This is a genomic window from Candidimonas sp. SYP-B2681, assembly GCF_003971065.1.
Lineage (GTDB): Bacteria > Pseudomonadota > Gammaproteobacteria > Burkholderiales > Burkholderiaceae_B > Pollutimonas.
In genome coordinates this window covers 113345-169667 of record NZ_RYDV01000004.1, presented here as the reverse complement: position 1 = coordinate 169667, position 56323 = coordinate 113345, and the positions used below count along the sequence as shown (strand labels likewise).

Below are 56323 nucleotides of genomic sequence, written 5' to 3'. Positions count from 1 at the left end.
CCCATTGGCCAAACAACGCCTGCTCAATGCGTAAGCGTTGCGCGGCCGACAAACCCTGGTGCATACGCTCGCGATACGTGGCCTGCCGTGCAAAAGGCGTATTGCCGTCCTGCCAGTAGTCCATATGGTCGGTAACAATAACGTCGTTGCGGGTATTTGCCCCGGTGTGCCCTGGGGCAGATGACCATGGCCAGCTTTCCGCCTTGTCGACATAGTGCATGGTTACCGGCAATGACTCCAGCCATATCAGGGCCGGGATCACCCACCTGCCGGGTTCCACCAGCGCACTTCGATACCTGCCATTGAATACGCGTCCGTGGCGCATGCCGGTCGCCATGCGGCGGCCCAACGACTGAATCAGTCGGGAAAGGCTTTGTGCGTCGGGCGGTGTATTCAGTAATGTGAGGCGATCGTTCATCAGCACCCAACCGTGCACCGCCACACCGAGGTCGCGCGAGTCTTGATGCAGCCACCCTAACAAGCGATCGAGTTCGGCCGCCGGGGCGGGATCCGATGGGCCGGCCAGCGGGTAGGCGAATTCCGCCTGCACTAACTGCGGTATATGCGGTGCGTAAAGACGGGGCAATCTGGCCATAAAAAGCGGCTGTTCCGGTTGCGTGATGACTGCTATTCTAATCCCCATGGCAGAACGCGAACTTCAGCTTGTATGGCATGCACATAGCAAAATAATGAACTACTCTATTCACAGCTTGCTACTTTAGGGGGTATTACTATGCAGCCTGGTCAATCGGGTCAACAAGCCGGCGCAGATAGCGCGCGATTTCACATTCGCAAGGTGGCGGTGTGCGGTGCAGGAGTCATGGGCGCCCAAATCGCTGCACATTGCGTGAATGCGGGCGTACCGGTTGTGCTGTTTGACCTGCCCGCCAAAGAAGGCGACAAGAATGGCATTGCCAGGCGCGCCATTGCGCAGCTTGCCGGGCTAAAGCCTGCTCCTTTGGGTAGCCCCGACCTGGCGGCATCGATTACCCCGGCCAACTACGACGACGATATGCATCAATTGGCTGCTTGCGACTTGGTCATCGAAGCCATTGCCGAAAGGCTGGACTGGAAGCGCGACCTTTATCATAGGCTGGCGCCCGCGCTGAAACCCGACACCATTATCGCCAGCAACACGTCCGGCTTGTCGATTACCGAACTATCCGCGGCGTTGCCCGAATCGCTGCGCCATCGGTTTTGCGGCGTGCACTTTTTCAATCCGCCGCGCTACATGACGCTGGTTGAACTGATACCCACTGCTCACACAGACCCTCGGCTGTTGGATATGGTCGAAACCTTCCTGGTATCGCAGTTGGGCAAGGGCGTGCTGCGGGCCAAAGATACCCCCAATTTCATCGGCAACCGCATCGGCGTCTTCGGCATATTGTCGGTGTTCGAGCAGGCCCGCAAGTATGGCCTTAGCTACGATCTCGTCGACGAATTGACCGGCACACGTCTGGGGCGCGCCAAATCAGGCACGTTTCGAACGGCCGATGTCGTAGGTCTGGATACCCTGGCGCTGGTCATACGCACCATGCAGAACCAGCTGCCCAGCGACCCTTTTCACGCGCATTTCGGCGTGCCTGAGGTGCTTTCCGGGCTTATCGAGCATGGCGCCCTTGGGCAGAAAACCGGCGCCGGGTTCTACCGCAAGCAAGGTAAGGCCATCCTGCGCCTGGATCCGTCCACGCAGGAATACGTGCCGGCCGAAGCCAAGATCGACGACACCGTCGCCGCCATACTCGCCGAGCGTGATCCGGCCAAAAAGCTCAGGGCGTTGCACGACTCCGATCACCCTCAGGCCCAGTTTTTATGGGCGGTACTGCGCGACAGCTTTCATTACAGCGCGGTGCACCTGGCGGATATCGCCAATAGCGCGCGGCAGGTAGACCTCGCAATGAAGTGGGGCTTCGGCCATACGCAGGGTCCGTTTGAAATCTGGCAAGCCGCCGGGTGGCACGACATCGCCACCTGGATCGACCAGGACATCAAGGCGGGTAAGGCATTGTCGAATGCCGCCTTGCCCGATTGGGCCATGCGCGGGCCGGTCTGGGAAGCCCGGGGTGTGCATACGGCGACCGGTTCGTGGAACCCGAAAGAAAAACGCTTCGAGGGCCGCAGCACCTTGCCGGTGTATCAGCGTCAGGTGGCGGCGCCGCGCTTGGTGGGCGAGACAGAAAGCGTGGACACCAAGGTGGTGTACGAAAACGATGCGATTCTGTGCTGGACATTGCCTGCGCCCCATCCGACCGATGTGCTGATTGTGTCGTTCAAGACCAAAATGCACACGCTTAGCCCTGACGTGGTACGCGGCATTGTTCATGCGGTTGACCTGGCCGAAACATCATTCAAGGCCTTGGTCATTGGCCAGACCGATGACCCCTTTTCAGCGGGCGCCGATCTCAAGGCCATGCTGCCCGCTTTCACGCAGGGTGGGGCCGCCGCGGTGGAACCCATCGAACGCGAAATGCAAGACATGGTCTTGCGTCTGCGTTATGCGCAGATACCGGTGGTGGCCGCGGTGGGCGGCCTGGCCTTAGGCGGTGGATGCGAGCTTGCTGTGCATTGCGCGCGCCGGGTAGCCCATTTTGAAACCTATATTGGTTTGGTCGAAGTGGGCATTGGTCTTGTGCCGGGGGCGGGGGGGCTGACGTTTTGTGCGCGCCGTGCGGCCGAACTCCAGGCAGAGGCGGCGCCTGATGCACCATTGCTGGCCTTTCTTAAAAAGTTTGCTTTGGCCGTGGCCAGTGCGCAAGTATCGAGCTCGGCCTTGGATGCCCGCAAGATGGGTTACCTGCAAGCCTCGGACCCTGTTGTCATGAACCGACACGAGCTTCTCTACGTGGCGGTTCGCGAGGCACGCAGCTTGGCGGAAGGCGGCTGGCGTCCGCCACTGCCCCGACGTTTTCCGGTGGCTGGCCGCGATAGCATAGCCACCCTTAAAGCGCAGCTGTTGAATATGGAGGTGGGCGGGTATATCTCGGAATATGACTTTGTCGTTGCTGAAAAAGTCGCCTACGTTTTATGCGGCGGCGACGTCGACCCTGGGTCGATGGTTGACGAAGCATGGATGCTAAAGCTTGAACGCGAGGCTTTTCTTGGCCTGCTGGTTCAAGCCAAAACCCAGGAGCGCATTGCCGGCATCTTGAAAACCGGCAAGCCCGTTCGCAACTAGTTCCGTTGCCAAATCAAGCGCGAACGCCAGGCCCAAACCGTACTGGCGTCAGGCAAGCGACGTCGACAACGTGCAGGCTTGATTCAGAAATGGAATAAGCAGGCCGAACCTACAGGAGTCAGGCATGAGCACACTGCAACAAGCGTATATCGTTGCTGCTACCCGCAGTCCCATCGGCAAAGCGCCGCGCGGCGTTTTTTTGCATACCCGGCCCGACGACTTGCTGGCCACGGTCATTCAGGGCTTGCTTGCGCAACTACCCGGCCTTGATCCGAGCGCCATCGAAGACGCTATCGTGGGCTGTGCCATACCCGAGGGCCCCCAAGGGTTGAATGTGGCGCGTATTGGCGGTTTGCTGGCAGGCTTGCCCGCGTCCGTCGCCGGCGTCACCGTCAACCGCTTTTGTGCGTCCGGTCTTACCGCCATCGCCATGGCGGCGGACCGCATACGCGTGGGCGAGGCCGATGTCATTATCGCGGCGGGCACCGAATCCATGAGCCAAGTGCCCACCCTCGGGGTCAGCACCTCGTTCAGTCCCACGCTTTTCGCCCAAGACGAAAACCTGGGAATCGCTTATGGCATGGGTTTGACGGCCGAACAGGTTGCCACACGTTGGAAAGTCTCGCGCGAGGATCAGGACGCATTCGCCCTGCAATCCCACCAGCGCGCGATTGCCGCGCAGAAGGCCGGCGAGTTCGCGGACGAAATCCTGCCCATCGACGTCGTAACCCGTAGTCCTGATTTGGGCAGCGGCGACATCACCGTAAGCCATAGAACGGTCACCCTGGACGAAGGCCCGCGCGCCGATACCAGCCTCGAGGCGCTGGCGAAACTGCGTCCAGCTTTCGCAGCCAAAGGCAGCGTCACCGCCGGCAACAGCTCGCAAACCTCTGATGGCGCCGGCGCCCTGATGGTAGTCTCCGAGCGGGCATTAAAAACCCATAATCTCACTCCCCTGGCCCGCTTTGTGTCCTTTGCCGTGCGCGGTGTGCCCCCTGAAATCATGGGCATAGGGCCGAAAGAAGCCATTCCCCATGCCTTGAAGCTGGCGGGCCTGTCGCTGGATCAGATCGGCTGGATTGAATTGAATGAAGCATTCGCGGCCCAGGCATTGGCTGTCATCCGCGACCTGGGACTGAACCCGGATATCGTCAATCCACTGGGCGGTGCCATCGCTTTGGGCCATCCTTTGGGGGCGACCGGCGCCATCCGGGCGGCGACCGTGATTCATGGCTTGCATCGGCGAAACCTTGACTATGGAATGTTGACCATGTGCGTAGGCACTGGCATGGGCGCTGCTGGGATCTTTCAGCGCGTTGTTTAATACTGGCGCCGTCGCAGGGACGGCGCCTCCATCCACCGCAGAACTGATATGCTCTAACCCCGCCTGACGCTTTCCACTCCCCTAATGACCCCTCTCCGAATGCAGTTGCTATTGATCGGCACCATGGCCATTTGGGGTGTGAATATCTCGGCGATCAAGGTTTTGACCAGTCATCTGGATCCCTTGCTGGTGGCCTGCCTGCGCATGGTGCTTGCGGCGCTAATCATCAACCTGACATTGCTGTCGTCCGGTCGGTCGCTAGGCCTTTCACGGATATCGTCGGGCCAATGGCTGCGTTTCATATTGTGCGCGGTCCTCATGGTCTACGGAAACCAGATTTTTTTCACCACCGGCATGCAAACGGCCAGCGCGACCAATTCGTCGCTGATCATGGCACTAAGCCCCTTGGTCGCGTCCATCCTTGCGGCAGCGATCTTCCGCGAACGGCTTACCGGCGTGCGGCTGCTTGGTATTGGGCTGGGTTTCGGAGGCGTGTTCGCGGTGGTTTTCAGTAATTCGGATGCCGCGTTGGCGGGAGCGAGTTGGGGCGACGCGCAAGTGTTCACCGCCATGTTCAGCTTCGTGGCGGGGGGCATGCTGATTCAGGCCTTGGCCCGGCAGTTCAACGCCTTGGTGATCAGCAGTGTCATCTACACGATAGGCGCCTTGCTGCTTTGCCTGCACTTGCTTCTCAGCGACACCGTCGAGTTTAGTTTCGCTGCCTTGCGCGCGATGGGCTTGTGGCCTTTTTTCCTGCTGGTGTTTTCAGGAGTCGTCGCCACCGCCATGTGCAATATGTTGTGGAACCGAGCGATTGCCGAGCTGGGCGTAGCGCGCACGTCAGTGTTTCAGTACTGGATCCCTGTCTTTGGTGTGGGTTTCGCCATCCTGTTGCTAGGTGAACCATTCAGCGCCTGGCACTTGGCAGGAGTCGTCGGGATTCTGCTGGGCACCTATCTCGGGACGCGGCGCCCCAAGCCAGCAAGTTAAGCAGCATTGTCAGTTCTGTGCGTTGCTGCACGCCCCTGTGCTGCGCTAGGCTTCGACGACTGTGCGCCTGCGCTCCAGAATGCCGGTGGCGAGCAGTGTGCCACACAGGACGATGGCCGCCCCCGTCACCACGGCTGTGGTGATGGCCTCGTCCAGGAGCAAGGCGCCCCAGAATATGCCAAATACCGGAACCAGGAAGGTGACAGTAATCGCCTTTGTGGCGCCCACCCTGGCAATAAGCCCGAAAAAAATAATGTAGGCAATGCCGGTGCATAAGATGGCAACCGCCACGGCCGAGCCCCACGCGACATTTGAGATCGGCGTGGCTGGCCAAGTCCAAATGGCAAGGGGCAACAACAACAGGGCCGACGCAGTGACGCTTCCCGTGGCGCATGCGATGGGGTCGACGCCCTTCAAATACTTAGTGGTGTAGCAGGCGGCGATGCCATAGAAGAACGGTGCGCCCAAGGCGACCAGCACGGGCCAGCCGCTGCCATTGGCGTGGAACGACAAGTCTTCCCACACCAGCACCAGTATGCCTGCGAAGCCGATCAGCAGCCCCAGGGCGCGTAGCCAAGTCAGTCGCTCGTGTAGCCAGACCCGTGCAATTAGTGCCCCGCACAGCGGAACCATGGCATTGATAACCGCCAGCGTGCCGGCTGGAACGGTTTGCGCTGCATAGGCGAAACAGAAAAAAGGCAGTGCTACGTTAAAGACGCCACACACTGAGATAGCCTTCCAGTGCGTTTTTAGCGCATCCAGCTTGCCCATGAATGCGGACAATATCAGCAGAAAGATGGCACTGATGCCTATGCGCATCTCGATAAAGGCAACCGGACCAAAGTCATTGACTGCCAACCGCATAAACAGAAACGAGCCGCCCCAGATAGCCGCCAGCAACAATAAATCGCGTAGGTCTTTCGTTTGCATTGGCGGCCATCAGGCGAAGAAGGGGCCGTGATGGCCAGAACCGAAGATTGTAAGCCTTCGGCGTCAGCCCTTTAACGAAGCCCCGAACCGTGCCACCCAGTGCGCGGTAGACGCATCGTGGTCGGGGTCGATCTTGGCTTGGCCCGCCAATTCGGCGCCGATGCCCTTGGCCAGCACTTTGCCGTATTCGACGCCCCATTGGTCGAAAGGGTTGATGCCCCATATAACGCCCTGCACAAACACCTTGTGCTCGTACAACGCCAGCAAGGCGCCCAGGGTATAAGGAGAAAGCCTGGGCAGAACGATCAGATTGGACGGGCGGCCACCCGCGTGCACGCGATGCTTGGCAAGCCATGGCGCCTTGTCTTCAGGCACGCCCGACGCCAGGCATTCGGCCAACGCTTGTTCATAAGTCTTGCCTTTCAGCAACGCTTCGCGCTGGGCCAGGCAATTGGCCAGCAGACTTTGATGGTGTTCGGGCCAGCCGTGGTCGGCGTGTTCGCACACAATGAAGTCCACGGGGGCGCCGTCAATTCCCTGATGCAACCACTGGAAGAAAGTATGCTGCGCGTCGGTGCCGGGCATGCCCCAGACAGCGGGACCGGTGGCCACGGTTACCGGGTCGCCCGCAAGATCGACCGATTTGCCCAGCGATTCCATTTCCAGTTGCTGAATGTAGGGGACCAAGTTGGATAGGCGGAAATCGTAGGGCGCGATATTCAGAGAGCCGTAGCCCAACACGCTGCGGTTGACGATGCCGGCGATGGCCATCTGGATGGGGGCGTTTTGCGCGATGGGAGCCTGAGCGAAATGGGCATCCATGGCGGCTGCACCGGCCTGCATGCCAGCCACCACGTCGGTGCTGACAGCCAGTGCTGTGGTCAGGCTTACCGCCGACCAAATCGAGAAACGCCCACCGACCCAGTCCCACAGCTTAAAGGTATGTCCGTCGGGCACGCCCCACGCTTTGGCCACATCGGGGCGGGCGGTAATCGCCACGAATTGCTCATAAGGATGCTCGACCCCGGCCGCTTGCAGCCATTCAAGGGCTCGTTGGCCATTTTGCAAGGTCTCGGCCGTAGTGAACGATTTGGAGGCCAGCACAATCAGGGTGTCATGGGGGTCGAACCCGGCCAAGCCGCCTTGTATGGCGTGACCGTCGATGTTGGCCACAAAATGGACACGCCGCCATGTGCCAGCGTAACCGAAGGCGCTGACAGCCAGGCGTACGCCCCAGTCGCTGCCGCCGATGCCAATGTGAATGATATTGCGCCAACGCCGCTCGGAATCGGCCAGTCGGACAAATTCGTTGAGTCGTTGACGTTCTGCCGAGACGACGTCGACCGGAGCCGGAGTGCGCAGGGCTGTGTGCCAAGCGGCGCGGTCTTCCGTAATGTTGGCCACGCCACCGCATAGCAGGCGCGTGCGCATGTCGTCGAAGTTTCTGGCCGCCAGCAAGGACTCGGTTGCCTGGGTTAACGCGAGCGAACCGCTTTGACCGCTTAGGTCAAGCTCGATGCCGGCTGCTGATATGAGTCGCAGTTGATCGAATTGGATGGGGGATTCTTTTACGGCGGCTTCGAATGCGTTCCACTCGGGAAGCTCGGCGAGTGCAATGAGATCGGTCCCTGCGGGCCGTCCGGTCGACGTGGAATATTCGAGCGAATCCGACGGAAGGTCGGAAGTTGGCGGCTTGCTGATCACGAGCGCTCCTGGAGGCAATAACAATCGGTGTTCGATTGTAAGGCCTTTGGAGTCAGGCGCGACTACCGCTGTCCGGTGGATGGCTGCATACTGATGCCTGCCGTCGTACCCGCGGACGCGGGCAGGCGGGGGCTAATCAGTGTCTTTTTTTATTATTACCGACGGCGCTGGCTTGGACCGCCCGGTGCACGACCAGCTATATGGCGGAAGGTAATCCGGCCTTTGCTGAGGTCGTAGGGTGACATTTCGAGTGAAACCTTATCGCCTGCCAGTATGCGAATATGGTGCTTGCGCATTTTTCCGCCGGTGTACGCCACGACCGGGTGGCCGTTGTCCAGCGTTACACGAAAGCGGGAATCGGGCAGTACTTCAGTAACCAGTCCACCCATTTCGATCAGTTCTTCTTTAGCCATAAAATATTCCTGTAATAATTAATAAAGTACCGGCGTGTCGAACTCGCATTGCGTGTCATCCGATATCGCGGCATGTAGATGGCAGCGTAGTATGTATGCGAAACGGCTGTGCCATTTCCCAGTAGGCTATTTAGCCCAATTCATGTACGATTGCTGCGATTGCGAACCGAGGTTCGAAGGTCAGGCGTGGCGTTAAACCGCAACCTGAGGCGGCGTCCCTGGTCTGACGACCACGGTAATCATTGCGACGCGACGCCTTCTTGGCGTGTGGTGCCTGTTCCCGTTAGGGCTTGGGGTATTGTTCTTTGCTGGCTGCACCTGCGTTAGCAGGATCATGTTATCACACGTGCTTCCACGTGCCAATTGGCGCTTACCTTAAATTACACCTGCCGCGCTGACGCATTTCGCAGTGCCAAAGTCGCCCTTTTGAAAAACAAGCTTGTTTATTCGCGTGGGCTCCTGTCATATAGCATAAGGCGGCGCCCGGCACCGCATTGTTTTTCAGTAAGAATAAAGGCAGAACCACATGGCTCATCAATATCAGCACATCAAATTTCACTATCAGAACGGCGTGGGGCATATCGTCCTGAATCGCCCGGATACCTTGAACAGTTTTACCCAGGTCATGCACGACGATTTGAAGGCGGCGCTGTCCTTTCTTGAATCGCGGGAAGATTTGCGCGGCGTCATCATCACCGGCACAGGGCGCGGCTTCTGCGCCGGGCAGGATCTGTCTGAAAGAAAGCCCTTGCCGTCGGGTCAAAAACGCGACCTGGGCGAAGGCATAGACAAGAATTACCGCTCGCTGGTTCTACGGTTGCGTGCACTGCCGGCGCCGGTTGTCTCGGTCGTGAATGGTGTCGCCGCAGGGGCTGGCGCAAGCGTTGCATTGGCTTGCGATATCGTTTTTGCGGTCAAGTCGGCAAAGTTCATCCAGGCATTCTCCAAAATCGGTCTATTGCCCGATGCCGGCGCAACCTACGTTTGGCCACGCATGGTGGGCATGCAGCGCAGCATGGGTGCGGCATTGTTTGCCACGCCCGTCAGTGCCGAAACCGCCGAGCAATGGGGGCTGATCTGGCGCTGTATTCCCGACGACGAACTGGAATCGACCATCGCGTCGGTGCACGATCACTTGGCCCATGGGGCCACACGGGCTTTTGCCGCCACCAAACAAGCGCTCTATGCCTCTGGCGACAATTCCCTCGAAGACCAGATCAACGTCGAGCGCGACCTGCAACGCGAACTGGGCCACACCGACGATTATCTGGAAGGCATGATTGCCTTTGGCGAAAAGCGGGCACCGCGCTTCACAGGTCGCTAATTCCCATTGCCGGGCAGAGCAGGGGCTCGCGCAGCGGCGGCGTGGCCTAGGTGTTTGCCCGGATATTAGCTAGCAGTGAAGCCCCTGTTCGCCAAATGTTAATTGTGACTCCGGGCATCACAAGGCAAACTGCAGTCAGCGGTAAGGGCGGGCTTACCCCGATTTTCAGCGGGCTTTCCGCCCATTAAAACAATATCGATGGCCGGGTCGTCATTTCGACGGACCCGCCACAGCAAACCGGAGACAAAAAATGAGTCTTATCAAGCGATTTTTTTCTGTTGGGCTTGTGGCGGTGGCGGCCTGGGGCTCGTCCGCAAAGGCGGCCGATGTGACCATAGGCGCGCTGTTCCCGCTTAGCGGTCTTAACGCCACCTATGGCGATATATTCGGTTCCGGCGTCAACCTGGCCGCCGAACATATCAATGCCGACAACATGATCAACGGCAAGCTGACTGTGCAGTACGAAGACAGTCAGGCGTTGCCGCAGCAAGGTGTGATCGGCATGAACAAGCTGGTCAATGTGTCCAAGGTTCCTTATGTGCTGTCGGCCTTCACTGGCGTATCGAAGGCAATTTCCACAACCGCGACACGCACCAAGACCGTGGCGATCAATGGCGGCGGCGTGGGTCCCGACCTGGCGGATCTGGGTCCCTACTTCTGGAACATCATCCCGCTGGCCAATTTTGAAGTGAAAGCGGTTTTGCCTTACCTGATCAAAGAACGCAATATGAAGCGTTTCGTGCTCGTATATGTGGATGATCCGCTGGGCGAAGGCATACGCAAAGAGCTCACCGACAGCTTGCCAAAGGCCGGCGGCGAACTGATCGAAGCCTTGTCGGTGCCGGCCACAGCGCAGCAATTCAGCGGTATCGCCGCCCGTGTGCGGGCCGCCAACCCCGACGTTGTCTACATTGCCTCGTATGGTTCGCAGCAGTCGCAAATCGTCAAGCAATTCCGCGACAACGGCATCAAGACGCAGTTTGTCAGCTACACCGCGTTTTCGATTCCTGAAATGAATGCATTGCCCGAAGCGAAGGGTTCGCTTTATACGACCCAGAATGTCGACTGGAACTCGAGCGACCCAATCACCAAGCGCTTTGTCGACGACTACAAGAAGAAGTACAACAAAATGCCCACCGCTTATATCGCCAACTACTACAACGCGGTTCGGCTGTTTGGCTTGCTCGCACACGAGCTCGACAAACAAGGCAAACCCATTACTGGCGAAAACTTGCTGGCGCAGCGCATCCAGACCAAGACGTTTGATCTGGTAGGCGGCAAGGTCACTTTCGCTGATAACGGAACGGTGGTCAGCCCTATGCAGATCAATGAAATTGATGGTGCAGGCGGCAAAGTGGTGTCGGTAGTTGCCCAGTAAGTCATAAGCCAGTTTCCCTGACGGAAGGCGCAACGCGATGCTATTACTTCAGCTGCTGATCAACGGTGTCCAGGTGGGCGCGCTGTATGCGCTCATCGCGGTCGGGTTTTCATTGATTTTCGGCTCGACCAAAGTTTTTCACTTTGCTCACGGCTCGACGTTCACGATCGCTGCTTACGTTTTCTATTACGTGTATTCGGTGGCTCAAATGCACTGGATACTGGCTGTGCTGGCCGCCACACTGGCGGCGGTCATTTTTGGCGTATTGCTCGATAGCCTGGTTTATGCCCCCATCCAGCGCCACGAAGGCTCGTTTTTTACGGTTTTTGTGGCATCGCTGGGTATGGGGATCATTGTGCAGAACCTGATCGGCGTCATTTTCGGCCGGGGCTTTGTATCGGTGACGACGCCTTTGTCGCAAAGCATCGAATTGATTCCCGGCTTGTACGTGTCGCCGCTATCGGGTATTGCGATTATCTGTGCATTGGTTTTCTTCGGCGCCCTGCAGCTTTTCCTGATGCGCACGCATATCGGGATGGCGCTGCGGGCGTTGTCTGAAAACCCCGAGCTTATTCGGGTGTACGGCTTGAGCCCCCGTCGGCTATCGGTCATCGTTTTTGCCCTGGGGTCGTTGCTGGCGGTGCCCGCAGCCATCCTTAGCGCTGCCAGTTCCGGCCTGAATCCGGCCGTTGCTCACCACGTCATGCTGATCAGCCTGGCGGCCACCATCGTGGGCGGCGTCGGAAGCCTGCGCGGGGCCGCCTGCGCCGGCCTGTTGCTGGGCATGAGCGAAAACCTGGCCTTGATGTACTTAGGCCCCCAATGGAGCGAAGCGGTCACGTTCATTGTGTTGTTCCTCTTTATTCTGTTCCGGCCTTCGGGTTTCTTTGGCCGCGCCATTACTTCCTGAGGTCAACATGCTTGCTTACGTACTTAACCTCGCGACCCTGATGTGCATTAATGCAGTGCTTGCCATCACCCTGAATTTCATCATGGGCTACGCCGGCATCTTTTCCATGGCCCATGCCATTTTCTTTGGTGTGGGCGCCTATACCGCCGCCTATTTCGCCCTGCATTTCAGCCCTTCGCTTTTTCTGGCAATACCGGTTGCCATGGTGGTGGCCGCGGTGTTGTCGCTGGTGCTGGCATTGCCCGCCTTGCGGGTGCGTGGCGAATATTTCGTCGCCGCATCGTTAGGCTTGCAGGTGTTGGGGGTGACGATCTTCGCCGAATGGAAGTCGTTTACCGGTGGCTTGGGCGGGATCATCGGCATACCGCCGGCCGATCTGTTCGGTCATGCCGTCAGCGATCCGGTGCAGTTCATGCTGCTGGCGGCCGGCTGCCTGCTGTTGGTCATCTTTATCACCAATACCTTATTGCGATCCAGCTTCGGACGCAACCTGAAAGCCATACGCGACAGCGAGTCGGCCTCACATGCTTTTGGCAAGAATGTTGCCGTCATCAAGACGTTGTCGGTGGTCATCTCTTCGGCGTTGGCCGCCGTGGCCGGGGCCTTGTATGCCTTCTACCTGGGCTTCATCAACGTCGAAAGCTTTATGCTCGATACCTCGGTGCTGCTAATGGCCATGGTCATTATCGGGGGTACCGGCACCCTGCTAGGCCCCATTGTCGGTACGGTACTACTGATGCTTTTGCCCAGTCTTTTCAGCTATATGTGGTTCTTGCCGCAAACCGAAATCGGCTCGATCCAGCAAATCGCCTACGGTGCCGCCATGGTCCTGTTAATGATCTTCCGGCCCGGCGGTCTGGTGGGTTCCGGTAAACGCGGGGTAGAAAAATGAGCATCGACGAAAGCCGCGTGCTGCTGCGGATCACCAACCTGAACAAGAACTTTGGCGGCCTTAAGGTTACCAATAACGTATCCCTGGACATGCGCGCGGGGGTCATTACCACGCTCGTGGGGCCGAACGGCGCGGGCAAGACCACCTTGTTCAATCTGATTACCGGCCACCTTACGCCCAATAGCGGCGACATACTGTGGAAGGGCGAATCCATCGTCGGCAAGCCGCACTGGAAAATCGCCCGGCAAGGCATTGCCCGTACCTTCCAGGACTTGCGGCTGTTTGATCAGATGACGGTAGAAGAAAACGTATTGACCGTCATGGAGCCGGTGTCCTGGATTTGGCAGCCCGGAGGCCCTGTTGGGCGCAAGGCCAAGCAAGAAAGGGTGATGGACATCTTGAGCAAAACCCGACTGCTGGATAAGGCCAAAACCCGCGCCATCGACTTAGCCTATGCCGAGCGCAAGTTCTTAAGCCTGGCGCGCATTATGGCGACCGACGCCAAAATGTGGCTGCTTGACGAGCCGGCATCGGGTTTGGACCGCGGCTCGTACGAGCTGTTCCTGGATTTACTGCGCAATGAAGTCAAGCAGGGCGTCACGGTGTGCATTATCGAGCACAACCTGGATATTGTGATCGGTATTTCCGATCGCATTGCGTTCCTGGACCAGGGCAAGCTGCTGGCCGATGGCGACCCGGACACCGTCCTGAAAGACCCGCATCTGGCCGCCATTTACTTTGGAGACCAGGCCGCATGACAAGCACTGTACTTCGCACCGAGGGCCTGGTAGTCGGCTACGGCGGCCGTCCCGTGCTCGATGGCGTCAACTTCGAATTGCGAGCCGGCGAGGTGTTGTGTTTGATCGGACACAACGGGGCCGGGAAGTCCACCCTGCTCAAAGCATTGTTTGGTCTGATTCCGCATCAGGGGGGCCAAATCTACCTCGATAACAAGCCTTTAGGCACGATCGAACCGCGCGCGCTGACCAGCGCCGGACTGTCATTGGTCCCCGAGGGCCGTGGCGTCTTTCCCGGCCTTACCGTTGCCGAACTCATGAAAATGGGCTTGTGGGCGGCGGGGGTGCCGAAAGAGCTGCGCGAAGAACGCCTGGCATGGGTCATATCCGTCTTGCCCGCCTTGCGCAGCTTTTATCAGCAGCGCGCCGGCACCCTGTCGGGCGGCCAGCAGCAAATCGCGTCGATCGGCCGCGCCTTATTAAGCCGCCCGCGCTGCCTGCTGATGGACGAACCTTCCATCGGCCTGGCGCCCAAACTGTTCCAGGACTTGTTGCAGCCCATACGCAAACTGCAGCGCGAGACCGGAATGTCTATCTTGCTGGTCGAGCAAAACGTGAAAGAAGCACTGAAAATATCCGACCGGGTCGTCGTAATGAAGTCGGGCGCCCTGATTCGCGAAGCGCTGCCCGAAGACCTTGCGGACAACGCGAAACTAATGGAGCTGTATTAAGATGTCGCTGTTTTTGAGTATGCCCGAGCTGCTGGCGCATCGTGTCAAGTCAGGGCCGGACGATATTGCCTTTATCGAGGGCGATCGCAGTATTAGCTATCGTGAATTTAACGATATGTGCCGCAAAACGGCCTTGTGGTTGACGGCACAGGGCATCGCGCCGGGCGACAGGGTCGCGGTGTGGCTGGTCAACCGGATTGAATGGTTAGCAATGTATTTTGGCCTGGCCCACATCGGCGCCACCCTGGTATCGGTAAACACCCGCTATCGTGCCCACGAGCTGGATTACATTCTTGAACGTTCCCAGGCCAAACTGCTGGTGCTGGAACTGAACTTCCGCAAGATCAATTTCCCTGCCGTGCTGGCCGGGGTCAATCCTGCTGCCATCGGCGCGTTGAGCTGTGTCGCCGTCTTGAACCCCGCCGAAGGCGAACTGCCTGAAACCGTCATGGGCAAACCCACGACCTCATTCCGTCTTGCGGATCTTCCTGACGGCGACTTGCCAGTTCAGGGCAGGCCCGATTCCTTGAGCATTCTGTTCACCACGTCCGGCACCACCAGCGGCCCCAAGCTCGTCATGCACCCGCAGCGCACGCTTACACTGCATAGTCAGCGGGTCGCACAGGCCTATGGATTCGAAGACGAGGGGGCCCGCTTGCTGGCCACCTTGCCGCTTTGCGGCGTTTTTGGTTTTAACTCGGTCTTTGCGGCCTTTGCCGGTGGCGCGCCCGTCGTCCTGATGGACACATTCGACGGCGCCGAAGCGGCCGCATTGATCAATCGCCACAACGTAACACATGCCTTTGGCAGCGATGAACTGTTTAGCCTGCTTATTCATCACGCCAAAGGGGAGAGGCCGTTTCCGTCGGCGCGTATGTTTGGCTTCGCGTCATTTCATCCCGGCACGGAAGAGTTCGGCCGCCAGGCCTGGGACCGTCACATTCCGCTGTACGGCCTTTATGGATCCAGCGAAGTGCAGGCATTGTTCTCGATGCATCGCCCCGGCACACCCTTGCCACAGCGTCTGCACGGCGGCGGCTTGCCGGCCAACCCCGATGCCCAAATACGCATTCGCGATGTGGAAACAGGGGAAATCTTGCCGCTAGGGCAAAGCGGAATCATTCAAATTCGCGCTGACACCAATTTCACCGGCTACCTGAACAATCCGCAAGCGACGGCCAAGGCCATCGATCAGGAAGGCTACTTCACCACGGGCGACGTCGGTTATTTATGTGAAGACGGCAGTTTCGTTTACCAAACCCGTCAGGGCGATGCCTTGCGCCTGGGCGGATTTCTGGTCAACCCGGTCGAGGTCGAGGATGCCCTGAAGGCCCAGGCAGGAGTGCAGAACGCGCAGGTCGTGGGCGTCGAAATCAATGGGCAGAATCGCTGTGTTGCCTTCGTACTTGCCGAGCCCGGCGAGGTTCTGCACGAGCCAGAACTGGTGTCCGCTGTCGCGAAGACACTGGCGGCGTTCAAAGTGCCGGCGCGCGTCTGGGTGCTGGACCAATACCCCGTCATCGAAGGCGCCAACGGCGCCAAAATTCAACGGGGAAAACTGCGCGAAATGGCCATGCAGCGGCTGGCACAAGCCAGTTGCGCCCAATAAGGAATCACCACAATGACCACTTACTACTTCGAAGATTTCGCGATCGGACAAACGTTCGAAAGCGGCGGACGCACTATCACTGAAACGGATTTGACCTTTTTTTCCATGCTGTCGGGCGATTGGAACCCTTTGCATGCAGACGCCGAGTTCGCCAAGACCACGCGCTTTGGCCAGCGTGTGGTTCATGGTGCGCTTGGCATTGCGATAAGTACCGGTATGCTGCATGAATTGGGCATCTTCCATGACTCGGTCATCGCCATGCTGGGTTTTCGTAACTGGAATTTCCTTGCGCCCTTGCTGGTGAACGACACCCTATTTCTGCGTCTTACCATCACTGAACTGGAGCCCGGCAAAAGCGGCAATAGCGGCAAACTAGGGCGCCGTTTCCAGCTGATCAATCAGCGCGGCGAAGTCGCCCAGGAAGGCGAAAGCGATGTGCTGGTGCTGACCCGGCACGGCGCGGCTGCCAAAAAAGCGAAGGTTCAGGCGTAAGGGTTCGTTACGCTAGAGCCCATCGCTGCATGGCGAACGATGCACGCCATGCACCCAGCACCATTGCTCCACGATTCATTCAATAGGTTACTTATGCCCACTGTTGCACAATTAAAAGAAAGCCTGGCGCTGCCAGTTATCGGTTCGCCCATGTTTCTGGTTTCTAACCCGGCGCTGGTCATAGCCCAGTGTTGCGCCGGCATTGTCGGCTCTTTTCCCGCGCTCAATGCACGGCCTCAGGAACGGTTTGCCGAATGGTTGACCGAAATTGAAGAGGGCATAGAACGCTACCGGGCCGAACACCCAGGGAAGAAGATCGCGCCCTATGCGGTCAACCTGATCGTGCACCAGTCCAACCCCCGGCTCGACGAAGACCTGGAAACGTGCGTCAAGCATCGCGTGCCCATCGTAATCACTTCGCTGCATTCGCCCGAGCGGGTGGTGAAGCGCGTTCACGCCTATGGCGGATTGGTACTGCACGATGTGACGACCATACGTCATGCCAAGAAAGCGGCAGCCGCCGGCGTCGATGGCCTGATCCTGGTTTGTGCGGGAGCCGGCGGGCATGCGGGCGCCCTAAGCCCCTTTGCGCTGGTTAACGAAGTACGCGACGTCTACGATGGCTTGTTGATCATGGCAGGGGCCATTACCAGCGGCAGCGGCATCCTGGCGGCGCAGGCCATGGGATGCGACCTGGCCTACATGGGTACGCGCTTTATTGCCACGACGGAATCGGCCGCGGACGAAGCCTACAAACAAATGATCGTCGAGACCACAGCCGCCGATATTATCTACACGCCTTACTTCACCGGCGTTAGTGGCAACTACCTGAAACCCAGCATTGCCGCTGCCGGCCTGGATCCCGAAAATCTTTCCGCGGGCGGGCGCGAGAGCATGGACGTCGGCAAGCCTAAAAAATGGAAAGATATCTGGGGCAGTGGACAAGGCGTGGGTAACATTTCTTCCATCTTGCCAGCCGGCGAGATCGTGGCGCAGCTGCAAGAAGAATATAGCGCGGCGAAACGCAAGTTGCTGGAGTCCTAAGCGGATATGTCCGGTCGGCCCTATGCGTCAAGCAAGCGGCGCGCCCGTTCGACAACGGGGGCGTCGATCATCTTGCCGTCCAGGGCGACGGCGCCGGCGCCGCTGTCCAAAGCCTGTTGATAGGCATCGACGATGCGCTGCGCCTGCGCCAGGTCTTCCGGGCTCGGACGGAATGCAGCGTTGATCATTTCGATCTGTTTGGGGTGTATTCCCAATGCGCCCGTGAAGCCGAACGCCTTGGCCTTGCGTACCAGTTTTTCAAAGGCTTGCACATCGTTGAAGTCGGCGATAGAGCCTGGCAGGCCCCACGCCGCCAGATCGAAAGCGCGCGCGGCCAGCGCCACGTTCTGTGCCGGCACAGCTAACGCATCGGCGTCGGGCTCGACCCCCAGGCTGGCGGCGAAATCCTCGCTGCCAAAGCCGAGACCGCGCAGGCGCCCGCCAGTTTCAAGGATCGAACCGATATTGAAAACGCCTTTGGGGGATTCGATCAGTGCGATATATTTCACGGACCCGGCCGTGCGCTGCGCGTCTTTTTCGAAGCTAGTAATCAGCCGATGAGCGTCGCGCAAAAGATCTGGCGTGTCGACTTTGGGAATCAGGATCGCATCGGCACCGGCCATCACTGCCGCGCGCAAGTCGGCTTCCAGCAATTCGGGCAGATTGTTAACACGAACCAGTAGTGGAAGGCCGTGCGGCCGTACTTGCGCAAGTCCCGCGCTTAGCGCGTCGCGCGCCGCCAATTTACGGTCGTAGATAACCGAATCTTCAAGATCGAATATAACGCCCTGTGCATCGCGTGTATGCGCGCCTTTGATGAATTTGTCGTTCAAGGCAGGCACAAACAGCAAAGAGCGCAGCGTATTGAAGTTAACCTTATCGTGCTCGTTTGGCATCAGACTATTCCTTGCTCTTTCAGCGTCGCAAATTGCGCACTGCTGACATTAATGGTGGAAAGTATTTCAGCCGTATTCTCGCCAAGCTCGGGCGCCGGGCGGCGCAGTCGCCCTGGTGTTACCGATAGACGCGGCACAATGTTATGCATTGGCAGGCTATCGATTTGCTGGTCGGGCACCCGGATCATGATGTCCCGTTCCACGATGTGTTCGTCTTCGACGAGTTGGGCAATATCGTACACAGGGCCTATCGTTACCGAGCATTGTCTGAAATAAGCCAGGTTCTCTGCCTGGGTATAACGCCCCACATATTCTTGGATGATGGCGTCTAGTTCTTCCACATGATCAAGCCGGTCAGAATTGGTCCGAAAACGCGGGTCATCGGTAAGTTCCGGGCGCCCGATTGCCTCGAAAAGACGGGCCGTCATTGACTGAATCGATGCGGATAAGGCAAGGTAGCCGCCGTCTTTCGTACGGTAAATATTGCGCGGGGCGGCGATACTTGTACGATTGCCGGTTCGGGACGGGACTTGCTTGGTCAGCTGATACAAGACCGCATCGGGCCCTAGAATCGAGAGCAAGGGTTCCAGTAAAGACAGATCAATAACCTGGCCCCCAGCTGCGTGGGCCGCGGCAGCGCGCAGCGCCACCATAGTCGAAAACGCCCCATATAAACCGGCAATCATGTCGGCCAGCGCGAGGTTGGGCAACATGGGGGGCAGGTTTTCATAGCCATTTTTGGCGGCGTAGCCCGACATGGCTTCGACCAGGCTGCCAAAGCCGGGCTGGTCGCGATAGGGGCCGGTCTGGCCCCAACCCGACACCCGCACAATCACTATCTTTGCGTTGCGAGCCAGTAGTGTTTCAGGGGCTAATCCCATTTTCTCGAGGGTACCCGGCCGAAAGCTTTCGATGAACACGTCCGCGGTTTCTACCAGGCGCAAAAGCAAGTCCAGTCCTTCGCTGCGCCGCAAATCCAGCGTCATGCTTTTTTTATTGCGCGCGTATACCTTCCAGTAGGCACTGACGCCTTCCGGAAATTCATCGGAATATTCCTTCCAGTGGCGCAAGGTGTCGCCGCCTATGGGGTCCTCTACCTTGATCACTTCGGCGCCAAAGTCAGCCAGCATCAAACTGAGCATATTGCCGGCGACCAGTCTCGATAAATCCAGCACTTTTATGCCATCGAGCGGGCACGAGGCATCAGGTTCAAATCTATGGGCGTGCATAGTTCTTCTTATTCAGGCAGGAAAGGCAGCGTAACGAGTGTCGGTAAGCTCGGCCCACAACTCACCGGATCCGATGGACTCCAATGGGATGGTTGTTTCTATCCGCAAAGGCACCTGGCCGACAGTGAAGTCGCATTCATAGTGCGAACCCAGATAGCTGGCGTTGGATATTTGACCTTTAAGCGCTCGGGTCGGACGAGCCGGTGTACCCGCGATTAGATTCAGCGTCTCGGCACGTATCGCCACATCGATGAGTTCATCTTGCTTGGCGGGATACGTGATTTGCAGCGTGATCTGCTGGCCATCCGGCAAGATCAGTGTGTGCGAGTCGCCGTTATGGGCAGCAACGCGGGTCCGAAGCAATACGCTCGAGCCAATGAAATCGGCCACGAAGCGATCTTTCGGCTGGTCGTAAATGGCTTGCGGGGTGTCGTACTGTATGATTTTTCCGCCGTTCATCACCGCCACACGGTCCGACATGGCAAGCGCCTCCGATTGGTCATGCGTTACAAAAACCGTGGTCAGGCCGACTTTCTTTTGTAGACTGCGCAGCCAGCTGCGTGCCCGTTCGCGCAATTTGGCGTCAAGATTGGATAAAGGTTCGTCCAGCAGCAGTATGGTCGGTTCGTAGGTGAGGGTTCGCGCGAGTGCCACCCGCTGTTGCTGTCCCCCCGACAGTTGGTAGGGAAAGCGGTCCCCAAAGCTTTGCATTTCCACCAATTCCAGCGCGTCCATGACTCGCTTTTTCTGGTCGGCCTTGCTGATCTTTCGTAACTTGAGGGCAAAGGCGCAATTGTCGATCACCGACATATGGGGCCACAGGGCATAAGACTGAAATACCAGGCCGCAGTTGCGCGCTTCGGGCGGTAGATAAATACCTTTACTCGAATCGAAGAAAGGTACGCCGCCCACGATAATAGACCCGCTGGTGGGGCGTTCCAGGCCCGCCAGCGCAGCAAGCGTCGTTGATTTTCCGCATCCGCTGGGCCCAAGCAACGATACCAGTTCACCGTCGTTGACACGCAACGAGACACCGTCAACAGCCAGTACATTTCCATAATGCTGGACAAGGTTGGAAATCACGATTTCAGCCATAAATTTTCACCTTGAAGAGTATCCGAAACAGACCCAGCAATACCACCACCATGGCGATTTGCACGACGGCAAGTGCAGCAACGGCGCCTTGTTCGCCCTGAACCCAGAAAGACAGCATGGTGGTCCCCAGCATTTCGGAACCCGGTCCAAAAAGGAAAACCACCGATGCATATTCCTTGATGAAGTGGATGACCAGCAGGATGTAGCAGGCGGCCAGGGGCGTATACAGCTGCGGAAAGATGATGCGCCGCGTGGTCGTCAACCAGGTAGCGCCGACCACGCGCGCGCTGCGGTCCAGATCCTGACTGATTTGATGAAGGGAAGGCGTGACCGCACCCAGACCGGTAGGAAAATGCCGCATCAGCACAGCGAAGATAAGAATCCAGATTGTGTTCTGGATAACGTGCAATCCGGGAATCCAGGCAACTGCCCAGAATACGCCTATGCCGACCAGCAAACCCGGGACGGCACGCGGGTACATGGCGACAAATTGCAGCGGTTTGCTCAACGTCCAGTCAGAACGAAGTGACACGGCTGCAGTGCCCGCTACCAGCGCGGTTCCAATCGCCGCCCCGATAATCGCTACCAAGGCAGTATTGATGATCGAACGTACGTACTCGGGGAAAGCAAATACCGCCTGATAGTTCTCGAGCGTCAGAAGCTCGGCTATCGGCATATAGGGTGAAATCATGCTGGTTGCCGAGCGTAAGATGACGGCGCCCATCACGCACACAACGGTGATGCCCAGATATAGGCTTACGGCGATACACGCTGGCCACCTCCATTTTCCCAGGGTTAACAGACGTTGCCGTGCCGCTTTACCGCCGACCGTTACATAGCGCCGAGTATCGCCCATGCTGCGTGTCTGCCACATGATCAATAATGAAATCACCCCAATCAGCAGCAGGGCACAAGCGGCCACGACACCGTAATCGGGATTGTTGGCCTCGATGCCTGTTTCGTACAAGAACGTGATCAAAAACTGCAGTCCTGCCGGCCCGCCCAGCAATAGCGGCAAGGCCAGCAATTCGACCGCGAGCATAAAGTTCAATGTGGCGCTGGCCCATATTGCTGGCTTCAATAAGGGCATCGTTATTATCCACAGCGTCTTGATTGGGCCGCAACCGGAAATACGGGCGGCGGACTCCAGCGCCGGATCGATGGTTTTGACCGAGCTCATGCAATAAAGAAAGGTCAGGGGGGCCAGTGCCGTTCCTGCGGCAATCGATAGCCCCGAAAGGCTATACAGATTCCATGGAACGTCGCCAAACCATTGCGCCGCGAGCCCGGATATAAAGCCGGTTGGACCGAAGCCCACAATCCAGCCGAAAGCCAGTACCAAGTGCGAAACGAACAATGGCCAGATAAATACCGCGCTTGCGATGCGCCGCCCCGGCAAGTCGGTGCGGGAGATAAGTATCGTCCCCGCAATCCCGAAAATTTGGGCGATGACGGTGGAGGCCGTCGCAAAAATAATCGTATTCCAGAGAGCGGAATAGAAATGGCTATTGCTTAACAGGCGCGCGAATGCTGCGGTCGTAAAGTGCGGGCCTGCCTCGTACAAAGGCTTGTCGATAAAGGCCTGAATGACCATAGGAAGCAAAGGCGCCAGGACAAGAAACCCGACCAGCACGGTCACGACCGTCTGGAATATCTTGCCGGGCCACATTCCTATTTGAGGACGGCTTATGCCGCCCTCAGGATTAAGTGCGGTTTCCATGTGAACGCCCTATCAGTGCGTATAGGCCTTCTTCCATCGGTTGGTGAAGTCCTGGATCGCCGTGTCGTAATTCGGGTCGTAGGCCAAAACTTCGACGTTTTTTTCACCGCCTACGGCCTTGACGACGCTTTTGTAGGTAAAGAACGGTACGTCGCCCTCGGCGATGTCATCTCGCACCGGCGTCATCCCGCCCTGGCCCCAGCCTATCTGGCCCTGGCGCGAAAGGGCGTGGTCCAGCAGTAGCTTTGCCGAATTCGGGCTTTTTGCTGAGGTGGTCACCGCCATGCCGCGCGCATAGAGCGGTTGGCCGTCGGTAATGAAGCTCCATTTGATAATGCCCTTCACGCCCGGGCTTTCCAGCTTGGGCAGCACCGTAATCGCACTGGTCAAATACGCCACGGCATATTCGCCGGTGACGAGCTTGGACAGCATTTGCCCGCCCGAGCGTTCCGGCTTCGAAACCGGCCCCAGTTTATCGAGCATTGCCCAGCTATCTTGTTTGTGATGCTGGCTCCATACCCAGGGGAATACCGCGGCCAACGGGCCCGACGCCGCATCGTAGGTCGTGAACTTGCCTTTCAGTTTGGGATCGGCGGCCAGTTCAGCCACCTTCGCCATTGAGTCGATTTTTTTATCTGGCAGAATCTTTGAGTTCCAGGCGATCAATACCGGGTCGGCCGAGATCGAGTAGACACCGGGAAATGGCTTGCTCCAGTCGGGCACATGTTTACTTTCCGGGGATTGGTAGGGGGCGACCTCATTCTTTTTGACGAACTCGATCCACGGCCCTACGCCCAGCGAAATCACCATATCCGCCGTGCGCGAATTGGCGGCTTTCTCGCTGTAGTAGCGCGACCAGATCTCGTTGGAAAGGTCGAGTGTCTCGACCTTGATCCAGGGGTATTTTTCTTTAAAGGTATCGAGCACTGGCTTCCAGTTTTGCGCGGACATGACCGAGTAAACCAGCACGCCTTGTTCAGATTTGGACGCTTCGACTAATTTCTTATAGTCCGCGGGATAGTAGTCGGGTAAGGTTTGGGCAAAAAGTGGGGTGGATACGGCCGCTGCCAGCATGCACGCGCCGATAGTTTTGGCTATGGCTTTCATGTTTGTCTCCGTCCAAAGTCTATTATCGTGAGTCGCTGAGGCGGCAACCCCCTGATGTCTTTGTAACTTTATTGCTTCCTAAGAATACGACCAGGCTTTCGTCTTTTGCAAGCATTAAGTTGTGACGCAAAGCGCGTCCTATAATCGGCACTCTGGCCAAATGGCCAAATGCATTCAGCCCTTTATGTGCGCCATCCATGACTGACAAGAAACCTGATACGAACGTCAAGACCGCATTACGGGTCATCGAGATTATTGAGATCTTTGCCCGCGAGACCAAGCCCTTGTCGTTATCCGAGCTTGCCCGGCATCTGGATGCGCCGGTGTCAAGCTGCCTGGGCTTGCTGCGAACACTGGCCGGGCGTGGTTATTTATATGAAGCAGGCCGCCGTCAGGGCTACTACCCGACCGGCCGCCTGCTTGCCATGGCGCAGCGCATATCCAGCGCCGACCCTATTCTTGAAAAAGTGCAGCCCAGCCTGGAGGAACTGCGCGACACCACGCGCGAAACGGTTGTGTTCGCCAAGCTTGATTTAATGAACAAGCGGGTCGTGTATCTGGATGTGCTGGCGTCGCCGCATCCGATCAGCTACGTCGCCGTAGCCGGCGCACTGAAAGACATTCATGCCAATTCTCTGGGCAAGGCATTGTTGTCTACGCTGGATGTCGACGTGCGCAAGAAAATGTTTTCCGGCCGCCGCCTTCAAGCCTATAACGAGCGTACGCTGGTTACGATAGACGCCATCGAAGCCGACATCAAAGGCTCGCGCGAACGCGGCTGGTTCGCTAATTTGGGCGAGTCAATGGACGACGTGGGCGCCATAGCCTGGCCAGTGAAGGTGTCAGGCAACGATTACGCCATCTCGATTGCGGGGCCCTTGTATCGCATCGAAAGCAACCTGGAAGGCCACGCCCAGAAGCTGCGCGTGGCTTGCAGGTTTTTGGAGCAGAATATTTAATGCGTCTAATTCAGGCTCGGTGCGACTACTTAACCGGTACCATCAGGTGCTGATATGGCGTTCCTGGCCACATTACATAGGGCGCTGACGTATCGGGCTTGGCGTCTTTCGGGTACAAATCATAGAAACTGGGATCCGCGCCGACGATCATGACATGCGCGCCGGTTTCGACCCAGTTATTGCCCGCTTCCGGTTTGGCTGCGTAGGGATCGGTGTTGCTGGCATCGGTGCCACCTGCGAGCATGTACATGAAGCCAATCTTGCCGCTGCTTGGCTGCTTGTGCTGCATCAACGCCGTGGCCCATTCTAGCGCCGGTTTATCCAAGCACATCGGGTCGGGGCCCGGCGTGGTCGGGTTATCGGGCATGCAGGTGAAGCCGTTCGTGCCTTCACGCAACGTGCGCATCTTGCCTTCCGCTTCCGCAGCGACGATAGTGGCGCCGGTACCGACTTTTGCAGGGGCTGCTGACATCGCGCTAGTAATCAGCGCTTTGTCGTTGGTGGCTGAAGCTGGCCCAGCTGACTTGTCATGTTGCATTGCTTTGTCGGCTGCCGTGGCAACCGGCATGTCGGCGAAAATCAACACACCGATGCTAAGACCAAGTGCAAAAAACGATTTAGTCATTGCTCTCTCCTTTGGATTGCGGTCAAGCTTCCGGCCTACAGCACACAGCGTGCTGAAGCGTTAGATTGACCTTGGGTCACGCAACTACGCTACCTATAATCTGTCTGCGCATCATTTTCTATGGCGAATAAAGAACATCGATAATCTGTTGTGATTCATCGTAGTCCGATTGATGCAGTCTACAAATTAATATGAACAACAAAGTGTTTCGAGCGACTGGCTGCTACATATTGCTACATGCAACGGGCCTTTGATCGTAGGAATTCTGCTTCGAGGTTGCGCTGCGTTTTGCCGCTGGCTTAAAACTAGTTTGCGAAAAGACTCCTAAGGTCACATCATGTAGGTCATCAGCAGTTCGTGGTCTTCAGCATCTCCATTCCGAGGCTAATGTGGACGATTTGACACTACCTAGACCGTTGCCCGAGAAACGAGTGTTTCTTGGTTCCTATGTGAGGCTTGAGCCTTTGCATACAGACCACACTGCCGACCTTTGGGAGGCAGCGCAAAGTGCGGACGCCAGTTTCACTTATCTGCGATACGGACCCTTCCCCAGTATTGATGCCATGCGAGCCACGGTCGATGAACTTTCCAGGCGCGCCTACCAGCCTTTCTGGGCCGTGCGCGATGAGGCCAGTGGTCGGGTGGGCGGATGGCTTTCGCTTTGCGATATTTCTCCAACGGACGGGGCGATTGAAGTCGGCAGCATCTGGATTTCTCCAGTTTTGCAACGCACCCGACAATCCACGGAAGCTATTTTTCTACTTATGCAGTACGCCATGGACGACCTAGCGTATCGACGCTTGGTCTGGAGATGTTGCTCGAAAAATATTGCATCAATGCGAGCAGCGCGTCGTTATGGATTTATTCCTGAGGGTATTTGGCGTAGGGCTATCGTTGTGAAGGGACAGCCTATGGACATCGCCTGGTATTCCATTCTCGAAGATGAGTGGGATCTTCGCCGAGAAGCAATCAAGGCGTGGTTGAAATTCGATAACTTTGGCCCGGACGGCGCTGCGTTACGGGCGTTGTCAACAAACGAAGAAAGAGCCGCTTGAACCATTCAACTTTCACCGTCACGTCTGCCTTGACACACTTCGCCGGCCGAGCCGGTGACCACAACGACCGTGCCATGGCAGGGTCGCCGGCCATTGCATGGGAATTGGCCCGCCGCCTCGGTGTTGATCCGGTGGTGATAAGTCAGCCTGAACAGGCATTGGCAACCGGATGGCAGGTCGAGCTCGACGCTGCACGCCCAGCCTTTTGCGCAATGGCCGTGCGATACGAGCAACTGTTCAAGCAACAAGCTGTACCGTTCACCGCACTTTCCCGCTGTGCGGTCTCACTTGCCACGCTGCCTGTCGTTGCGTGGCACCGACCGGACGCAGTCGTTGTGTGGCTCGATGCGCACGCAGACATAAACACTCCGGATAGCACGACAACCGGCTACCTTGGAGGGCTGGCCTTATCCGGGCCGCTTGGAGAATGGGACTCTGGCTTTGGTTGCGGGCTTTCGTCGGCCAATACGATTCTTGTCGGAGCCAGAGATATTGACCCGTTCGAGCAAGAACTCATCGCTCGCGGCGCGGTGACGCTCATCCCTCCAGGCCCTGACATCGCAGCACGAGTTTCTGCGGCCGTGGCTGGCCGCCCTGTCTTTTTGCATCTGGACTGCGATGTGTTGGAACCCGGTTTGGTTCCAACTGACTACAGCGTCATGGGCGGCCTTAGCCTGACCGAGTTGCGCCATATCGCAGAAGCGGTTGCGACCAGCGAAGTCGTCGGACTTGAGATCGCGGAATTTGAGGCAGATACGACGCCAGAAGGTACTGAGGCTGCTGCCCATCGCTTGCTCGATGCACTTCAGCCCTTGCTTCCAATCAGGTCTTCAGCAAAGATCGGCTCTTAACGCTATCGGCGTGCGAGCGGTGATGTGCACGTAGAGGTTTGTGTCCGGTCTATGACGATACAGGTCAGGGCAGGCTCTTCACACGGTTTCGACGATGAACATCCGCGCTTGCTGGGCTTCCCGACGTTCGGCCTTGATCGGCGCATACTTCTCGGAATTGTAGAAGGCTAGCGCTTGCGCGAGAGTAGGAAACTCAAATACGCCGGCCATTGGCAGCGGCACCTCATCCCCCTCTAGAACCTGCGCAACAGGACCGAAATGTAGAATCTGCCCGCCCGCCTCTTTTAGCGCCGCCTGGAAACGTGGAGCGAGCGCGGCCTGCTTGGCGGAGTCGATGACGCGTAGATTGATATGTACGTATGCTGGCATTTTGTCTCCCATTAATAGTGCATATACATTATTATGCAAGGATGGGGTTGTCAAGGGGGTAGACGTGAACAGTTTTGATCCAGAGTTTTTGAAGGGCGTCGCAGAGCAGTGTCCGGGCTTCCAGGCTCGTGCCACGGCCCGTGCACTGACGCGATATTACAATGCCTGCTTCAAGCCGCTCGGGCTGACGGCCGAGCAATTCAGCCTCTTGGTCGGGATAGGCGCGGCCGAGGGAGCGACGCTCGTCGATCTTGCGAATAGGGCCGGGGTCGATCCGACTACCCTCAGTCGAAATGTTCAGAATCTGGAGAGCCGAGATTTAATCCACGCCGAAGGCGGACGTGGCCGCGCTGGAAAGCGGCTGGCTCTGACGACATCTGGGCGTCAGCTCGTGGTCGATGCGTCCCCGGTGTGGAGTCGGGCTAAAGCGGAACTCGTCCTTCGCATGGGTGACGAAAAACTTCGTTCGGCGAGGCAGGCCATGTCGGAGCTGGCCAAGGCCGCAGAATCCGCATGTACGTAATCTGAGCTTCGCGAGATGAAGCTCGAGATAACATGCTGGCGCCGCGACACCGGCATGTGGACTCGTGCCGCCTCAGGCGGCTACAAAGGCCTCCGGCAAGTACGGGGCAATATTTCCCATCGCTCGCAACACATAGTCGTCTTTCTCTCCGACCGGTGCGACATAGTGCAGCGCGCTCTGCGCCGCCTCGATGCCTTCAAGGCGGGCAATGATCCAGGCCGCAAGATACGGCGACGCTAGGCACCCGCCCGCCGTGGCGAGATTTCCCTTTGCAAAGAATGCTTGATTCAGCACGTCGATGCCGGCTTCTTGCACCCAAGGCTTCGTCGTCAAGTCAGTACATGCCGGAATGCTATCCAACAACCCCAGCTTGGCCAGCACCAGCGTGCCAGAGCATTGCGCGGCTAACAATTGCCGGGTCGGGTCAAGCTGCAGCTGTGCCATCAACGCGTCGTCCGCGACGACTTCACGCGTCTTCATGCCGCTCCCGACAAGAACCGCATCGGCAGCACTTGCCTCGCGAAGCGATACATGGGATTCGAGCACTATTCCGTTCATGGACCGGACCTGCGCAGTAGGGCTGGCGATCGATACGCGCCAGTCCGGCTTTTTAATCCGGTTAAGGATGCCGAATGCGATGAGTGAATCCAGTTCGTTGAATCCGTCGAAGGTAAGGATAGCGATGTGCATGGTGTCGTCTTCTTGTTATAAGGTCGAAATTAGGCATCGTAAGATAGTCAGTCGGCAGAATCAATCAATTGTCGAGCACCTTGCTCAGTTTTATCGCCTATGGGCAATTTGGCGGTGGCAATACCGATAACGCCGGGTCAGTCGATTTGAAAGTTCGCTACTAAAGTTATAAGGTTAACCTTCACCGCCCAACACAGGAGCACACATGTCCGATCTTTCCAGCTTTCCCATCGTCCAGAAATGGCCGGCGGAGCATCCCGAATGGATTCAGCTTTACTCCTTGCCAACGCCGAATGGCGTGAAAGCGTCCATCATGCTGGAAGAGACCGGCTTGCCCTACGAGCCACACCTGGTCAATTTTCAGACCGATGACCAGACGACGCCGGAATTCATGTCGCTTAATCCCAATAACAAAATCCCGGCCATCATCGACCCAAACGGACCGAACGGAGAGCCGCTGGCTTTGTTTGAGTCGGGTGCTATTCTTATCTACCTGGCCGAGAAAACAGGCCAGTTCATTCCGCAGGACCCTGCCCGGCGCTACGAGACGATTCAGTGGCTGATGTTCCAGATGGGCGGCATTGGCCCCATGTTCGGGCAACTGGGTTTTTTCCACAAGTTTGCCGGCAAAGACTACGAAGATAAGCGTCCGCGTGACCGCTATGTGGCCGAATCAAGGCGGCTGCTCGAGGTATTGAACGGCAGGCTGACCGATGGCAACTGGATTATGGGCGACGATTACACCATCGCCGATATCGCCACGTTTCCGTGGGTACGTAACCTTATCGGTTTTTACGAGGCAGGCGATCTGGTGGGTATTCGTGACTTTCCCGAAGTGACCCGCGCACTTGAAGCGTTTGTTGCGCGCCCAGCGGTAGTAAAAGGGCTGGACAGTCCGAAGCGGGTCTAAAGAATAGCGATGTGCGGGTCGTCGACTTTCTTCGACGACCACGCTTGCCGGAAACTTCTAGTGATTTTGCTGTGCCAGTATCGCGGCCAATAAGCCGGGAAAACGACTTTCAATATCTGCACGTCGCAGGGTGTTCATGTGAATCGTGCCATTATTCTTCGTTGACACCAGTCCGGCTTCACGCAACACCTTGAAGTGGTGCGATACGGTGGATTTGGGGCGCCCGCCGTCCAATTCGCCACAAGTGGCAGCCTCGACGCGAGCAAGATGTCGAACGATGTCCAGGCGAATGGAATCGCTTAACGCGTAGAGCACACGTTCTAGGGAAAGCTCACTAGCGGCAGGATGTTTGAATGGGCGCATGAGCGGCATCATAACCTTTGGCTTATACTTATTCCATTGTTCGTATATCTTCGAACTAGCGAATGAATTTTTCTTTCCAGAAAGGCCATCATGTCTGCACTGCTCCAACCCTTCAAACTCAAAGACGTTACGCTGCGCAATCGAATTGCCGTACCGCCCATGTGTCAATATATGGCGGTGGATGGCTACGCCAACGATTGGCACTTGTCCCACTACGCCAGCATGGCGCGTGGCGGGGCAGGGCTGGTCATCGTTGAAGCGACCGGGGTATCCCCGGAAGGTCGCATTACCCCGGGCTGTACCGGCATCTGGAGCGATGATCGGGCCCAAGCCTTTGTACCGGTTGTGGAAGCGATCAAGGCAGCGGGCTCTGTGCCCGGAATCCAAATCGCCCACGCCGGAAGAAAGGCCAGCGCCAATGCCCCTTGGGAAGGAGACGACCATATCGCTGAAAGCGATGCGCGCGGCTGGCAGACGATTGCGCCATCGGCCATCGCCTACGGCAAAGGCTTGCCCAAAGAACCTCAGGCAATGACCTTGGATGATATTGCACGCGTACGTCAAGATTTTGTCGACGCTGCCAATCGCGCGCGAGACGTTGGATTCGAATGGCTGGAACTGCATTTCGCCCATGGTTATCTGGCGCAAAGTTTTTTCTCTTCACATTCGAATCATCGGGACGACATCTACGGCGGAAGCGTTGAAAATCGTTCCCGTTTCTTGTTAGAGACCTTGCGCGAAGTACGCGAAGTCTGGCCAGAAACCCTTCCTCTGACCGTACGCTTTGGCGTTATCGAGTATGACGGACGTGATGAACAAACCTTGCTCGAGTCGATCGGGTTGGTGCGCGATTTCAAAGCGGCCGGTATGGACATGATCAGTGTCAGCATCGGCTTTACGATTGCCGAGACGTCTATCCCTTGGGGCCCGGGTTTCTTGGGACCAATCGCCCAGCGCGTGCGTCGTGAAGCGGATGTCCCCGTATCGTCAGCATGGGGATTTGGCACACCGGAAATCGCCGAGCGCGTCGTCAAAGAAGAGCAGCTGGACCTTGTCATGGTCGGTAGAAGCCACCTGGCGAATCCCCACTGGACTTATTTCGCCGCCAAGGAGCTCAAAGCAGAACGCCCATCGTGGACGCTACCAGCGCCATACGCCCATTGGCTTGAGCGTTATTAAGTGAAAAAGGATGGCGGTGGGATAGCGCATATGCGTCTCTGCGTCGGCGGCGAGCGTGCCGTCGAGCTGACGCTGCAGATATTCCAGTACGCAGGCCCTGCGCCTAGGTTTGAGTTCCGTGCCTCTTGACCAACTGGCAAGCGTGCTCACGCAGGTACGCGAGGTAATCGAGGCGTACCCGATATAGCTTGATCCGGCATCGGGGCGTCAGCCGCGTCGCGCCGCCTCGATTGCCGCGATGTCGATCTTTACCATTCCCATCATCGCTTCGAAGGCGCGCTTGGCCGCTGCCGGATCAGGATCGATAATTGCGGCCGTCAGGGCGCGTGGCGTGATCTGCCACGACAGGCCCCATTTGTCCTTGCACCAGCCACATACGCTTTCCTGGCCGCCGTTCTGGACAATCGCGTTCCATAAGCGGTCTGTTTCGGCTTGATCATCGGTCGCAACCTGGAACGAGAATGCCTCGCTGTGCTTGAATGCCGAGCCCCCATTCAGGCCAAGACAAGGTATGCCCATCACCGTGAACTCGACCGTCAAGACATCGCCTTGCTTGCCGGAGGGGTAGTCGCCAGGCGCGCGATGGACTGCCTGCACCGCGCTGTCCGGAAATGTCTCGGCGTAGAACTGCGCGGCCTCCAATGCGGTGCCGTCGTACCAAAGACAAACCGTGTTTTTGCTGACCATTGGGATTCTCCTGAAGTGGGACAGACGCGCCATTCGAGCCGCAGCGGCGACTGGCGTGTTTCAGCAACTTACGTACCATCGGGTCGCAACGCCGCCACTTCCCCATACCATTGCGCATACGGCGTATTCTTCGCCATGTAACGGTTATAGTCCTTCGCACCGTCCGTCCACCACGGCGGGCCGCGCTCCCCCAGCGCAACTTTGGCGACATTGACCGCGGCCCGTGCTTCAGCAAGGCGGGTAGGGTCAGGGTTTCGAAGGGCGGCTTTCACCTCCCGGCGGGCGGCCGCTAAATCGTGCACCAGCGCAGTTCGCTCTGCGTCTGAAAGATTCGGGTTGCTCGCGCGCCAAAGGCGTCCGCGAACGACGATGTATCGCCCGTCTGGCGTAGTCAGAGGCTTCACGGTTCTGAATGTGGCTTGCGCCCGCAGTTCGGTGGTCACGTATCCCAGTGTAGGCCCGGGACACGTCCGACTGCGCACTCTCAATAAGACTTCGGCAACCCCAGCACCTTTTCCGCAATAAAGCACATGATCAACTGCGGGCTGACCGGTGCGATGCGCGGGATGAAGCTTTCGCGCAGATACCGTTCTACATGATATTCCTTGGCGTAACCCATGCCGCCCAATGTCAGTACGGCGGTTTGGCAGGCGTTGAAGGCCGCTTCGGCCGCCAGGTATTTGGCGGAGTTGGCGTATTCGCCGCAAGGCAGGCCTTCGTCGTACAGGTAGGCGGCTTTTTGTACTATCAGGTCGGCGGCTTCCAGCTGCATCCATGCTTGGGCCAGGGGGTGCTGCACGCCTTGATTTTGTCCGATGGGGCGCCCAAACACGACGCGTTCTTTGGCGTATTCCACGGCACGATCGAGCGCGGCGCGGCCCAGGCCTACCGCTTCGGCGGCGATGAGGATGCGTTCGGGGTTCAGCCCATGCAAAATGTATTCGAAGCCTTTGCCCTCTTCGCCGATGCGGTCCGCAACGGGAATGCGCAGGCCGTCGATGAACAGCATGTTGGAATCAACGCATTTGCGGCCCATTTTTTCGATCTCGCGCACTTCGATTTTGCTTTTGTCCAGGTCGGTGTAAAACAGGGACAAGCCTTGGGTCGGTTTCTTTACGTCTGACAAGGGCGTGGTGCGCGCCAGCAGCAGCATTTTGTCGGCCACTTGCGCGGTCGAAATCCAGATCTTGCGGCCATGCACGACGTAGTGGTCGCCATCGCGCACCGCACGTGTCGTAAGCTTGGTGGTGTCCAGCCCGGCATCGGGTTCGGTCACGGCGAAGCAGGCTTTTTGTTCGCCGCTGATCAGGGGCGGCAAGGCCTTGGCGCGCTGTTCGGGTGTGCCGAATACGACGACAGGGTTCAACCCGAAAATGTTCATGTGCACAGCCGATGCGCCGGAAAACCCGGCCCCCGAGCGTGAGATCGTGCCCATCATGAGCGCGGCTTCGGTCATGCCCAGGCCCGAGCCGCCGTGTTCTTCCGGCATGGCGATGCCCAGCCATCCGGCGTCGGCCAGGTCTTTGTGGAAGGCATGCGGGTACTCGCCGTCGCGATCGCGCGCCAACCAATAGTCATTAGGGTATTGGGCGCACAGGGCTTCAACCCCGGCAACCAGGGCTTTACGTTCGTCGGTTAATACAAAGCTCACGATTCTTTCCCATTTTTAGCGTTTACGGCGGCGCCGGTTTCCAGCAAGCTGCTGATGGTTGCGCTGGGCAGGCCGGCTTCGCGCAATATTTCTTGCGTATGTTCGCCCAGGCGTGGCGCGTTGCGCCGGATGCTTAGCGGTGTCTTGGAATAGGTGCCGATGGGCGCCGGCGAACGTATCGCGCCTTCGCTGGGGTGCTGCAAGTCTTGCAGCATGCCCACTTGCTTCAAATGCGGGTCTGCGATCAGGTCGTCGACGCTATACAAGGGCGCGGCCGGGATATCGGCCTCGTTGAAGACCTCCAGCCAATGTTCGCTGGTATTGGTGGCGAGCGTGTCAGAGACAAAGCAGTAGGCTTCGTCGATATGCTGCGCCCGCGCAGTGTGGGTGTTAAAGCGCGGATCGCTTAGCAGGTCGGAGCGCCCGATAATCTGGAAGAACCGCGACCAGTGCTTATCGTTATAGATCAGCACGCTGACGTAGCCGTTAGACGTGGCGTAGGGCCGGCGATACGGTACCAACAGGCGGGCGTAGCCCGTGGAACCTTCGGACGGGCTGAAGGTTTCGCCACCCAGGTGGTCACCCAGCACCAACTGCGCCATCGCTTCGAACATGGGCACTTCGATTTCCTGGCCTTGTCCCGAGGCGCGCGCCTGGATCACGCCTGCCAGTATGGCGATGGCGGCCTGCATGCCGACGGCGCGGTCCGCCAAGGTAAGCGGGGCGTAGCGAGGGACGTCGCCGGAGTTCTGCTGATACAACGATGGAATGGCCGTCATGCCCTGGATCAGGTCATCGTAGGCGGGTTTGCCCGCATAGGGTCCCTTGCTGCCAAAACCGTAGGCGCCTACGTAGACCAGTTTCGGATTCACCTTCACAAAATCTTCGTACGCCAAGCCCAGGCGCGCCATGGATTGCGGCCGGACGTTGTACAGCAACACGTCGACCGTCTTGGCCAGTTCCAGGCAGGCTTGGCGACCTTCCGACGTCTTCAGGTCCAGAACAATAGAGCGCTTATTGCGGTTCAGGTGCAGGTAGATCGCGCCCATGCCGGGATTGCGCATGGGGCCGACCGCTCGCATATTGTCGCCCGCGGGCGACTCCAGCTTGATGACATCGGCACCCAGGTCGCCCAAAATTTGGGTGGCATAAGGTCCCATCACTATCGAACTAAGATCCAGGACGCGGATGCCGTCCAGTGGGCCGGTACTAGCTGCTACTGCTTTAATCACGGGAGCCTCTACTGTGGTGTGATGTTGGCGTCTTTAATCAACTTGCCCCACAAGACATATTGCTCTTGAACGAACTTGTTGAAGTCTTCCGGTGTGCCGCTGAAGGCGTCAAAGCCCAATTGCGCCAGACGCTGTTTGGTGGCCGGGTCGTTGACGATCTTATTGATCGCCGTATTCAAGGTTTTAACGATGTCGTCGGGAAGGCCTGCCGGGCCGAAATAGCCGTTCCACGAATTGATATCAAAGTTAGGTACGCCGGCTTCTTCCATCGAGGGCAGATCGGGCACCAGATCGCTGCGCTTGGCAGTGGATACGGCCATGGCGTGCAGTCGGCCAGACTTTACAAACGGCATGCCCGACGTGAAGTCGGTGAACATGATATCAACCTGGCCGCCGACCAGGTCGGTCAAGGCCTGAGGTGTGCCCTTGTACGGAACCGGCAGAATTTCTATGCCAGCCGCCGTCCCTAAGGTTGCGCCCGCGACGATGCCGGTGCTATTGCCAGTGGCATAGGTGACCGTGCCTGGGTGTTCTTTGGCATACTTGATCAGTTCAGCCACGGTTTTATAGGGCCTTGCCGGATTGCTGACCAGCAGGAAGGGCAGGTTGCCACCGCGCGCAATCGGCGTGAAATCCTTTACGGGGTCGTACGTCACATTTTTCATCAACCATGGCGCCGCCGAATGCGAGGTGTTGGTCGTGACAAAAATGGTGTAGCCGTCGGGTTTGGCTTTGGCGACGTAATTGGCGGCGATCGTGGCGTTGGCGCCAGGCTTGTTCTCGACAATAACGGGTTGCCCCAGTTGCTTGCTGAGCTCTTCCGCGAAGATACGGCCGGCGGCGTCGGTACCCGACCCGGCAGGGAAGGGCACAATCAAGTTAATGGGTTTTTCGGGGTAGGCCGCCAGTGCGCTGGTCGCACACAGTGCCAGGCCTAATAACGAGGCGCTTAACATTCGCTTGCCCGCAGATTGACGGCGTGCAAGGGGGGCCAAAAAGGTCTTTGATAACAGTGTCATGGTTTGTCTCCTGCCGCTAACCTGAAGGCAGCGGCTTATCATTTTTAGTTGGGTTTAGCTATGTAAAGGCTAGCGGGAATTCGCCCGCATTGCCACTGGCCAAAGCTCAGTTCAGCGAACGACCCGCGTCGGATTTTCTTCATAAGGGGGCGAGTAAATAACCAGCAGACGGGCCGGTTCTTCACTGGTTACCGTAAACACATGCTTTTTATCCGGTGGGAAATAGCAGCAGTCGCCCGGCTGCAGTTCGCCTTTTTCGCCTTCCACTTCCACGATGGCTGAACCCGACAACAGGTAACAGACCTGTTCGATGCCAGGATGCATATGGGGCAGCGCGCCCTGGTTTTTTTCGATCGTGCCGACTAAAACTTCGACATGCTGGGCGCCGACGGTTTCGCGGCTGATAAGGCGGCGATTGACGGTGCCGCTGTGATTGGCAGGAGAGTAGCCAGCTACGTCGCATTCGCGAACGATCCAAGAGGGTGTAGTCATGCTTTGTATTCCTATATGTGAAAGTAATTTTACACACATGAAATATTGTCGCAAGCTAGGGTTTGCACGGAAGCGTCTTGAACCAGGCATCGCGAGCGCGTTGGAACCGCTTGCTTTCGCGTTGCAGCCAGGTCTCGATGGCGCCGACGTTTTCGCTGCGCTGCCGGGTCGAAATAAAGTAATACGACGCCTTTGATCGAACCGGTATGGCAAATGGCGCCACCAAGCGGCCCTTCACCAGATCATCCAGCACCAAGGCCATTCTGCCCATGGCGACGCCTTGCCCGGTCAAGGCCGCGGTGACTGCCAATTGGGACAAATTAAAGTGCTGGCCGTCGTGCGTGGTGGGTATGGGCGAGCCTACCCCTTCCAGCCAAGTATTCCATTCTGTATCTTCCGGGGCATTATCCCAGGGGACGGCATCGTGCAGCATGAACGCGCTTGGCAAGTCAGCAGGCTGTTTGATGTCGGGATGGGCAGCAAGGAAAGCCGGGCTGGCAACCGGAATCAGCCACTCATCCAAAAACTGCTCTGCGTATAAGTCGGAATAATTGCCGGGATCGAAGCGTATGCCGGCCTGAATGTGCTCTTCTTCCATGCGGAAGCGATCGAGGGTCTGGAATTCGCCGTGGACGCGGATCGATAGGTCGGGGTTTTCCCGAAACAGCTGTCCCAGGCGCGGCGTAAGCCACACCATGGCGAACGACGGCGAGCAGCTCAGGCTAAGGGCGTGATTTCGTCCGCTGCGGCGTATTTGTCCCAGGGCATCGTCGAGTAGTTGGAACGACTGGTTGACCGCCATGGCCAGTCGGAACCCATCTTGGGAAAGCACCAGACTGCGCCGTGTGCGGTGGAATAGGGCGACTCCAAGGTGGTCTTCAAGGTGTTTGACTTGTTGGCTGACGGAGCCTTGCGTCACATGCAATTCAGCAGCGGCCTTGGTGAAACTGTTGTTGCGTGCGGCCGCATCGAAGCAGCGCAACCACGTCAGCAAAGAAGGCGAAAGCGTATATTTCATTAGTAAGACTAATAAGAAAGTTAATATAAATGGCTTGCGGTATCAGTGCTGCGCCACCAGAATAAGACCCGGAAACCTGTCCATGTCGCAACGATGGATACGGCGTAAATACTAGGGAAAACACTGATGTTCAACGATCCATCACGACGAATCAGTAATGTGCCACAGCTGTGGTTGAATCCCGACATGAACGTGTTGCCGCATGCCAGCACGGCCAATGCCATTACTATAAACAATGTAAAAGACGCCGAAGCCCGTTTCGCCAAATTTGCTCCGCTGCTGGTAAAACTATTTCCCGAACTGGCCGATAGCGGCGGCATCATTGAATCAGCGTTGCTGGAATTGCCTTCGATCGTGGGCATCCAAGGCCTGGACAACCATTACGGCAAATTCTGGATCAAGGCCGACCATGCACTGCCGATCGCTGGGTCGATCAAGGCCAGGGGCGGCATCCACGAGGTCCTCGAATTCACCGAATTGCTGGCGCGCCAACATGGCTTGCTGGGTGGCACAGATCACTATCTGCAACTGGCCTCGCCAGCCGCCCGTGCGCTATTCAGTCAGTATGAAATCTCGGTAGGGTCGACCGGTAATCTGGGCCTGAGCATAGGCATTATGTCGGCCGCCTTGGGCTTTCGCGCGACGGTCCATATGTCGGCCGAAGCCAAACAGTGGAAGAAAGACCGTCTGCGCCGTCACGGTGTCACCGTGGTGGAATATTCCGGCGACTATGCCCAGGCCGTCGAGGCCGGGCGGCTGCGGGCCAGCACCGACCCGCACAGCTATTTTGTCGACGACGAGCAATCGCATTCGCTCTTCCTGGGCTATGCGGTGGCGGCTTTCCGGCTGCAGGCGCAGCTGGAATCCCGAAACATTATGGTCAACGCCGACCATCCATTGTTCGTTTACCTGCCTTGCGGCGTGGGGGGCGCGCCTGCCGGCGTTACCTTTGGCCTTAAGCATCTCTTCGGCAAGGCCGTGCATTGCTTTTTTGTCGAGCCCACCACGTCGCCCTGCTTTCTGGCCCAAATGCAAAATCCCGACTGCCCCGGCATTACGGTGTACGACGTGGGGCTGGATAACGTCACCCAGGCCGACGGTTTGGCCGTCCCGGCGGCCTCAGCGCTGGCCATCAGCGAAATGCGCCCCTTGCTGTCGGGCATTGCGACGACGTCCGACGACACCATGTTTGCCGATCTCGCGTGGCTGCATGAACAGGAAAACATCCGCATCGAACCGTCTGCGGCCGCGGCGTTCAGCGGACCACGCATGTTGCTCGAGACCGAGGCAGGTCAGTCATACCTAAGCCAGCAAAGCCTGCTGCCCCATATGAAGCACGCCAATCACATTGTCTGGACCACCGGTGGCCTGTTCGTGCCCGACGACGAATATGCCGGCTTTCTCGATCGCGGCAAAAGCGTGATCCGTGAAAAGTTCGGCCACCAGAAGAATAGTAATCACCGTTAGTCGTTTTTGAAGCGTCATACCGGCCTCTCGTTTGGCTACTTTCTATCCACCACAGCAAGGTAAAACCATGTCGAAACAACAATTATTCTCACCTCGAAAACTTTTACTGGCCGCAGCGCTTGCCAGCGCTGCCATCGCGCCCTCGCTCCAGGCGCAAACGATTACCGCGGTCATGCACTCCAGCCTGCGCGTGCTTGACCCCGTCATGACGACTGCGCATATCACGCGTAACCATGGCTACATGATTTATGACACCTTGTTGGCGACCGACGCCGACAACAAGATCCAGCCACAAATGGTCGAGAAATGGGAAGCATCGGCCGACGGCAAGTCGTATACCTTCACTTTGCGTGATGGCTTGAAATGGCATGACGGCACGGCGGTGACCGCCGACGATTGCGTCGCATCCATCACGCGTTGGGCATCACAAGACAAGATGGGCCAGATGATGAGCTCGCAGATGACCGACATGAAAGTCATCGATGCCAAAAGCTTTGTCATGACCTTTAAAACCTCGACGGATTTGGCCGTAAGGGCGCTGGCCAAGCCCAGTGGTATCGCTCCTTTCATGATGCCTAAGCGCATTGCCGAAACACCGGCCAACCAGCCCATTAAAGAATATGTCGGGTCGGGCCCGTTCAAAATGGTCACCGCCGAATTCCGGCCGGGCCTGCAGGCGGTCTATGAAAAGAACACCGATTATCAGCCGCGCAAAGAAGCGGCTAGCGGCACCGCGGGTGGCAAGAACGTGTATGTCGATCGCGTGAAGTGGATCGCCACGCCCGACGCCATGACCTCGGTCAACGCCTTGATGAGCGGCGAAATCGACTACCTGGAACAGTTGCCTTTCGACCTCGCCGCTATTGTTGAAAGCAATGCCGACATCAACATCAAAGTTCTGGATCCGCAGGGGTACCAAACCGTGATGCGTATGAACCACTTGCACGCGCCCTTCGATAACAAAAAGATTCGTCAGGCAGCCATGTACGCCGTGGATCAAACACGGGTTCTGCAAGCATTGATCGGCAACCCCAAGTATTTCAAGACGTGCGCCGCCTTGTTTGGTTGTGGCCTGCCCTATGACAGTCAGGCCGGCGCCGACGTCACCGTCAAAGGCAATATCGAAAAAGCCAAGGCATTGCTGAAAGAGGCCGGCTACGACAATACCCCGGTCGTTATCCTGCAACCGACGGACACCCCTTCCGTAAACGCCCAGCCGGTGGTGATTGCCCAGGCCTTGCGCGCGGCGGGTTTCAAAGTCGACATGCAAGCCATGGACTGGCAAACCGTCGTCACGCGCCGCGCGGTTCAGGCCGAACCCAAGGCAGGCGGCTGGAATATTTTCGCCACCAATAACGTGATGGCCGAAGCGCTTGACCCCCTGCGCGCCTTTGGTGTCGCCGCCAACGGTACCCAGGCCTGGTTTGGTTGGCCCAATGTGCCCAAGATCGAAGAGCTGCGTGTCGAGTTTTCAGGCACCACCGACGAAGCCAAGCGCAAGCAACTGGCCGGCGAAATTCAGCAATTGGTGATCGACGAAGGCGTGATCTTGCCCATGGGCCAGTATTTCGTACCGGGCGCTTTCCGCAAGAACCTGACCGGCATGCTGGATTCGCCCGCACCGATCTTCTGGAACATCAAGAAATCTGCAAGCTGAGCTGACTATGTTTAACTTTATCTTACGGCGTACCGCAGCATCGATTCCCGTTATGGCCATGGTGGCGGCGGTCGTATTCGCCATCCTCAGGCTCACTCCGGGAGACCCGGCTGCCATCATCGCGGGTGATTCCGCGACACCGCAGCAGCTTGCCGAAATACGACAGATGATGGGGTTAGACGAACCAATCTATATCCAGTTCTTTATGTGGATATGGCGCTTGCTGCAAGGCGATCTGGGCACATCACTGCTGTCCGGTGTGCCCGTCGCTGAAATGATAGGTCAGCGCATGGGGCCGTCGTTGGCCCTGTGCCTGAGCACCATCACCTTGTCCGTCATCGTCGCCATTCCGCTGGGCATCCTTGCCGCCTGGCGCCAGGGCAAGCTCCTGGATCGCGTGGTCATGGCGACGTCGGTGCTGGGCTTTTCGGTGCCGGTCTTCGTGACGGCATACGTCATGATTCTTGTTTTTTCCCTGAAGCTAGGCTGGTTTCCCGTACAGGGCTACAAACCTTTTTCAGCGGGCCTGTGGCCATTTGTTCAGACCCTTGTGCTGCCCACCGTCGCACTCAGCACCGTGTACGTAGCGTTGATCGCACGCATCACCCGCACCAGCATCATCGAAGTCATGGGTGAAGACTTCATTCGTACGGCGCGTGCCAAAGGGCTGCGCGAACGCAGCGTACTGACCGGGCATGCCTTGCGCAATGCCGCGGTGCCCATCGTGACGATTATCGGCGTGGGCGTGGCCATGCTGATCAGTGGCGTTGTGGTGACCGAATCGGTCTTCAATCTTCCCGGTCTCGGGCGACTGGTCGTGGAAGCGGTACTGGCACGGGATTATCCGGTCATACAGGCGCTGATATTGCTGTTTGCCCTCGCCTACGTGCTTATCAATCTTGTTGTCGACGCGCTCTACACCGTGTTCGACCCCCGTATCCGTTACTGAGGCCGACATGACAAACGCTACTACTACATTGCCTGCCGCCTCGGTGCCCGGCGACGCAGGTATTGCCCCCGCAAAGATTCAGTCAGCCCTGCTCCAGACGCTGAAAGGCGGGCCGGTGCTGATATCGCTGTGCGTACTGGGGCTGGTGGTCTTCATAGCCATCTTCGCGCCCTGGCTGCACACGGTCGACCCTACGGCCATCGACCCCAGTGTGCGTCTAAAGCCGATCTCGGCCGAACATTGGCTGGGCACCGATGCCTACGGTCGTGATGTGTTCTCTCGTGTTCTCTACGGAGCACGCGTGTCGCTCGTCGTGGGGCTGGGTGTTGCCACCTTCAGTATGGTGATAGGCCTGGCGATTGGCGTGGTCGCCGGCTATTTTCGCTGGATCGACGGCATCGTCATGCGCGTTATGGATGGCCTGATGGCGATTCCCGGCATTCTGCTTGCAATTGCGCTGGTGTCGCTGTCGGGTGCCAGCATGATGACGGTCATGATTGCCATCACCGTACCGGAAGTGCCGCGGGTCGTGCGCCTGGTGCGCAGCGTCATTCTAAGCGTGCGCACCGAACCCTATGTGGAAGCTGCCGTGGCGTTGGGCACGCCTACCTTTAAATTGATGCTGCGTCACCTGGTGCCCAATACCATGGCGCCTTTAGTTGTGCAGGGCACTTATGTGTTTGCCTCGGCCATTCTTACCGAAGCCATCCTTAGTTTCTTAGGTGCCGGCGTGCCGCCAGAAACCTCATCATGGGGCAACATCATGGCTGAAGGGCGCGCCTACTTTCAGCTTCTTCCTGGGCTGGTCTTGTACCCCGGCATCTTGCTGTCGCTGACCGTGCTCAGCGTGAATGTGCTGGGCGACGCCATGCGCGATGCGCTGGATCCACGCATGTCGCGTCGTCTGTAAGGCGGCTGCCTTGAACGAATATCAGGAAGCAACCATGACTCAGTCCGCACCAGAACACGCCAGCACCCGCCGTGACGCTCCGGTATTGACCATAAGGAAGCTGTCCGTCAACGTCAGTAATCGCTCGGGCAATCCCGAGTCCGACCCGGGCCGCCCGGTCGTCAAAAGCATGAGCCTGGAGGTCTTCGCCGGCGAGACGCTTTGCATCGTGGGCGAATCCGGTTCGGGTAAATCGGTCACGTCCCTGGCCGTGATGGGCCTGTTGCCGAAAGACGCCCTAACCGCTACGGCGGGGCAAATTGAAATTGACGGCGAAGATATCTTGAAGGTCAGCGCCGGCCGCATGCGCGAACTGCGCGCGTCGAAGATCGCCATGGTGTTCCAGGAACCGATGACCGCGCTTAACCCGGTGCACCGGGTGGGCACCCAGGTAGAAGAGGTGCTAAAGCTGCACACCAGAATCGGCGCGGCAGAAAGGCGCAAGCAGGTGCTGGCAATGCTGCAGTCGGTGCATTTGCCCGACATAGAACGCATTTACGATTCATACCCACATCAGTTGTCCGGCGGGCAGCGCCAGCGCATTGTGATTGCGATGGCCCTGATTCTGAAGCCCAAGCTGCTGATTGCCGATGAGCCTACCACGGCGCTCGACGTCACCACACAAAAGCAGATTTTGTCCTTGATTCGCGAGCTGCAAACCAAGCATGGCACAGCGGTTATCTTCATTACCCACGACTTTGGCGTGGTAGCTGAAATCGCTGACCGCATTCTGGTGATGAACCAAGGTAGCGTGGTGGAAACCGGAACGCGCGATCAGATACTGGCGGACCCGGCTCAAGACTACACCCGCATGTTGGTTTCATCGGTGCCTAGCCTGACTCCGCACACGCGTTCCGCACCGGTGGGCGAGATCATTCTTAAGGTTCGTGGCCTGAACAAGTTCTACGACAAGACCAAACGGCTATTCAAAAAGACAGAACAAGTGGCGGCTGCGAGCGACGTCACCCTGACGCTGCGTCGCGGCGAAATCCTAGGCATTGTGGGCGAGTCGGGTTCGGGCAAATCCACCGTGGCGCGCTGCGTGGTTCGCTTGATCGACCCCAGTTCGGGTGAAATCCGTTTGCACGATGACGACATCACCGTTCTGGGCCGCCGCCGGTTGATGCCCATACGCAAACGCATTCAGATCATTTTCCAGGATCCCTACCGCAGCTTGAACCCCAGGCGCCGGGTGGGCGAGTCGATCATCGAAGGCTTGCTTAATTACGGCACGGCGCGCGGCGACGCCATCAAGCAGGCGTTGCGGGCGATGGAACTGGTGGGTTTACCGGCCGATACGCTGGAACGCTACCCGCATCAATTTTCCGGAGGCCAGCGCCAGCGTATCTGCATCGCCCGCGCCCTGGTCATGGAACCCGATGTGCTGGTCGCCGACGAAGCGGTGTCGGCGCTGGATGTTTCCGTACAGGCCCAGGTGCTGGACCTGCTCGAGGAAGTGCGCCAACGCGTCGGCGTAGGGGTGTTATTCATTACCCACGACCTTAGGGTTGCCGCGCAAATTTGCGACACCATTGTGGTGATGCAGCAGGGCAAAGTGGTTGAATCGGGCAGCGCCCGTCAAGTGCTAAGCCAACCCCAGCAACACTACACCAAGGCTCTGATCAATGCCGCGCCCGGCCGCGGTTGGGATTTCCAGAATTTTCGGCCGGTGCCGGCCTAAGCAGGTGTGGCCGGAGCTACCCACTATTTGAAGCGAGCACCGCAGGCGGTGCCAACACCAACTCATGAAAGGCAGAAATACCTATGCTACGTATCGTTTATGGCGGTTTTCAACACGAAACCAACACGTTTGCGCCTGATCTTGCCGATTGGGACGCCTTCCTGGCGGGAGGCGGCTGGCCCGGCCTGGTGTCGCGCGACGATATTTGGCCCGCGATCGCTGGCGCGAATATTCCCGCTGCCGGTTTTGTGAAGTGCGCACAGGATTCAGGCGACACGGTCATTCCCACTACCTGGTGCGCAGCCAGCCCGTCGGCCCACGTTGCTGCCGACACTTACGAACGTATTGTCGCGATGATCGTCGATGGCATCAGCGCCGCCTTACCCGTTGATGCGGTGTATCTGGACTTGCATGGTGCCATGGTGGCGCAAACGTTTGACGATGGCGAAGGTGAACTACTGCGCCGGGTGCGCGCTGTGGTCGGGCCCGATGTGCCTATCGTGGCCAGCCTTGACCTGCATGCCAACGTGACCTCGCAAATGCTGCGCGAAGCCGACATTCTGGTGGCCTATCGCACCTACCCTCATGTGGATATGGCGGAAACCGGCGCGCGGGCATACCAGCAACTGCAGCGGCGCCTGGCGACGGGCCTGCGGCCTAAGGTGGCAATACGCCGTTTGCCTTTCCTGATTCCTATTTGCTGGCAGTGCACCGACATCGAACCGTCCAAAGGACTGTATCAGCAACTGGAAGCGCTTGAAAAAGACGTCACCCACGTGTCTTTCACGACGGGCTTTCCGGCCGCCGACTTCAAAGAATGTTCTCCCGTCATCTGGGCGTATGCTGACGACCAGCTCAGCGCGGATGCGGCTGCCGATCAGCTGGAGGCGGCCGTGAACGCGGCGGAAGCATTGTTCGCCGGCAAGCTCTACAGCGCGGATGAAGCCGTGAAGTACGCCATGGAAAAATCGCTGAGCAGTTCCAAGCCCATCGTCATTGCCGATGCCCAAGACAATCCGGGCGCGGGCAGTAATTCCGACACCACGGGCATGCTGCGCGCCTTATTGCGCAATAAGGCAGAACGCGCCGCCATCGGCTTGATCATCGATCCGGCTGCGGCCGCGAAAATCCACGCCGCCGGAGAAGGCCAGCGCATTCGCATCGCGATTGGCGGCAACGCCGGCCTTGCTGACGACCAACCCTTCGAAGGCGACTTCCTTATCGAACGACTGTCAGACGGAAAAACACCGGCCACCGGGCCTTATTATCATGGCTTCAACCTCGATATGGGTTTGTCGGCCTGCCTGCTGATCGAAGGTGTTCGCGTGGTGTTGGCGTCGCAAAAAGTACAGATGGCGGATCAGTCCATGTTCCGGTTCGTCGGTGTCGAGCCAACCGAACAAGCCATCCTCGTCGTCAAAAGCGCAGTTCATTTTCGTGCCGACTTCACCCCGATCGCTGAAGAAATCATCGTCGGCGCGGCACCCGGCTCTATGCCGATGATCCTGAAGGAGCTGCCGTGGAAGAATTTGCCGGTTGGAATAAGGCTGGATCCTTGCGGGGAAGCATTTCAGGTGGCGTAATACTTCAGATGCCTGGGGCGGATTGGCGCGGCACGGGTGAACGAGCGCCCATGGGTCCTGTTATTGCTGAATAGAGCGCCTGCAGCCAGAGCGGCTTCGTTCCCCATATGAAAGGATCGTGGCTCTGCTGCAAGCGCTTAGTGCTCTAAGATGCACGCTATAACAACTCTTCGCCCTGGGAGTTTTTCGCCTTATGCAGCCCACAATCCTTGTTACCGGTGGCACCGGTTATATCGGCAGCCACACCACCGTTGCCCTGCAGCAGGCAGGCTACCGGGTGGTGATCCTTGATAATCTAAGCAACAGCACACCGGCAGTGCTCGATGCGATTGCCCAGATCACGGGCGTCAAGCCCGAATTCACCCAGGGCGACGTGCGCGACCGAGCAACGCTTGACATGCTTTTCGATGCCTACAAGATAGCCGCGGTTCTTCATTTTGCGGGCTTGAAAGCCGTGGGAGAATCGACGGAAAAGCCCTTGGCCTACTACGACAACAATGTCCATGGCAGCGTGCAATTGCTTAGCGCCATGCAGCGCGCAGGGCTGAAGTCGTTCGTGTTTTCGTCATCGGCCACGGTCTATGGCGACCCACAAAAGTTACCGCTTACGGAAGACCACCCCCGGTCGGCCACCAACCCGTATGGCCATACCAAGCTGGTGGTCGAAGACATTCTGGAAAACCTGTACCGCAGCGAAGCCGGATGGCGCATTGCCCGCTTGCGTTACTTCAACCCGGTGGGGGCGCACACAAGCGGATTGATCGGCGAGGCCCCGCAGGGCGTACCCAATAATCTTATGCCCTATGTGGCCCAGGTGGCCACAGGTCGCCGACCCAAGGTCCAGGTGTTTGGCAGCGACTACAACACGGCCGACGGCACGGGGGTGCGCGACTATATCCATGTCATGGACCTGGCGCTGGGCCATGTAAAAGCGCTGCAGTCCTGTCTTCAGTCAGAGCAGGACCTGTTAACGGTCAACCTTGGCACGGGCGTGGGTTATTCCGTGTTGGACATGATCCGCGCCTTTGAACAGGCCAGTGGCAAGACGATTCCTTACGATCTGGTGGCACGCCGTCCCGGTGATATTGCCGCGTGTTGGGCTGATACCCAGCTGGCTTCGCAAAAGCTGGATTGGCGCGCACAAAAAGGGATTCAAGAAATGTGTGACGACGCCTGGCGCTGGGAAACCCGCTCCTGATGGCGCATGCTGGCCCACACGATTACCAGGGTGACCAAAAAGAACGTAATGCCATTGTTGCGCCCTAAAATCACATGGGTCAGGCCAAACACAAAAAACGACACCACCAGCGAGGCACCGCATAGCGCCAAGACGCGTACCGTTTTGTCGGGCGCCCGCAATCGCTTGCAAAACAGGCAGAATGTGGCGGCGTACAACGCCAGCAACGCCGCCAGGCCTATTAGCCCCTGGAACACCAGAACCTCGATGTAGTTATTGTGGGTATTGACCAGGGTCAGCACAAAAGGATCAAGCTCTTTGCGCGACACCAGACGCTCGAGTTCGTGGCGGTATTCGACGTAACCCCAGCCCAGCAAGGGCCTTTCCGGCACGCTAAGGCCGGCGCCGCGCCACGCTTCAAGGCGTCCTCCAATCGACGTTGCCACATCGCGCCGTAACAGGTAGTTGTCGATTTCACTGACCGCTTCCTGGTAGCGGATTTCTATGCTGTTGTTGGGTTGTGCGTGATAAAGGGCGAGTGCGGCCACCGCGACCACTGCTAGTGCGGCGCCAGCCTTGGGCATATTGCTGCGGGTAAAAAAAGCCGTGCAGAACAACGCGAATACGGGCAGCAAAGCCACCCAGCCGCCACGGGTGCCAGACGCCTGTGAACAGTAAACTCCAGCCAGAACGCCGACGAATAAGGCAAGGCGCCAATGTCGAGCATAGGCACCCTGTGTACCTGCCCAGAACATGCCGGCCGCGCACAGCATGCCCATCGTCAGGGCTTCGTTGCCAAAGGGCACGGCGCTGGTGACAAAGCCCGTCGCGCGGGGTATGGCCAGTACGTAGATTTGCCATGCCGCTACCCCCGCGGCAGACAGGGTGCCCGCGACTAGCCCCGCCCACATAAACGCCAGACGCGGCGGAATCTTAAGCAAAAAGAACAGCATTACTATCGCCAGCACGCAGCGGCTGCTCTGGTCCAGCGTACTTAGGCTGTTTCCATGAACGAAAAACACCAGCACGGCCGCCAGGAAAACACTTAGCAGGGCGTAGACAATGATCTTGTCTTCGATGCTTAGCGGCGCGAGGCGCCCCGGCTTCATACTGCCATCCAGCAACACGCCGTTTTTGCGCAGCTTGCGGCTTTTCAGCGTTGCCACTGCACTGATCGCTATGAACGCCACGCTGCTTAGCAATAACAGCGAAGCGCCGTACGAATAGCCCGACGGCGCCGACAGCATCAACGCAAAGAACAAAAAGACGCCCACGGAGCTGGCCAGCTGCCACACGTCATCGTTCGTAGTTGCTTTCATGCCGGTTTCCGCTATGCAATAGACACCTTAACGCGTGGCTCGCCCAGTTAGTTCCTGTGTTACAGCGATTCTATATGCGATAGCGGCAAGATGGCTATCCGGTATTAGTCCACTTTGGCGCCGGAAAGCTTAACGACCTGGTTCCATTTTTCAAGTTCTGTCGTCATATAGCGCGTTAATTCGACATGGTCCATTTTCAGCGGTTCGATGCCTACCGTTGTAAGGCGGGCCAGAAAGTCGGGGCTTGCTACGACCTTCTCGCTTGCGTCGACGAGTCTGCTCAAGACATTGGCGGGAAGGCCGCTGGGAGCGTTAACCGTAAACCACCCTGTCAGGTCGAACCCGGGAAACCCTGCAGCATCCAGCGGCACAATGCTCGGATCAGTGGCTGTTCGCGCTGCACTGCTGACTCCGAGGGCTTTTAACTTGCCCGCTTTGATTAATGGCATAACCACTGCTGGATGATAAAACATGAAATCCACGTCGCCCCCGATAACAGCCGTCACCGCCTGGGTTCCCTGCTTATATGGCACGTGTAGCATCTGAGTCTTGCTCATGGATTTCAGGAGCTCGCTCGCCAGATGGCCGGTTGTTCCGTTTCCGGCCGATGAAAAACTGAGTTTATTGGGTGATTGTTTTGCAGAGGCGATGAGGTCTTTTACCGAGTTCCACGGTGACTCCGCCTTAACCACAAGAAGAGTCGGCGTGTAGCCCAGCATAACGATAGGAGTGAAGTTTTTAATTGGATCAAAGGGCAGGTCGGTATAAAGAGCAGGGTTGATAGCCAGTGGACCGGTATTCCCCAAAACTAATGTATACCCGTCTGCACCTGCCTGCGCGACGTAAGCATGCGCAATGTTTCCGCTAGCACCAGGCTTGTTCTGAACGACGATTGTCTGATCCAGTACTTTGGACAGTTCGCTACCAAACTGGCGCGCGATCAAATCGGTGGTCGTACCAGCACCGGCAGGCACCACGAGTTGAATCGCGCGATCCGGGTAGCTGTCCGCCCGCGCCGTCAGGGCATACATCGCCAGCAAAGCACAGCTGGCTACGGAAAAAAACAGTTTCTTCATTTTGTCTCCCACACCGTTTCAATATCGGTGTTTAGTTTGTAGGTCGGCTTTGGGCCAAGGTGGCCAGAATCTCTTCCCGATGCTCATCTAGCCGTGGTGGTGAGCGTAGAGTTTGGGTGAATGCTCGATCGTAGGCGACTGGGTTGCGGATCGTCGTGAAAGCGCCATGAATCGGGTGGTCTGCAGTGATCTGTACTTGAAGGTGTTGCGCCTGAGGGTCGGCTAATGCAGATGGGGCGTCATAAACGGGAGCGTGGGGAACATCACATGCCGAAAGCCGTCGACACCATTCATCAAGACTTCTCTGCACAAAAACTTCGCGTAAGGTCTGGATTAACTCGGTGTGATGCAATATGCGCTGCTCTCGGGTTTTGAAGCGAGGGTCGTCGTTGATTTGCGGTAATTCCAAGGCCTGGATCAGGTTATCCCAAAACTTGGGCGGGCTAGACATGTGCAAGGCAACCCGCAGGCCGTCTTTGCAGGTCAGAACGTGCGCTTGAGATGCCGCGGGGCGGCTATACGGCTGCATTTTCTCGCTATTGGCGAAATAATGCGTGAAGGAATCAATATTGAAGTGCATCATCGAACCGACCATGGATACTTCCACCGCTTTGCCGTGTCCGGTTTTATTGCGCTCAAAAAGTGCTCCCAGAATGCCATAGGCGGCGTAGAGGCCGGTAATGGAATCCGCTACGGCGGGGCCCAATACACGTGGGTTTTCTGGGTTCAACGTCAGATCCAGATAGCCGCTGGCGGCTTGTGCCACCGTGTCGTAGCAAGGTCGGCTCGCTCCCGGCCCATCGGACCCGAAACCAGTGATAGAACAATAAATTAACTGAGGATTCACTGCCCGCAACCGATCCTCGCCTACGTTCATGCGTTCTGCCGCGCCTGGACGGAAGTTCTGTATAAATACGTCCGCCGAGCGGATGAGTTCGTCGAAAACTCCCAGATCATCGTCCAGCGATGTGTTCAGTGCAATGCTGCGCTTGTTGCGGTTGAACGCTTGGAAATTCGCATCGAAGAGCGAACCATCCGGAGAGGTTCGAAACGGATCGCCTGTTCCTGTCTTTTCTACTTTAATGACATCGGCGCCCAAGTCGGCCAACAGCACACCGGCGGCAGGGCCAGTAATGAAGGTTCCCAATTCCACGACGCGTACGCCCGACAAGACCCCACTCATGCCGGCACCCCCGCCTGAACAGGAACACAGGACTTCGGGCCGTCATACGTTATAGCCTGCTCAGCATGGTGGTACATTAAAAACCCAATCGGTCGTGTTGATTCTTCATACAAATGCCCCAGTAGGCCGGCTGTTCGGGCCAGGATCGGGATTCCTTTTAATGCGCCGACGGGAAACCCCGTGTCGAGCAATACGGCGGGTATGGTGCCCGACACATTAATGGGCAGTGTTCGCCCATATATTTCCGGCAGCAATTGTTCGATGGCCAGTAAGGCCTCTACGTGCTTGCCTTGAACGTTATGCTCGGTGGCCATTTCAAGCAGGCGACGCGTGCGAGGGTCGCCCGACGAATGCAGTGGATGGCCATAACCCGGGACGGTCAGTTTGTTTTCTTTCCTTTCCTTCAGCTTAGCGCGTGTAACGTCGAGTATTGATGCCGATGTCTGGGCCGCAGTCTCGACGATATCGTGCAGCATCCGGCCACATACTTCGGACGTCCCCATAACGACAGAGCCTGCACCCAATATGCCAGCGGCTACCGCCGCCTGAAGCGCCCCGGGGTCGGCATCGTAAGTCATGCGTGCCGCTTGCGCTGTCGGGGTCAAGCCGTGTTCCGCAATCGTCACCAGCGTTGCATTGATGAATAGACTTTGAAGCGGGGTCGCCTGTTGTCCAGTGAGCAGGAAATAGTAAAAGTCGGCGAAGTTCATCTTTCCGATCAATTCGGAACACAAGTCTTTGCCGCGTATTGTTATGGAATGGGCGTCCGAAGTTGAAATGGCGCTAAGCGCGACCTGCTTGCCTATTAGCATGATTGAGACTTCTCCTTGAATAGTAAAGGTCATGCTAGGAAAAGCTAAACTATTGGTCAAATAAATAATTTCCATAGATTCTATTGGCGGCATCTATAGACTGGAGAAAGCACATGGAACTACGGCACCTTAGGTATTTCGTCGCTCTGGCGGAAAGGTTGAACTTCACTGAAGCGGCTAAACAAGTGCACGTCACGCAACCGACGCTGTCACATCAAATCAAGCAGCTCGAGAATGAACTGGGTAAGCCCCTTTTCGAGCGCTCGGAACGACGCTTACGGATGACGTCGGCCGGCGAGCTATTGCTTCCTAAGGCATTGGAAGCGCTCGGGACCATCGACAGCGGAATCGCGTTGCTTAAAGCATCGACCACAGATTTGACCGGACATATCCGCATTGCGACGACCCCCACCTTCAACATAACCGTCGTGCCCCATGCGGTGGCCCGCTACATCGAGCAGCATGCGGCGATCAAGATAACGGTAGAGGAATTCACTTCGGAAGAGATCGCCGAAAAAATACGAGAAGGCGCTTTAGACATGGCGATCGCCTATAGGCCTAAAGAAAGTAACGGCCTGCTATTCGAGCCCTTATGCAACGAAGAGCTCGTACTTATCGTAAGGAAAGATCACGCACTTGCCGGTCGAAAGCGCGTCCGGATGATCGAGTTGCACCGACGCGACCTTATATTGCCGACAACTCGTTTTGCCACACGGCATTTGCTGCAAGAAGCGTTTGAATCGGCCGGGGCGCAGCCCAACGTAATAATCGAGTCTGGAACGATAGCCTCGTTGCTGAATCTCGTCGTCGAGACGGGCGCTGCAACAATCCTTTCACGATATGCTTTACCGCTAAACTCTGAATTCCAGATGGTTCCCATTGAAAGCCCAAGACCGGTGCGCACGCCTGGCTTGGTATGGGCGCAACACAAAGAGCGCCTGCCTATTGAAGTTGCTTTCGCATCGGTTCTGCGCAGCGTCACGAACAGCATATTGCTCGAGAAAACGAAGGGCGAATCGCCGCCTCCAACGACCTAAGCGCCCCCCACCATTGCAAGTTTGATGAACTTCGCCTATGAGTCGCTTTGGGATTGACGCTCTCCTCACAACTATGTAAGATGTCCAACAACCTACATCATGGCATGAGCAATAAGGAGACGCTTCGTGAAGCCCTTGGAACGATTTACCGTACTGGATTTGACCCGCGTTCGTTCCGGCCCGGCGGCTGTACGGCAGTTTGCCGATTGGGGCGCCAACGTTATCAAGATCGAAGAGCCCAGTGACCTGGCCGACGACAAGCCCGGCGGTTCAGCCCAGTTTGCCGATTACCAGAACACACACCGAAATAAGAAAAGCATCACCCTGAACCTGAAGCACCCCAAGGGCAAGGCCTTGTTTCTGGAGCTGGTGAAGAAAGCCGATGTGGTGGTGGAAAATTACCGCCCGAACGTTAAGTTCAAGCTGGGTATCGATTACGAGTCGCTCAAAAAGGTGAACCCGCGCATCGTTTACGCCAGCGTGTCGGGCTTTGGGCAAGACGGGCCTTATGCCACGCGCCCGGGGCTAGATCAGATCGCACAGGGCATCGGCGGCTTGATGTCGGTGACGGGCGAACCCGGCCACGGTCCGATGCGAGCCGGCATTCCGGTTGCCGACCTGACGGCTGGCCTGTTTTGCGCCATCGGCATTTTTATTGCCTTGCTGGAACGCGAGCAATCGGGCGAAGGGCAATGGGTACAAACGTCGCTGTTGCAATCGCAGATCTGGATGATGGATTTCCAGGCTATGCGTTGGCTGATGAATAAGGAAGTCGCGGGCCAAAGCGGTAATGATCACCCAACAAGTAGCCCGACCGGCGTGTTCCCGACCCTGAACGGCCACATGAATATCGCCGCCATGGGCAATGATATTTTTGCACGCTTGTGCAAGGTGATAGGCGCCGAGGAACTGATCGCCGACGAACGCTACACGACGGTGCCGCTGCGGGCCGTCAACCGTAAATCCTTGAATGCCGCCATCGCCGCAAAAACGCAATTGAAGCCAACCGAGGACTGGATCGATCTGATGAATGAAAAGGGCGTGCCTTGCGGCCCGATTTTGTCCATGGACCAGACCTTCGAAAACGAGCAGGTCAAGCATCTGCAAATGGCCGCGCCCTTGAAGCATCCCAAGCTGGGTGATGTGCATGTGGTGGGTCAGGCAGTGAAGCTTAGCCGATCGGTCGTGGGCGACATTAGCCCTGCTCCGGAACAGGGCGAGCACAACCAAGGCGTGTACGCCTCGTTGGGCCTATCCGACGCAGAACTTGCGGCGCTGAAGGAAGAAGGGGTGATATAAGACAGGCTGTTTAGTACCTTACCTTGCGAGCCCGCCATGTTTACCGCTTTTGATAGACCCGACAACCTGCCCGACGCCATTGCCCAACAAATTCGGCTGAAGATTCTTTCTGCCGAATTTAAAGAAGGGCAGAAGTTGCCCACCGAGCACGAATTGTCGGCGTCGTTTCAGGTTAGCCGCAACGTGGTGCGCGAAGCCATTGCCCGCCTGAAACTGAACGGCTTGGTAGAGACGCGGCGCGGGGTCGGTACCTTTGTCTCCAGTAATGTGAATGCCAGAAAGTTTGAAGTGATTTCCGAAGACTTGTTGGATAGCGGACAACTCAAACAAATTTATCAATTGCGCATTGAAATCGAATCTGGTGCCGCGGCCCTGGCTGCCGAGAACCGGACGGCCGACCAGCTTGCTGCGCTGGAAGCCGCTTTATTAAAGACCGACCAGGCAGGCGGCGACTGGGAGCGCGGCGCTGAAGCCGCGGTCTTGTTTCACCTGGCCGTCAGCGAGTGTTCCAACAACCCTTACTTCTTCAGGCTAATGGAACACTTGAGTTACGTCATTCACAACGCAGTGCGAACCATGAGGTTCAGCACTCAAGGCACCAAACGCGTGGGCCATATCGAAGAAGAGCACCACCTGATTTTTGACGCGATCAAAAACCAAGACGCCGCCCTGGCCCGCCAGGCGATGCGTAATCATTTAAGCAACGGCATGGCCGGACACGGATACCTGAAAAAGGACGACAAGTAATGACAAAAGAACGCTTATTCCAAGGCGAGATTACCGACAACCTGGTGGTCGAGCGCGAAGGCCACACGGGCTGGATCACATTTAACGACCCGGCCAAACACAATGCCGTTTCCTTCGACATGTGGGCGGGGCTTCCCAAAGCACTGCAGGCCTTTGAAGACGACATCAATATACGATCGGTCGTGCTGACCGGCGCGGGCGACAAGGCCTTTGTAAGCGGCGCCAACATCTCGCAGTTCGACAAGTTGCGTACCGGTGTGTCGGCGGTTGAAGAGTACGAAGTCGTCGCCGAAAGGGCGCAGTTGGCTATCCAGGATTTCAGCAAGCCCTTGATTGCGCGCATCGATGGCTACTGCATCGGCGGCGGAATGAACATCGCGCTATGTTGCGACATCCGGCTAGCGAGCGATGCATCGATTTTTGCCATTCCCGCCGCCCGCCTGGGCCTAGGCTACCGGTTTACGGCGATTCAGAATCTAGTGCGTGCGACCGGCATGGCCAATGCGCTGGACATTTTTATTACCGCTTCCAAATACAACGCGCAGGAAGCCAAAGAGAAAGGCCTTATCAACGAGGTCACGACCCGAGCCGGGCTTGACGCCCTGCTGGACACCTACCTGAACAAGATTAACGCCAATGCCCCCCTGACCGTGGCCGCCGGCAAGAAGATGATACGCAGCCTGTCGGACCGTTTTTCCACTATCGATCGTGAAGAAATGAAGGCCCTCGTGCTGCAGTGCTTCGAAAGCGACGATTACAAAGAAGGCAAGCTAGCGTTCGCAGAAAAAAGGCAGCCCCAATTCAAGGGCCGTTAAATTCCTCATACTAAAGGAGTCATCATATGAAAGCAGGGAAATACTTGTTAACGGCAATCGCGCTGGCCACCATGGCGTCGCCCGCACTGGCCGCCTTTCCGGAACAACCGATACGCATTGTGGTCGGTTACGCCGCAGGGGGGACAACCGACATCTTGGCGCGCGCCTTGGGCGAGCAGTTATCCAAAGAATTGGGCGTATCGGTCGTCATCGAAAACAAGCCAGGCGCAGCCGGCAGCATTGCCGCGGCCAACGTGCAAACCGCCAAGCCCGATGGCTATACCGTTTTCATCGCCACGGTGTCCAGCCATGGCATGAACCCTGCCTTGTACAACAAATTGAACTACGATCCGGTCAAGGGATTTGCGCCGATATCCATGCTGGCCTCCATCCCGCTGGTGCTGGTGTCCGATCCTAAGCTGGGCTTCAAGTCGGTGGGTGATTTGGTCGCCGCAACCAAGGCCAAGTCGGGCGACTTCAACTATTCGTCCAGTGGCAACGGTTCACCCGTGCATATTGCGGGGGCCATGTTCGCCGAGCAGGCCAAGCTTGACGTGGTGCACGTACCGTACCGCGGCGGCGCATTGGCCAACACCGCCGTCATGGCGGGCGACGCGCAGTTCACCTTTGCCACACTGCCCGCCGCCTTGCCGCAAGTAAAGGCCGGCAAGTTGGATGCCTTGGCCGTTACCACCAAAGAACGCTCGACCGAACTGCCCAACGTGGCCACCATGGCCGAAGACAAGAACTTCCCAGGCTATGAAATCAATACCTGGAACGCCTTGCTCGCGCCCGCCGGCACGCCACAACCGGTCATCGACACCTTGAACAAAGCGGTCGTCAAGGTCATGGCCGCTGAAAAGCTGCAAACCAGCTTCAAGCGCGAAGGCGCGTTGCCGCAAAGCAGTACGCCTGAAGAGCTGAAACTGTTCATCGATGGCCAGCTTAAAACCTGGGACACCATCGTCAAGCAATTGAAGATCAATCTGAACTGATCAGCACTTCTTTTGCGACGTTAATGAATTGGTCGCGTGCGGCCGATTCAGTCGTACGATTCCAGGCAAGGGCCAATTCCAGCATTGGTCCGCCCCCTGCAATCTGGCGAAATACGACCCCTTTCAGGCGCATGTTGCGCCACGATGATGGAACTAGCGATACGCCCATGCCGGCCGATACCAGCATAATCATTGTAGAAATGTCGCCGGCTTCTTGTACGATGCGCGGATGAAAGCCAGCGTCGTGGCAGACC

Annotated in this window: 55 protein-coding genes (2 of these 55 cut by a window edge); 30 read left to right on the top strand and 25 right to left on the bottom strand. The window is 57.4% G+C overall.

The annotated features are described in order from the left end of the window. Positions 1 to 595 carry the 5' portion of a hypothetical protein gene (locus EKL30_RS10255; RefSeq protein ID WP_126707133.1) on the bottom strand. It extends 134 nt beyond the left edge of the window, so 595 of the gene's 729 nt are visible here — the first part of the coding sequence; the start codon lies at positions 593 to 595; the stop codon falls past the left edge of the window. 138 nt (positions 596 to 733) lie between these two features. Between EKL30_RS10255 and EKL30_RS10250 the strand changes: the two genes are divergently transcribed. The 3 genes from EKL30_RS10250 to EKL30_RS10240 all read left to right on the top strand — a co-directional run bounded on the left by EKL30_RS10250 (position 734) and on the right by EKL30_RS10240 (position 5489). Continuing rightward, positions 734 to 3175: a 3-hydroxyacyl-CoA dehydrogenase/enoyl-CoA hydratase family protein gene (locus tag EKL30_RS10250; protein WP_126707132.1), complete on the top strand. Its 2442-nt coding sequence runs from the start codon at positions 734 to 736 to the stop codon at positions 3173 to 3175. A 124-nt stretch (positions 3176 to 3299) separates the two neighbouring features. After that, complete coding sequence (locus tag EKL30_RS10245) at positions 3300 to 4499, top strand: acetyl-CoA C-acyltransferase (RefSeq protein WP_126707131.1); 1200 nt, start codon at positions 3300 to 3302, stop codon at positions 4497 to 4499. An 84-nt stretch (positions 4500 to 4583) separates the two neighbouring features. Continuing rightward, positions 4584 to 5489 carry a DMT family transporter gene (locus EKL30_RS10240; protein ID WP_126707130.1) on the top strand — a complete coding sequence of 302 codons (906 nt, stop codon included), beginning with the start codon at positions 4584 to 4586 and terminating at the stop codon, positions 5487 to 5489. Positions 5490 to 5534: 45 nt separating this feature from the next. Here EKL30_RS10240 and EKL30_RS10235 read toward each other — a convergent pair whose 3' ends face one another. From EKL30_RS10235 to infA, 3 genes are all read right to left on the bottom strand, one after another. Next, the gene (locus EKL30_RS10235) at positions 5535 to 6419 is read right to left on the bottom strand and encodes a DMT family transporter (RefSeq protein ID WP_126707129.1); all 885 of its coding nucleotides are present in this window, start codon (positions 6417 to 6419) and stop codon (positions 5535 to 5537) included. Positions 6420 to 6482: 63 nt separating this feature from the next. Next, complete coding sequence (pgi, locus tag EKL30_RS10230; protein ID WP_126707317.1) at positions 6483 to 8036, bottom strand: glucose-6-phosphate isomerase; 1554 nt, start codon at positions 8034 to 8036, stop codon at positions 6483 to 6485. Between the two features lie 242 nt (positions 8037 to 8278). Continuing rightward, on the bottom strand, positions 8279 to 8536 hold the full coding sequence (gene infA / locus EKL30_RS10225) for a translation initiation factor IF-1 (protein WP_013744218.1): 258 nt from the start codon (positions 8534 to 8536) through the stop codon (positions 8279 to 8281). 526 nt (positions 8537 to 9062) lie between these two features. Here infA and EKL30_RS10220 point away from each other — a divergent pair. From EKL30_RS10220 to EKL30_RS10180, 9 genes are all read left to right on the top strand, one after another. Continuing rightward, complete coding sequence (locus tag EKL30_RS10220) at positions 9063 to 9860, top strand: enoyl-CoA hydratase-related protein (RefSeq protein WP_126707128.1); 798 nt, start codon at positions 9063 to 9065, stop codon at positions 9858 to 9860. Positions 9861 to 10110: 250 nt separating this feature from the next. Beyond that, a complete protein-coding gene (locus EKL30_RS10215; RefSeq protein ID WP_126707127.1) occupies positions 10111 to 11238 on the top strand; it encodes an ABC transporter substrate-binding protein in 1128 nt (375 codons plus the stop codon). Positions 11239 to 11275: 37 nt separating this feature from the next. Continuing rightward, the gene (locus EKL30_RS10210) at positions 11276 to 12148 is read left to right on the top strand and encodes a branched-chain amino acid ABC transporter permease (RefSeq protein ID WP_126707126.1); all 873 of its coding nucleotides are present in this window, start codon (positions 11276 to 11278) and stop codon (positions 12146 to 12148) included. Positions 12149 to 12155: 7 nt separating this feature from the next. Further along, entirely contained in the window at positions 12156 to 13040 is an 885-nt protein-coding gene (locus EKL30_RS10205; protein WP_126707125.1) for a branched-chain amino acid ABC transporter permease, read from the top strand. Continuing rightward, positions 13037 to 13798 (top strand): ABC transporter ATP-binding protein, encoded by a 762-nt coding sequence (locus EKL30_RS10200; protein ID WP_126707124.1) that lies wholly within the window; start codon positions 13037 to 13039, stop codon positions 13796 to 13798. Before EKL30_RS10205 ends, EKL30_RS10200 begins: the two co-directional genes overlap by 4 nt. Next, the gene (locus tag EKL30_RS10195; protein WP_126707123.1) at positions 13795 to 14508 is read left to right on the top strand and encodes an ABC transporter ATP-binding protein; all 714 of its coding nucleotides are present in this window, start codon (positions 13795 to 13797) and stop codon (positions 14506 to 14508) included. Before EKL30_RS10200 ends, EKL30_RS10195 begins: the two co-directional genes overlap by 4 nt. Before the next feature lies 1 nt (position 14509). Further along, the gene (locus tag EKL30_RS10190) at positions 14510 to 16117 is read left to right on the top strand and encodes an AMP-binding protein (RefSeq protein ID WP_126707122.1); all 1608 of its coding nucleotides are present in this window, start codon (positions 14510 to 14512) and stop codon (positions 16115 to 16117) included. Between the two features lie 12 nt (positions 16118 to 16129). Continuing rightward, positions 16130 to 16609, top strand: coding sequence for a MaoC/PaaZ C-terminal domain-containing protein (locus tag EKL30_RS10185; RefSeq protein WP_126707121.1), 480 nt, complete (start codon positions 16130 to 16132; stop codon positions 16607 to 16609). Positions 16610 to 16702: 93 nt separating this feature from the next. Further along, positions 16703 to 17653, top strand: a complete 951-nt coding sequence (locus tag EKL30_RS10180) for a nitronate monooxygenase family protein (protein ID WP_126707120.1) — start codon at positions 16703 to 16705, stop codon at positions 17651 to 17653. A gap of 20 nt (positions 17654 to 17673) precedes the next feature. Here EKL30_RS10180 and EKL30_RS10175 read toward each other — a convergent pair whose 3' ends face one another. From EKL30_RS10175 to EKL30_RS10155, 5 genes are read right to left on the bottom strand one after another with little or no spacing between them, the layout of a single operon-like run. After that, a complete protein-coding gene (locus EKL30_RS10175) occupies positions 17674 to 18549 on the bottom strand; it encodes a CoA ester lyase (protein WP_126707119.1) in 876 nt (291 codons plus the stop codon). Continuing rightward, a complete protein-coding gene (locus EKL30_RS10170; protein ID WP_126707118.1) occupies positions 18549 to 19778 on the bottom strand; it encodes a CaiB/BaiF CoA-transferase family protein in 1230 nt (409 codons plus the stop codon). Before EKL30_RS10170 ends, EKL30_RS10175 begins: the two co-directional genes overlap by 1 nt. Before the next feature lie 12 nt (positions 19779 to 19790). Beyond that, a complete protein-coding gene (locus EKL30_RS10165; protein WP_126707117.1) occupies positions 19791 to 20873 on the bottom strand; it encodes an ABC transporter ATP-binding protein in 1083 nt (360 codons plus the stop codon). After that, the gene (locus tag EKL30_RS10160; RefSeq protein WP_126707116.1) at positions 20866 to 22593 is read right to left on the bottom strand and encodes an iron ABC transporter permease; all 1728 of its coding nucleotides are present in this window, start codon (positions 22591 to 22593) and stop codon (positions 20866 to 20868) included. Before EKL30_RS10160 ends, EKL30_RS10165 begins: the two co-directional genes overlap by 8 nt. A 12-nt stretch (positions 22594 to 22605) precedes the next feature. Next, positions 22606 to 23700, bottom strand: a complete 1095-nt coding sequence (locus tag EKL30_RS10155) for an ABC transporter substrate-binding protein (RefSeq protein WP_126707115.1) — start codon at positions 23698 to 23700, stop codon at positions 22606 to 22608. Between the two features lie 197 nt (positions 23701 to 23897). Between EKL30_RS10155 and EKL30_RS10150 the strand changes: the two genes are divergently transcribed. Next, positions 23898 to 24659, top strand: a complete 762-nt coding sequence (locus EKL30_RS10150; protein ID WP_126707114.1) for an IclR family transcriptional regulator — start codon at positions 23898 to 23900, stop codon at positions 24657 to 24659. Between the two features lie 25 nt (positions 24660 to 24684). Here the strand turns inward: EKL30_RS10150 and EKL30_RS10145 are convergent, their stop codons facing one another. Continuing rightward, complete coding sequence (locus EKL30_RS10145; RefSeq protein ID WP_199748533.1) at positions 24685 to 25284, bottom strand: hypothetical protein; 600 nt, start codon at positions 25282 to 25284, stop codon at positions 24685 to 24687. 389 nt (positions 25285 to 25673) lie between these two features. Here EKL30_RS10145 and EKL30_RS10140 point away from each other — a divergent pair, with 389 nt between their 5' ends. Together EKL30_RS10140 and EKL30_RS10135 are read left to right on the top strand one after the other, a co-directional pair. Continuing rightward, on the top strand, positions 25674 to 26339 hold the full coding sequence (locus tag EKL30_RS10140) for a GNAT family N-acetyltransferase (protein ID WP_126707113.1): 666 nt from the start codon (positions 25674 to 25676) through the stop codon (positions 26337 to 26339). Then, entirely contained in the window at positions 26336 to 27190 is an 855-nt protein-coding gene (locus tag EKL30_RS10135; protein ID WP_233583008.1) for an arginase family protein, read from the top strand. The genes EKL30_RS10140 and EKL30_RS10135 overlap by 4 nt, the downstream gene beginning before the upstream one ends. Positions 27191 to 27268: 78 nt before the next feature. Here the strand turns inward: EKL30_RS10135 and EKL30_RS10130 are convergent, their stop codons facing one another. Further along, the gene (locus EKL30_RS10130; RefSeq protein ID WP_126707112.1) at positions 27269 to 27559 is read right to left on the bottom strand and encodes a DUF1330 domain-containing protein; all 291 of its coding nucleotides are present in this window, start codon (positions 27557 to 27559) and stop codon (positions 27269 to 27271) included. Positions 27560 to 27623: 64 nt separating this feature from the next. Here EKL30_RS10130 and EKL30_RS10125 point away from each other — a divergent pair, with 64 nt between their 5' ends. Next, positions 27624 to 28082, top strand: coding sequence for a MarR family winged helix-turn-helix transcriptional regulator (locus EKL30_RS10125; protein ID WP_126707111.1), 459 nt, complete (start codon positions 27624 to 27626; stop codon positions 28080 to 28082). Between the two features lie 72 nt (positions 28083 to 28154). Here EKL30_RS10125 and EKL30_RS10120 read toward each other — a convergent pair whose 3' ends face one another. Further along, on the bottom strand, positions 28155 to 28772 hold the full coding sequence (locus tag EKL30_RS10120) for a DJ-1/PfpI family protein (protein ID WP_126707110.1): 618 nt from the start codon (positions 28770 to 28772) through the stop codon (positions 28155 to 28157). Between the two features lie 205 nt (positions 28773 to 28977). Between EKL30_RS10120 and EKL30_RS10115 the strand changes: the two genes are divergently transcribed. Continuing rightward, the gene (locus tag EKL30_RS10115; RefSeq protein WP_126707109.1) at positions 28978 to 29682 is read left to right on the top strand and encodes a glutathione S-transferase N-terminal domain-containing protein; all 705 of its coding nucleotides are present in this window, start codon (positions 28978 to 28980) and stop codon (positions 29680 to 29682) included. Positions 29683 to 29739: 57 nt separating this feature from the next. Here EKL30_RS10115 and EKL30_RS10110 read toward each other — a convergent pair whose 3' ends face one another. Next, positions 29740 to 30045 carry a helix-turn-helix transcriptional regulator gene (locus tag EKL30_RS10110; RefSeq protein WP_126707108.1) on the bottom strand — a complete coding sequence of 102 codons (306 nt, stop codon included), beginning with the start codon at positions 30043 to 30045 and terminating at the stop codon, positions 29740 to 29742. Positions 30046 to 30135: 90 nt separating this feature from the next. On the opposite strand from EKL30_RS10110, the gene EKL30_RS10105 reads away from it, so the two are divergent. Next, on the top strand, positions 30136 to 31224 hold the full coding sequence (locus EKL30_RS10105) for an NADH:flavin oxidoreductase/NADH oxidase (RefSeq protein WP_126707107.1): 1089 nt from the start codon (positions 30136 to 30138) through the stop codon (positions 31222 to 31224). Positions 31225 to 31431: 207 nt separating this feature from the next. Here the strand turns inward: EKL30_RS10105 and EKL30_RS10095 are convergent, their stop codons facing one another. The 7 genes from EKL30_RS10095 to EKL30_RS10065 form a co-directional block, all read right to left on the bottom strand. Continuing rightward, entirely contained in the window at positions 31432 to 31911 is a 480-nt protein-coding gene (locus EKL30_RS10095; protein WP_126707105.1) for a VOC family protein, read from the bottom strand. Positions 31912 to 31979: 68 nt separating this feature from the next. Beyond that, positions 31980 to 32354, bottom strand: a complete 375-nt coding sequence (locus EKL30_RS10090) for a hypothetical protein (RefSeq protein ID WP_233583006.1) — start codon at positions 32352 to 32354, stop codon at positions 31980 to 31982. Positions 32355 to 32395: 41 nt separating this feature from the next. Next, complete coding sequence (locus tag EKL30_RS10085) at positions 32396 to 33562, bottom strand: acyl-CoA dehydrogenase family protein (RefSeq protein WP_126707104.1); 1167 nt, start codon at positions 33560 to 33562, stop codon at positions 32396 to 32398. Continuing rightward, entirely contained in the window at positions 33559 to 34791 is a 1233-nt protein-coding gene (locus EKL30_RS10080) for a CaiB/BaiF CoA transferase family protein (protein WP_370246258.1), read from the bottom strand. Before EKL30_RS10080 ends, EKL30_RS10085 begins: the two co-directional genes overlap by 4 nt. Before the next feature lie 11 nt (positions 34792 to 34802). Further along, a complete protein-coding gene (locus EKL30_RS10075) occupies positions 34803 to 35750 on the bottom strand; it encodes a tripartite tricarboxylate transporter substrate binding protein (protein WP_199748541.1) in 948 nt (315 codons plus the stop codon). Between the two features lie 174 nt (positions 35751 to 35924). Next, complete coding sequence (locus tag EKL30_RS10070; protein ID WP_126707102.1) at positions 35925 to 36305, bottom strand: cupin domain-containing protein; 381 nt, start codon at positions 36303 to 36305, stop codon at positions 35925 to 35927. 55 nt (positions 36306 to 36360) lie between these two features. Continuing rightward, entirely contained in the window at positions 36361 to 37323 is a 963-nt protein-coding gene (locus tag EKL30_RS10065) for a LysR family transcriptional regulator (protein ID WP_126707101.1), read from the bottom strand. Positions 37324 to 37449: 126 nt separating this feature from the next. Between EKL30_RS10065 and EKL30_RS10060 the strand changes: the two genes are divergently transcribed. From EKL30_RS10060 to galE, 7 genes are all read left to right on the top strand, one after another. Further along, a complete protein-coding gene (locus tag EKL30_RS10060) occupies positions 37450 to 38790 on the top strand; it encodes a D-serine ammonia-lyase (RefSeq protein WP_126707100.1) in 1341 nt (446 codons plus the stop codon). Positions 38791 to 38857: 67 nt separating this feature from the next. Continuing rightward, entirely contained in the window at positions 38858 to 40447 is a 1590-nt protein-coding gene (locus tag EKL30_RS10055) for an ABC transporter substrate-binding protein (RefSeq protein WP_126707099.1), read from the top strand. A gap of 7 nt (positions 40448 to 40454) precedes the next feature. Further along, positions 40455 to 41396, top strand: coding sequence for an ABC transporter permease (locus tag EKL30_RS10050; protein ID WP_126707098.1), 942 nt, complete (start codon positions 40455 to 40457; stop codon positions 41394 to 41396). A gap of 7 nt (positions 41397 to 41403) precedes the next feature. Continuing rightward, positions 41404 to 42306 (top strand): ABC transporter permease, encoded by a 903-nt coding sequence (locus tag EKL30_RS10045; RefSeq protein ID WP_126707097.1) that lies wholly within the window; start codon positions 41404 to 41406, stop codon positions 42304 to 42306. A gap of 34 nt (positions 42307 to 42340) precedes the next feature. After that, on the top strand, positions 42341 to 44026 hold the full coding sequence (locus EKL30_RS10040; protein ID WP_126707096.1) for an ABC transporter ATP-binding protein: 1686 nt from the start codon (positions 42341 to 42343) through the stop codon (positions 44024 to 44026). Positions 44027 to 44109: 83 nt separating this feature from the next. Beyond that, complete coding sequence (locus EKL30_RS10035; protein ID WP_126707095.1) at positions 44110 to 45609, top strand: M81 family metallopeptidase; 1500 nt, start codon at positions 44110 to 44112, stop codon at positions 45607 to 45609. A gap of 193 nt (positions 45610 to 45802) precedes the next feature. Beyond that, positions 45803 to 46807 carry a UDP-glucose 4-epimerase GalE gene (gene galE / locus EKL30_RS10030; RefSeq protein ID WP_126707094.1) on the top strand — a complete coding sequence of 335 codons (1005 nt, stop codon included), beginning with the start codon at positions 45803 to 45805 and terminating at the stop codon, positions 46805 to 46807. On the opposite strand, the gene EKL30_RS10025 is transcribed toward galE, so the two are convergent. The 4 genes from EKL30_RS10025 to EKL30_RS10010 all read right to left on the bottom strand — a co-directional run bounded on the left by EKL30_RS10025 (position 46762) and on the right by EKL30_RS10010 (position 51176). Then, complete coding sequence (locus EKL30_RS10025) at positions 46762 to 48105, bottom strand: O-antigen ligase (RefSeq protein WP_126707093.1); 1344 nt, start codon at positions 48103 to 48105, stop codon at positions 46762 to 46764. The two genes, galE and EKL30_RS10025, sit on opposite strands and share 46 nt — an antisense overlap. Positions 48106 to 48209: 104 nt before the next feature. Continuing rightward, positions 48210 to 49181 (bottom strand): tripartite tricarboxylate transporter substrate binding protein, encoded by a 972-nt coding sequence (locus EKL30_RS10020; protein WP_126707092.1) that lies wholly within the window; start codon positions 49179 to 49181, stop codon positions 48210 to 48212. 31 nt (positions 49182 to 49212) lie between these two features. Next, positions 49213 to 50364, bottom strand: coding sequence for a CaiB/BaiF CoA-transferase family protein (locus EKL30_RS10015; protein WP_126707091.1), 1152 nt, complete (start codon positions 50362 to 50364; stop codon positions 49213 to 49215). Further along, positions 50361 to 51176, bottom strand: a complete 816-nt coding sequence (locus tag EKL30_RS10010; RefSeq protein ID WP_126707090.1) for a citryl-CoA lyase — start codon at positions 51174 to 51176, stop codon at positions 50361 to 50363. Before EKL30_RS10010 ends, EKL30_RS10015 begins: the two co-directional genes overlap by 4 nt. 113 nt (positions 51177 to 51289) lie before the next feature. Between EKL30_RS10010 and EKL30_RS10005 the strand changes: the two genes are divergently transcribed. The 5 genes from EKL30_RS10005 to EKL30_RS09985 all read left to right on the top strand — a co-directional run bounded on the left by EKL30_RS10005 (position 51290) and on the right by EKL30_RS09985 (position 56069). After that, positions 51290 to 52213, top strand: coding sequence for a LysR substrate-binding domain-containing protein (locus EKL30_RS10005; protein WP_126707089.1), 924 nt, complete (start codon positions 51290 to 51292; stop codon positions 52211 to 52213). 126 nt (positions 52214 to 52339) lie between these two features. Then, positions 52340 to 53512: a CaiB/BaiF CoA-transferase family protein gene (locus tag EKL30_RS10000; RefSeq protein WP_199748532.1), complete on the top strand. Its 1173-nt coding sequence runs from the start codon at positions 52340 to 52342 to the stop codon at positions 53510 to 53512. 36 nt (positions 53513 to 53548) lie between these two features. After that, positions 53549 to 54259: a FadR/GntR family transcriptional regulator gene (locus tag EKL30_RS09995; protein WP_126707087.1), complete on the top strand. Its 711-nt coding sequence runs from the start codon at positions 53549 to 53551 to the stop codon at positions 54257 to 54259. After that, the gene (locus EKL30_RS09990; protein WP_126707086.1) at positions 54259 to 55074 is read left to right on the top strand and encodes an enoyl-CoA hydratase; all 816 of its coding nucleotides are present in this window, start codon (positions 54259 to 54261) and stop codon (positions 55072 to 55074) included. Before EKL30_RS09995 ends, EKL30_RS09990 begins: the two co-directional genes overlap by 1 nt. Positions 55075 to 55100: 26 nt before the next feature. After that, complete coding sequence (locus tag EKL30_RS09985; RefSeq protein WP_126707085.1) at positions 55101 to 56069, top strand: tripartite tricarboxylate transporter substrate binding protein; 969 nt, start codon at positions 55101 to 55103, stop codon at positions 56067 to 56069. On the opposite strand, the gene EKL30_RS09980 is transcribed toward EKL30_RS09985, so the two are convergent. After that, positions 56056 to 56323: the end of a LysR family transcriptional regulator gene (locus tag EKL30_RS09980; RefSeq protein ID WP_126707084.1), read on the bottom strand. Its footprint extends 626 nt past the window's final position; the window shows 268 of its 894 coding nt (coding positions 627–894); the start codon falls outside the window, past its right edge; it ends in the stop codon at positions 56056 to 56058. The two genes, EKL30_RS09985 and EKL30_RS09980, sit on opposite strands and share 14 nt — an antisense overlap.

Excerpts from the sequence above, each read along its gene's own strand:
- EKL30_RS10205 (WP_126707125.1), top strand. The coding sequence starts at position 12,156 with ATGCTTGCTTACGTACTTAACCTCGCGACCCTGATGTGCATTAATGCA.
- EKL30_RS10250 (WP_126707132.1), top strand. The coding sequence starts at position 734 with ATGCAGCCTGGTCAATCGGGTCAACAAGCCGGCGCAGATAGCGCGCGA.
- EKL30_RS10200 (WP_126707124.1), top strand. The coding sequence starts at position 13,037 with ATGAGCATCGACGAAAGCCGCGTGCTGCTGCGGATCACCAACCTGAAC.
- EKL30_RS10005 (WP_126707089.1), top strand. The coding sequence starts at position 51,290 with ATGGAACTACGGCACCTTAGGTATTTCGTCGCTCTGGCGGAAAGGTTG.
- EKL30_RS09990 (WP_126707086.1), top strand. The coding sequence starts at position 54,259 with ATGACAAAAGAACGCTTATTCCAAGGCGAGATTACCGACAACCTGGTG.
- EKL30_RS10120 (WP_126707110.1), bottom strand. The coding sequence starts at position 28,772 with ATGCACATCGCTATCCTTACCTTCGACGGATTCAACGAACTGGATTCA.
- EKL30_RS10180 (WP_126707120.1), top strand. The coding sequence starts at position 16,703 with ATGCCCACTGTTGCACAATTAAAAGAAAGCCTGGCGCTGCCAGTTATC.
- EKL30_RS10035 (WP_126707095.1), top strand. The coding sequence starts at position 44,110 with ATGCTACGTATCGTTTATGGCGGTTTTCAACACGAAACCAACACGTTT.
- EKL30_RS10020 (WP_126707092.1), bottom strand. The coding sequence starts at position 49,181 with ATGAAGAAACTGTTTTTTTCCGTAGCCAGCTGTGCTTTGCTGGCGATG.
- EKL30_RS10130 (WP_126707112.1), bottom strand. The coding sequence starts at position 27,559 with ATGCCAGCATACGTACATATCAATCTACGCGTCATCGACTCCGCCAAG.
- EKL30_RS10210 (WP_126707126.1), top strand. The coding sequence starts at position 11,276 with ATGCTATTACTTCAGCTGCTGATCAACGGTGTCCAGGTGGGCGCGCTG.
- EKL30_RS10105 (WP_126707107.1), top strand. The coding sequence starts at position 30,136 with ATGTCTGCACTGCTCCAACCCTTCAAACTCAAAGACGTTACGCTGCGC.
- EKL30_RS10215 (WP_126707127.1), top strand. The coding sequence starts at position 10,111 with ATGAGTCTTATCAAGCGATTTTTTTCTGTTGGGCTTGTGGCGGTGGCG.
- EKL30_RS10170 (WP_126707118.1), bottom strand. The coding sequence starts at position 19,778 with ATGCACGCCCATAGATTTGAACCTGATGCCTCGTGCCCGCTCGATGGC.
- EKL30_RS10095 (WP_126707105.1), bottom strand. The coding sequence starts at position 31,911 with ATGGTCAGCAAAAACACGGTTTGTCTTTGGTACGACGGCACCGCATTG.
- EKL30_RS10190 (WP_126707122.1), top strand. The coding sequence starts at position 14,510 with ATGTCGCTGTTTTTGAGTATGCCCGAGCTGCTGGCGCATCGTGTCAAG.
- EKL30_RS10065 (WP_126707101.1), bottom strand. The coding sequence starts at position 37,323 with ATGAAATATACGCTTTCGCCTTCTTTGCTGACGTGGTTGCGCTGCTTC.
- EKL30_RS09985 (WP_126707085.1), top strand. The coding sequence starts at position 55,101 with ATGAAAGCAGGGAAATACTTGTTAACGGCAATCGCGCTGGCCACCATG.
- EKL30_RS10195 (WP_126707123.1), top strand. The coding sequence starts at position 13,795 with ATGACAAGCACTGTACTTCGCACCGAGGGCCTGGTAGTCGGCTACGGC.
- EKL30_RS10050 (WP_126707098.1), top strand. The coding sequence starts at position 40,455 with ATGTTTAACTTTATCTTACGGCGTACCGCAGCATCGATTCCCGTTATG.
- EKL30_RS10235 (WP_126707129.1), bottom strand. The coding sequence starts at position 6,419 with ATGCAAACGAAAGACCTACGCGATTTATTGTTGCTGGCGGCTATCTGG.
- EKL30_RS10060 (WP_126707100.1), top strand. The coding sequence starts at position 37,450 with ATGTTCAACGATCCATCACGACGAATCAGTAATGTGCCACAGCTGTGG.
- EKL30_RS10150 (WP_126707114.1), top strand. The coding sequence starts at position 23,898 with ATGACTGACAAGAAACCTGATACGAACGTCAAGACCGCATTACGGGTC.
- EKL30_RS10015 (WP_126707091.1), bottom strand. The coding sequence starts at position 50,364 with ATGAGTGGGGTCTTGTCGGGCGTACGCGTCGTGGAATTGGGAACCTTC.
- EKL30_RS10175 (WP_126707119.1), bottom strand. The coding sequence starts at position 18,549 with ATGCCAAACGAGCACGATAAGGTTAACTTCAATACGCTGCGCTCTTTG.
- EKL30_RS10045 (WP_126707097.1), top strand. The coding sequence starts at position 41,404 with ATGACAAACGCTACTACTACATTGCCTGCCGCCTCGGTGCCCGGCGAC.
- galE (WP_126707094.1), top strand. The coding sequence starts at position 45,803 with ATGCAGCCCACAATCCTTGTTACCGGTGGCACCGGTTATATCGGCAGC.
- EKL30_RS10115 (WP_126707109.1), top strand. The coding sequence starts at position 28,978 with ATGTCCGATCTTTCCAGCTTTCCCATCGTCCAGAAATGGCCGGCGGAG.
- EKL30_RS10145 (WP_199748533.1), bottom strand. The coding sequence starts at position 25,284 with ATGACTAAATCGTTTTTTGCACTTGGTCTTAGCATCGGTGTGTTGATT.
- EKL30_RS10185 (WP_126707121.1), top strand. The coding sequence starts at position 16,130 with ATGACCACTTACTACTTCGAAGATTTCGCGATCGGACAAACGTTCGAA.
- EKL30_RS10165 (WP_126707117.1), bottom strand. The coding sequence starts at position 20,873 with ATGGCTGAAATCGTGATTTCCAACCTTGTCCAGCATTATGGAAATGTA.
- EKL30_RS10055 (WP_126707099.1), top strand. The coding sequence starts at position 38,858 with ATGTCGAAACAACAATTATTCTCACCTCGAAAACTTTTACTGGCCGCA.
- EKL30_RS10040 (WP_126707096.1), top strand. The coding sequence starts at position 42,341 with ATGACTCAGTCCGCACCAGAACACGCCAGCACCCGCCGTGACGCTCCG.
- EKL30_RS10070 (WP_126707102.1), bottom strand. The coding sequence starts at position 36,305 with ATGACTACACCCTCTTGGATCGTTCGCGAATGCGACGTAGCTGGCTAC.
- EKL30_RS10010 (WP_126707090.1), bottom strand. The coding sequence starts at position 51,176 with ATGCTAATAGGCAAGCAGGTCGCGCTTAGCGCCATTTCAACTTCGGAC.
- EKL30_RS10240 (WP_126707130.1), top strand. The coding sequence starts at position 4,584 with ATGACCCCTCTCCGAATGCAGTTGCTATTGATCGGCACCATGGCCATT.
- EKL30_RS09995 (WP_126707087.1), top strand. The coding sequence starts at position 53,549 with ATGTTTACCGCTTTTGATAGACCCGACAACCTGCCCGACGCCATTGCC.
- EKL30_RS10155 (WP_126707115.1), bottom strand. The coding sequence starts at position 23,700 with ATGAAAGCCATAGCCAAAACTATCGGCGCGTGCATGCTGGCAGCGGCC.
- EKL30_RS10160 (WP_126707116.1), bottom strand. The coding sequence starts at position 22,593 with ATGGAAACCGCACTTAATCCTGAGGGCGGCATAAGCCGTCCTCAAATA.
- EKL30_RS10220 (WP_126707128.1), top strand. The coding sequence starts at position 9,063 with ATGGCTCATCAATATCAGCACATCAAATTTCACTATCAGAACGGCGTG.
- EKL30_RS10245 (WP_126707131.1), top strand. The coding sequence starts at position 3,300 with ATGAGCACACTGCAACAAGCGTATATCGTTGCTGCTACCCGCAGTCCC.
- EKL30_RS10110 (WP_126707108.1), bottom strand. The coding sequence starts at position 30,045 with ATGCGCCCATTCAAACATCCTGCCGCTAGTGAGCTTTCCCTAGAACGT.
- EKL30_RS10075 (WP_199748541.1), bottom strand. The coding sequence starts at position 35,750 with ATGTTAAGCGCCTCGTTATTAGGCCTGGCACTGTGTGCGACCAGCGCA.
- EKL30_RS10025 (WP_126707093.1), bottom strand. The coding sequence starts at position 48,105 with ATGAAAGCAACTACGAACGATGACGTGTGGCAGCTGGCCAGCTCCGTG.
- infA (WP_013744218.1), bottom strand. The coding sequence starts at position 8,536 with ATGGCTAAAGAAGAACTGATCGAAATGGGTGGACTGGTTACTGAAGTA.